Origin of the sequence: Mucilaginibacter galii (genome assembly GCF_014635825.1) — a bacterium.
Classification (GTDB): Bacteria; Bacteroidota; Bacteroidia; order Sphingobacteriales; family Sphingobacteriaceae; genus Mucilaginibacter; species Mucilaginibacter galii.
In genome coordinates this window covers 57672-115342 of sequence record NZ_BMDO01000007.1, presented here as the reverse complement: position 1 = coordinate 115342, position 57671 = coordinate 57672, and the positions used below count along the sequence as shown (strand labels likewise).

Annotated in this window: 48 protein-coding genes (2 of these 48 cut by a window edge); 25 read left to right on the top strand and 23 right to left on the bottom strand. The window is 41.5% G+C overall.

The features are described from left to right. The 5 genes from IEV61_RS13430 to IEV61_RS13410 all read left to right on the top strand — a co-directional run. A protein-coding gene (locus IEV61_RS13430) for an ABC transporter permease (protein ID WP_229747137.1) crosses the window boundary here: on the top strand, window positions 1–500 show its 3' end. It extends 2068 nt beyond the left edge of the window; 500 of the gene's 2568 nt are visible here — the last part of the coding sequence; the start codon falls outside the window, past its left edge; it ends in the stop codon at window positions 498–500. 15 nt (window positions 501–515) lie between these two features. Continuing rightward, window positions 516–1205 carry an arylesterase gene (locus tag IEV61_RS13425; protein WP_188417498.1) on the top strand — a complete coding sequence of 230 codons (690 nt, stop codon included), beginning with the start codon at window positions 516–518 and terminating at the stop codon, window positions 1203–1205. Window positions 1206–1289: 84 nt separating this feature from the next. Next, window positions 1290–2147, top strand: coding sequence for a formate dehydrogenase accessory sulfurtransferase FdhD (gene fdhD / locus IEV61_RS13420; protein WP_188417496.1), 858 nt, complete (start codon window positions 1290–1292; stop codon window positions 2145–2147). A gap of 3 nt (window positions 2148–2150) precedes the next feature. Further along, window positions 2151–2507, top strand: a complete 357-nt coding sequence (locus IEV61_RS13415) for a DUF7009 family protein (RefSeq protein WP_188417494.1) — start codon at window positions 2151–2153, stop codon at window positions 2505–2507. Beyond that, complete coding sequence (locus IEV61_RS13410; protein ID WP_188417492.1) at window positions 2504–4813, top strand: FdhF/YdeP family oxidoreductase; 2310 nt, start codon at window positions 2504–2506, stop codon at window positions 4811–4813. Before IEV61_RS13415 ends, IEV61_RS13410 begins: the two co-directional genes overlap by 4 nt. Window positions 4814–5003: 190 nt before the next feature. Here the strand turns inward: IEV61_RS13410 and IEV61_RS13405 are convergent, their stop codons facing one another. The 5 genes from IEV61_RS13405 to IEV61_RS13385 all read right to left on the bottom strand — a co-directional run bounded on the left by IEV61_RS13405 (window position 5004) and on the right by IEV61_RS13385 (window position 10931). Beyond that, complete coding sequence (locus IEV61_RS13405) at window positions 5004–5570, bottom strand: DUF4251 domain-containing protein (protein WP_188417490.1); 567 nt, start codon at window positions 5568–5570, stop codon at window positions 5004–5006. Between the two features lie 161 nt (window positions 5571–5731). Continuing rightward, window positions 5732–7621 carry a molecular chaperone HtpG gene (gene htpG / locus IEV61_RS13400; protein WP_188417488.1) on the bottom strand — a complete coding sequence of 630 codons (1890 nt, stop codon included), beginning with the start codon at window positions 7619–7621 and terminating at the stop codon, window positions 5732–5734. A gap of 90 nt (window positions 7622–7711) precedes the next feature. Beyond that, window positions 7712–8236 (bottom strand): NADPH-dependent FMN reductase, encoded by a 525-nt coding sequence (locus IEV61_RS13395; RefSeq protein ID WP_188417486.1) that lies wholly within the window; start codon window positions 8234–8236, stop codon window positions 7712–7714. Between the two features lie 6 nt (window positions 8237–8242). After that, window positions 8243–9445, bottom strand: a complete 1203-nt coding sequence (locus IEV61_RS13390) for a sensor histidine kinase (protein WP_229747136.1) — start codon at window positions 9443–9445, stop codon at window positions 8243–8245. 124 nt (window positions 9446–9569) lie between these two features. Further along, on the bottom strand, window positions 9570–10931 hold the full coding sequence (locus tag IEV61_RS13385; protein ID WP_188417482.1) for a sigma-54-dependent transcriptional regulator: 1362 nt from the start codon (window positions 10929–10931) through the stop codon (window positions 9570–9572). A gap of 277 nt (window positions 10932–11208) precedes the next feature. On the opposite strand from IEV61_RS13385, the gene IEV61_RS13380 reads away from it, so the two are divergent. The 8 genes from IEV61_RS13380 to IEV61_RS13345 all read left to right on the top strand — a co-directional run bounded on the left by IEV61_RS13380 (window position 11209) and on the right by IEV61_RS13345 (window position 21905). Further along, a complete protein-coding gene (locus tag IEV61_RS13380; RefSeq protein ID WP_188417480.1) occupies window positions 11209–12459 on the top strand; it encodes an efflux RND transporter periplasmic adaptor subunit in 1251 nt (416 codons plus the stop codon). 145 nt (window positions 12460–12604) lie between these two features. Continuing rightward, complete coding sequence (locus tag IEV61_RS13375; RefSeq protein WP_188417478.1) at window positions 12605–13282, top strand: ABC transporter ATP-binding protein; 678 nt, start codon at window positions 12605–12607, stop codon at window positions 13280–13282. Window positions 13283–13464: 182 nt separating this feature from the next. Continuing rightward, the gene (locus IEV61_RS13370; RefSeq protein WP_188417476.1) at window positions 13465–13956 is read left to right on the top strand and encodes a hypothetical protein; all 492 of its coding nucleotides are present in this window, start codon (window positions 13465–13467) and stop codon (window positions 13954–13956) included. Between the two features lie 11 nt (window positions 13957–13967). Further along, the gene (locus IEV61_RS13365) at window positions 13968–16391 is read left to right on the top strand and encodes an ABC transporter permease (RefSeq protein WP_188417474.1); all 2424 of its coding nucleotides are present in this window, start codon (window positions 13968–13970) and stop codon (window positions 16389–16391) included. A 187-nt stretch (window positions 16392–16578) separates the two neighbouring features. Further along, entirely contained in the window at window positions 16579–18933 is a 2355-nt protein-coding gene (locus tag IEV61_RS13360; RefSeq protein ID WP_188417472.1) for an ABC transporter permease, read from the top strand. Window positions 18934–19104: 171 nt separating this feature from the next. Further along, entirely contained in the window at window positions 19105–19782 is a 678-nt protein-coding gene (locus tag IEV61_RS13355) for an ABC transporter ATP-binding protein (RefSeq protein WP_188417470.1), read from the top strand. 6 nt (window positions 19783–19788) lie between these two features. Further along, window positions 19789–21216, top strand: a complete 1428-nt coding sequence (locus IEV61_RS13350) for a TolC family protein (protein WP_188417468.1) — start codon at window positions 19789–19791, stop codon at window positions 21214–21216. A gap of 80 nt (window positions 21217–21296) precedes the next feature. Continuing rightward, window positions 21297–21905: a porin family protein gene (locus IEV61_RS13345; protein ID WP_188417466.1), complete on the top strand. Its 609-nt coding sequence runs from the start codon at window positions 21297–21299 to the stop codon at window positions 21903–21905. A 63-nt stretch (window positions 21906–21968) separates the two neighbouring features. On the opposite strand, the gene IEV61_RS13340 is transcribed toward IEV61_RS13345, so the two are convergent. Together IEV61_RS13340 and IEV61_RS13335 are read right to left on the bottom strand one after the other, a co-directional pair. After that, window positions 21969–23228 carry a nucleoside permease gene (locus IEV61_RS13340; RefSeq protein ID WP_188417464.1) on the bottom strand — a complete coding sequence of 420 codons (1260 nt, stop codon included), beginning with the start codon at window positions 23226–23228 and terminating at the stop codon, window positions 21969–21971. 185 nt (window positions 23229–23413) lie between these two features. Beyond that, a complete protein-coding gene (locus tag IEV61_RS13335; protein ID WP_188417462.1) occupies window positions 23414–24013 on the bottom strand; it encodes a bifunctional nuclease domain-containing protein in 600 nt (199 codons plus the stop codon). 285 nt (window positions 24014–24298) lie between these two features. On the opposite strand from IEV61_RS13335, the gene IEV61_RS13330 reads away from it, so the two are divergent. Together IEV61_RS13330 and chrA are read left to right on the top strand one after the other, a co-directional pair. Beyond that, window positions 24299–24643, top strand: a complete 345-nt coding sequence (locus IEV61_RS13330; RefSeq protein WP_188417460.1) for a tetratricopeptide repeat protein — start codon at window positions 24299–24301, stop codon at window positions 24641–24643. Window positions 24644–24694: 51 nt separating this feature from the next. Beyond that, window positions 24695–25894, top strand: coding sequence for a chromate efflux transporter (gene chrA / locus IEV61_RS13325; RefSeq protein ID WP_229747135.1), 1200 nt, complete (start codon window positions 24695–24697; stop codon window positions 25892–25894). Window positions 25895–26028: 134 nt separating this feature from the next. Here the strand turns inward: chrA and dnaB are convergent, their stop codons facing one another. Next, complete coding sequence (dnaB, locus tag IEV61_RS13320) at window positions 26029–27582, bottom strand: replicative DNA helicase (RefSeq protein ID WP_188417458.1); 1554 nt, start codon at window positions 27580–27582, stop codon at window positions 26029–26031. Window positions 27583–27778: 196 nt separating this feature from the next. Here dnaB and rlmB point away from each other — a divergent pair, with 196 nt between their 5' ends. Continuing rightward, window positions 27779–28543 carry a 23S rRNA (guanosine(2251)-2'-O)-methyltransferase RlmB gene (gene rlmB / locus IEV61_RS13315; RefSeq protein WP_188417456.1) on the top strand — a complete coding sequence of 255 codons (765 nt, stop codon included), beginning with the start codon at window positions 27779–27781 and terminating at the stop codon, window positions 28541–28543. A gap of 82 nt (window positions 28544–28625) precedes the next feature. On the opposite strand, the gene IEV61_RS13310 is transcribed toward rlmB, so the two are convergent. Then, the gene (locus IEV61_RS13310; RefSeq protein ID WP_188417454.1) at window positions 28626–29711 is read right to left on the bottom strand and encodes a mannose-1-phosphate guanylyltransferase; all 1086 of its coding nucleotides are present in this window, start codon (window positions 29709–29711) and stop codon (window positions 28626–28628) included. Between the two features lie 225 nt (window positions 29712–29936). Between IEV61_RS13310 and recQ the strand changes: the two genes are divergently transcribed. Both recQ and IEV61_RS13300 read left to right on the top strand, forming a co-directional pair. After that, window positions 29937–32129 (top strand): DNA helicase RecQ, encoded by a 2193-nt coding sequence (gene recQ, locus IEV61_RS13305; RefSeq protein ID WP_188417679.1) that lies wholly within the window; start codon window positions 29937–29939, stop codon window positions 32127–32129. A gap of 96 nt (window positions 32130–32225) precedes the next feature. Then, window positions 32226–34673 (top strand): hypothetical protein, encoded by a 2448-nt coding sequence (locus IEV61_RS13300; protein ID WP_188417453.1) that lies wholly within the window; start codon window positions 32226–32228, stop codon window positions 34671–34673. Here IEV61_RS13300 and IEV61_RS13295 read toward each other — a convergent pair whose 3' ends face one another. Further along, entirely contained in the window at window positions 34674–36542 is a 1869-nt protein-coding gene (locus IEV61_RS13295) for an OmpA family protein (RefSeq protein WP_229747134.1), read from the bottom strand. It abuts the gene before it with no gap. 307 nt (window positions 36543–36849) lie between these two features. On the opposite strand from IEV61_RS13295, the gene IEV61_RS13290 reads away from it, so the two are divergent. Together IEV61_RS13290 and IEV61_RS13285 are read left to right on the top strand one after the other, a co-directional pair. Next, window positions 36850–37605, top strand: a complete 756-nt coding sequence (locus IEV61_RS13290) for a hypothetical protein (RefSeq protein ID WP_188417449.1) — start codon at window positions 36850–36852, stop codon at window positions 37603–37605. A 5-nt stretch (window positions 37606–37610) separates the two neighbouring features. Further along, window positions 37611–37946 carry a Rieske (2Fe-2S) protein gene (locus IEV61_RS13285; protein ID WP_188417447.1) on the top strand — a complete coding sequence of 112 codons (336 nt, stop codon included), beginning with the start codon at window positions 37611–37613 and terminating at the stop codon, window positions 37944–37946. 75 nt (window positions 37947–38021) lie between these two features. Here IEV61_RS13285 and IEV61_RS13280 read toward each other — a convergent pair whose 3' ends face one another. Both IEV61_RS13280 and lepA read right to left on the bottom strand, forming a co-directional pair. Beyond that, on the bottom strand, window positions 38022–38909 hold the full coding sequence (locus IEV61_RS13280) for a bifunctional 5,10-methylenetetrahydrofolate dehydrogenase/5,10-methenyltetrahydrofolate cyclohydrolase (protein ID WP_188417445.1): 888 nt from the start codon (window positions 38907–38909) through the stop codon (window positions 38022–38024). A 74-nt stretch (window positions 38910–38983) separates the two neighbouring features. After that, entirely contained in the window at window positions 38984–40771 is a 1788-nt protein-coding gene (lepA, locus tag IEV61_RS13275; RefSeq protein WP_188417443.1) for a translation elongation factor 4, read from the bottom strand. A 71-nt stretch (window positions 40772–40842) separates the two neighbouring features. Here lepA and IEV61_RS13270 point away from each other — a divergent pair, with 71 nt between their 5' ends. Next, the gene (locus tag IEV61_RS13270; protein ID WP_188417441.1) at window positions 40843–41727 is read left to right on the top strand and encodes a fructosamine kinase family protein; all 885 of its coding nucleotides are present in this window, start codon (window positions 40843–40845) and stop codon (window positions 41725–41727) included. Between the two features lie 77 nt (window positions 41728–41804). On the opposite strand, the gene IEV61_RS13265 is transcribed toward IEV61_RS13270, so the two are convergent. Further along, window positions 41805–42485 (bottom strand): SOS response-associated peptidase, encoded by a 681-nt coding sequence (locus IEV61_RS13265; protein WP_188417439.1) that lies wholly within the window; start codon window positions 42483–42485, stop codon window positions 41805–41807. 207 nt (window positions 42486–42692) lie between these two features. On the opposite strand from IEV61_RS13265, the gene msrA reads away from it, so the two are divergent. Then, window positions 42693–43184 carry a peptide-methionine (S)-S-oxide reductase MsrA gene (gene msrA / locus IEV61_RS13260; RefSeq protein WP_188417437.1) on the top strand — a complete coding sequence of 164 codons (492 nt, stop codon included), beginning with the start codon at window positions 42693–42695 and terminating at the stop codon, window positions 43182–43184. Between the two features lie 881 nt (window positions 43185–44065). On the opposite strand, the gene IEV61_RS13255 is transcribed toward msrA, so the two are convergent. The 9 genes from IEV61_RS13255 to IEV61_RS13215 all read right to left on the bottom strand — a co-directional run bounded on the left by IEV61_RS13255 (window position 44066) and on the right by IEV61_RS13215 (window position 52230). Beyond that, window positions 44066–45346, bottom strand: coding sequence for a DNA polymerase Y family protein (locus tag IEV61_RS13255; protein WP_188417435.1), 1281 nt, complete (start codon window positions 45344–45346; stop codon window positions 44066–44068). 216 nt (window positions 45347–45562) lie between these two features. Next, entirely contained in the window at window positions 45563–45979 is a 417-nt protein-coding gene (locus tag IEV61_RS13250; protein WP_188417434.1) for a c-type cytochrome, read from the bottom strand. Next, window positions 45976–46632 (bottom strand): SCO family protein, encoded by a 657-nt coding sequence (locus IEV61_RS13245; protein WP_188417433.1) that lies wholly within the window; start codon window positions 46630–46632, stop codon window positions 45976–45978. Before IEV61_RS13245 ends, IEV61_RS13250 begins: the two co-directional genes overlap by 4 nt. After that, window positions 46629–47045: a hypothetical protein gene (locus IEV61_RS13240; RefSeq protein WP_188417432.1), complete on the bottom strand. Its 417-nt coding sequence runs from the start codon at window positions 47043–47045 to the stop codon at window positions 46629–46631. Before IEV61_RS13240 ends, IEV61_RS13245 begins: the two co-directional genes overlap by 4 nt. 21 nt (window positions 47046–47066) lie before the next feature. Next, window positions 47067–47258, bottom strand: a complete 192-nt coding sequence (locus tag IEV61_RS13235; protein ID WP_188417431.1) for a heavy metal-binding domain-containing protein — start codon at window positions 47256–47258, stop codon at window positions 47067–47069. A gap of 1 nt (window position 47259) precedes the next feature. Beyond that, a complete protein-coding gene (locus tag IEV61_RS13230) occupies window positions 47260–48723 on the bottom strand; it encodes a PepSY domain-containing protein (protein ID WP_188417430.1) in 1464 nt (487 codons plus the stop codon). Further along, window positions 48723–51059, bottom strand: coding sequence for a TonB-dependent receptor (locus IEV61_RS13225; RefSeq protein WP_188417428.1), 2337 nt, complete (start codon window positions 51057–51059; stop codon window positions 48723–48725). Before IEV61_RS13225 ends, IEV61_RS13230 begins: the two co-directional genes overlap by 1 nt. 292 nt (window positions 51060–51351) lie before the next feature. Continuing rightward, window positions 51352–51723 (bottom strand): hypothetical protein, encoded by a 372-nt coding sequence (locus IEV61_RS13220; RefSeq protein WP_229747133.1) that lies wholly within the window; start codon window positions 51721–51723, stop codon window positions 51352–51354. A gap of 39 nt (window positions 51724–51762) precedes the next feature. Continuing rightward, the gene (locus IEV61_RS13215; RefSeq protein WP_188417424.1) at window positions 51763–52230 is read right to left on the bottom strand and encodes a DinB family protein; all 468 of its coding nucleotides are present in this window, start codon (window positions 52228–52230) and stop codon (window positions 51763–51765) included. Window positions 52231–52394: 164 nt separating this feature from the next. On the opposite strand from IEV61_RS13215, the gene lysA reads away from it, so the two are divergent. Together lysA and IEV61_RS13205 are read left to right on the top strand one after the other, a co-directional pair. After that, the gene (gene lysA / locus IEV61_RS13210; RefSeq protein ID WP_188417423.1) at window positions 52395–53582 is read left to right on the top strand and encodes a diaminopimelate decarboxylase; all 1188 of its coding nucleotides are present in this window, start codon (window positions 52395–52397) and stop codon (window positions 53580–53582) included. Between the two features lie 225 nt (window positions 53583–53807). Further along, a complete protein-coding gene (locus IEV61_RS13205; protein WP_188417422.1) occupies window positions 53808–55160 on the top strand; it encodes a GH1 family beta-glucosidase in 1353 nt (450 codons plus the stop codon). Window position 55161: 1 nt separating this feature from the next. Here the strand turns inward: IEV61_RS13205 and IEV61_RS13200 are convergent, their stop codons facing one another. Further along, complete coding sequence (locus IEV61_RS13200) at window positions 55162–57264, bottom strand: tetratricopeptide repeat-containing sensor histidine kinase (protein ID WP_188417412.1); 2103 nt, start codon at window positions 57262–57264, stop codon at window positions 55162–55164. 149 nt (window positions 57265–57413) lie between these two features. Here IEV61_RS13200 and folB point away from each other — a divergent pair, with 149 nt between their 5' ends. After that, window positions 57414–57671, top strand: partial view of a dihydroneopterin aldolase gene (gene folB, locus IEV61_RS13195; protein WP_188417410.1) — the 5' portion only. The gene runs 102 nt beyond the window's last position; only the first 258 of its 360 coding nucleotides appear in the window; the start codon lies at window positions 57414–57416; its stop codon lies off the right edge, out of view.

Here is a 57671-nt window from a genome sequence, read left to right as displayed (position 1 = left end):
CGGGCGAGGCATCCTCTAAATATCAGCAAGCCATTGTGAAGCAATATCCCAACGTTTCTATTGTTGATTTAGGATTGGTGCTTACCATATTAGATCAAATACTGGATAAGATAGGTTATGTAATTCGCTTTATGAGCGGTTTTAGCATTGCCACAGGTATTATTGTATTAATAGCATCGGTACGCATTAGTAAATATCAGCGTATTAAAGAAAGTGTTTTGCTGCGTACACTGGGAGGTAGCCGCAAACAAATTTTAGTCATTACGGCATTAGAATATCTGTTTTTGGGTTCGCTCTCCGCTTTGACCGGTATTTTAATTGCAGTAGGTGGAGCTTGGTTGCTGGCTAAATATAATTTTGAAATACCTTTCCAGGTTAATTATATACCGGCGCTGATACTGTTTGGACTAACGGCTGCGTTAACCATTATAATAGGATTGCTGAACAGCCGTGGCGTACTTAACCGTCCGCCGCTGGAAGTTTTGCGTTCGGATACGTAAATGATAAATTAAGTAATGATAAAATATAAAATAGCTGCCTTTTTACTTTTAAGCGGCTTACTAAGCTTTACCGCTTGCGAAAGTAAAGAGCAGAAAGATAAAGTTGATACTTCTGCAGATGGTGGCTCAGGCGAGACCAAGCCAAAGCCTACCAAAACGGTTTTGTTTTTTGGTGACAGCCTAACTGCCGGTTATGGTTTGGATGATCCTGCGAGCAATTCTTACCCAAGCGTAGTTCAGGAAAAGATAAAAGCCGCTAACTTACCCTACAAAGTGGTAAACGCCGGTAACAGCGGCGAAACCAGTGCCGGGGGATTAGGCCGTATTGATTGGGTGCTGAAGCAAAAAGTTGATGTATTTGTTTTGGAGCTTGGTGCTAACGATGGTCTGCGTGGCATCCCGGTAAGCGAAACGACTAAGAATCTGCAAGCCATCATCAATAAAGTAAAGGCAAAATACCCCGATGCCAAACTGGTGATAACCGGTATGCAAATACCGCCCAGTATGGGTGCCACGTACGTTAACAACTTCAAGGCTATATTTCCCAAATTGGCAGCAAAAAATAATATGACATTGGTTCCTTTTCTGTTAGACAAAGTAGGTGGTATTGCCAAACTTAACCAGGCCGATGGTATTCACCCGACAGAAGAGGGAGCGAAAATTGTGGCTAGCAACGTTTGGACAGTACTTAAAGGTGTGCTGTAAACCCACTCCATTAGGGTGTGTAATTGATTTGTAAGTAGTGTGTTGCCACAGAACAAACATGGTTGCTGATTTGTATATTTATACATGTTAATTGATGCCAGTTATACCGTTCCTATTACTAAAGTTACTCAAGGTGTAGACGATGCTTGTGCAGACGATGCAGTAGCAACAGAAGAGCCTTTGGAGATACGGTTGACCTACGGCCCGGTGCATAACCGGCAAACACAAAATGTGGCGGTAACCATGCGTACACCAGGCCACGATGCCGAATTAGCTGTTGGTTTTTTGTTTACCGAAGGCATTATCAAAAATCAGGAAGATGTTTTGACTGCTCAACACGCGTTTATTGCCTGTGCTGAAAACCGTGAGAACGTTATTAGTATTGAGCTACAACCGTACGTGGTTCCTAGTTTAGGTAAAGCCGACCGTAACTTTTACACTACCTCCAGTTGCGGCGTTTGTGGTAAATCGTCTATAAGTGCCATACGCACCGTGAGTGCTTATGCTGGCACGAGTGCTCATGAGTTCAGTATAGAAGCCGATACTTTATACCAATTGCCTTACACTCTCCGCCATCATCAGGAAGTATTTGACAGCACCGGTGGTTTGCACGCCTCTGCTTTATTTACTTCAGATGGCCAGCTGCTTGAACTACGCGAAGATGTAGGCCGCCATAATGCGCTTGATAAACTGATAGGCGCTTCACTCAATAAAAAATGGCTGCCCATTGCTGATAAGGTATTGCTGTTAAGCGGGCGTATAAGCTTTGAGTTGGTACAAAAAGCGGCTATGGCAGGTATTAGCATTATAGCTGCTATTGGCGCGCCATCAAGTTTGGCTGTGCAGTTGGCACAAGACTTTAATATAACGCTGGTTGGCTTTTTGCGCCAGCAGCGGTTTAATATATATACCGCGGCTCACCGCATTAAAACTGCATTATAGTTTATGAAATTACGTTTGAGAGAAAATTCGTTGCGTTACCGCTTAACCCGGAGTGAAGTAGAGCAATTTGCTCATGAAGGCGTTTTTAAGGAGAAGGTTACCATAGGAGAGGAGTCTTTAGTTTATCTTCTTCAATGTACCGCCGAGCCGGATTTTAGGGCTACCCTGCATACTAATCTCATTACCGTGCTGGTACCCGAGTCAATAGCCGATGAGTGGACAGGCACCGAAAAAGTAGGGATGGAAGTGCACGATGGCCCCTTGCATATACTTATAGAAAAAGATTTTACTTGTTTAGAGAACGTAGACGAGGACCAGAGCGATAATTACCCCAATCCATTAGCCGATAAAAGATCATGAGCGACCGTACCGAACTGCCCAGCGCCGAAAACCCTGAAGGACTGCTTGACCTGAAGGTTACCGAACCCAAAAAATGGGCAGCAGGTATGCCTGCCGTGGGCGCCGCCATGGCCGATATTTTTGAGGAGTCGGGTACAAGAGGCTTTAAAGCCTTGTTCCGGATGAATCAAAAGACAGGGTTCGATTGCTCCAGCTGTGCATGGCCCGATCCGGATGACGACCGTTCGCCGGTGGCAGAATATTGCGAGAACGGGGCTAAGGCTTTGGCCGAAGAGGCGACGCTGAAAAAAGTAACCTCCGAATTCTTTGCAAAAAATTCTGTGGCCGACCTTGCTAAGCAAACCGATATGGAAATTGGCAAGCATGGCCGTTTAGCTGAGCCTGTTTACTTGCCCAAAGGCGGGACACATTATCAACCTATAAGCTGGGATGGCGCATTTAAGAAGATAGCCGAGCATCTGAACGGTTTAAGCTCACCCAATGAGGCCGCTTTTTATACTTCGGGCCGCACCAGTAATGAAGCGTCGTTTCTATACCAGTTATTTGTGCGCGAGTATGGTACCAATAATATGCCCGATTGCTCTAACATGTGCCACGAATCTACGAGCGTGGCGCTGGCCGAAGCCATTGGGATAGGCAAGGGTACCGTTACCCTGAATGATTTTTATGATACGGATGTCATCATCATCATGGGGCAAAACCCAGGCACAAATCATCCGCGTATGATGACAGCACTGGAAAAAGCCAAACAAAATGGTACGCAGATCATCGCTATTAATCCGCTGAAAGAAGCTGGATTAATAGCTTTCAAGAACCCGCAGAGTGCTAAAGGTGTGATGGGCTTGAGTACTGCTTTAGCCGATCTATACCTACAGGTTAAAATCAATGGCGACATGGCGTTGCTTAAAGCCATAGAATTGCTGTTGTTAGAAGCAGAGAAAGAAACGCCGGAAAAAGTTTTCGACCATGAGTTCATCAACAACAACACTGTTTTTTATGATCAGTTTGTTGATGAACTGCAAAAACACAATGTGCAGGATTTAGCCAATGCTGCGGGTATACCGCTATCTCAAATTCAGCAGGCAGCAGAAATTTTAAAGCACAAAAACCGCATTATCATATGTTGGGCTATGGGTATTACACAACATACCAACGGTGTAGCCACCATTAAAGAAATTGTCAATTTAGTTTTGCTTAAAGGAAGCATTGGAAAACCCGGTGCCGGTTTATGCCCGATAAGAGGGCATAGTAATGTACAGGGTAACCGTACCATGTTGATTTATGACAAGCCCTATGAAAAACAACTCGATAAACTGAAGGAAGTATTTGGTTTTGAACCGCCTCGCGAACACGGCTACGATGTGGTAGACAGCATAAGGGCCATGCAAGAAGAAAAGCTAAAAGTGTTTTTTGCCATGGGCGGAAACTTTCTTTCTGCTACACCGGACACGGTTTATACAGCCGAAGCTATGCGTAAACTGAAACTTTCGGTGCATGTATCTACTAAGCTAAACCGCAGTCACTTAATACATGGTGAAGAAGCGCTAATATTGCCTACGCTTGCCCGCAGTGATAAAGACATGATCAATGGTGTACAGCAATTTGTAAGCTGCGAAAATTCTATGGGCGTGATACAGCAATCGAAAGGAATGTTGCCGCCGGTATCTGACCAGATGATGAGCGAACCTTTAATAGTTTGTAAAATGGCTAAAGCTGTTTTGGGCGACAGATCGGTTGTTGACTGGGATATGTATTCGTCAAACTATGACCATATACGAGATATTATCGAGGATGTGATACCCGGCTTTGATGATTATAATGTACGTGTGCGTAAGCCGGGCGGCTTTTATTTGCCTAACGCGCCGCGCACAGGTGTTTTTGAAACTGATGAAACACCCGGTAAAGTACAGTTTACGATAACTCAATTACCCAAACATCAACTGGCCGAAGATGAATATATGATGACCAGTATTCGTAGCCATGATCAGTTTAATACGACTATTTATGGGTTAGAAGACCGTTACCGTGGTATTCATAATGAACGGCGTGTAATTTTCATGAACCCGGTAGACGTAGAGAAAGCAGGATTTAAAGCTGGCGATAAGGTTGATTTATATTCTAATTTTGAAGGGCAGGAGCGTAAGGCGCATCTATACTTGGTGGTACCTTACAATATTCCTGAACGCTGTACCGCTACTTACTATCCCGAAACTAACGTATTGTTTCCTATTGGTAGTGTTGCAGAAAAGAGTAATACGCCTACGACAAAGCTTATAAATATTAAGATAAAGCGGCATCAAGGTTAGTAGGACATACTCATAATTGCGTTACCCTTTAATTTAAGCATGTCGAAAACTATTATGTGGCTAAGTCTTCGACGGGCTCTGACTGACAATTGATTAAATATCTTTATATAATGTCAGCCTGTCTAAGGTTTAGTTAAGCGACTAATGCTTTAAAAAAGATAAACGTACCAGCTTTAATAATAATACACAATTACTTCTCCTCAATGTATCCGTCATACGAGATCGCATTGCGGTTGGTAATTATCATTTGTAGTTGAGCTATACCACTTTCTTGTATTTCTAAGATCATCTTACGGTTGTATTTAGCGTCAGTAGGCGTTATCGTAATAACAGTGCTGCCTTTCTTACCGGCTTTAAAAGTATAACCGAATTTAGTGGAAGTGAACATTACGCCGTTGTCGGTAGTATTGCCGTAGTTAGCGTCAAAAGTTGTGCGACCGTAATAGGGTAAGTAGGCTATAACAGAGTCTGGTCGTATTTTAACGTCATAATTATAATTCAAATATATGTGGCCTGTACCATCCGGCGATATGTTGATCATTCGTCCGTTCAACGAGGTAAAGCCGCCGCCTAACGGATTTGCATACTGAGCTTTAAACACAAAGCGCTTATTATTGATCAGCTTTTTAACATCGGCTGCTTTAATTTCTCTTCGCTCTTCGCGGGTAGTTTTCCTTGTGGTGTCTTGAGCTGCTGCACTAAAAATGCTTCCAGCCAAAATAACGGTAATTAGTATAAGATTCTTGATATTTTTCATGGATACAATTTAAGAAAAACACTTAACGTGCTTAGTAATAAGCAATAGTATATAAAGTTTGTTTGGAAAAACAGTTAAACTATTAGACACAAAAAAAGCCGTTGGTTTAACAACGGCTTTCAATGCTGAGATAAAATTTATCTTAACTTTACTATGATATCTTAAATCAAATTAACGCTGCGGTTCACAAATTCAGTCAACTCAGCACCAGTCAATAAACCTTGCGAAAGCAGGGCTAAATCAAAGGCTTGCTTGGCCAATTGAGACTGCGTGGCTTCATCGCCTGTTTCTAATATACGGGTAATGAGTTTGTGGTTACCGTTAACAACTACCTTGTAGCTATCAGGGAAGTTACCATAAAAACCCATACCTCCGCCGCCGCCCATGGCTGCCATATCTTTCATGCGGCGCATAAACTCGTCCATGGTTACAGTTACCGGCAGTTCTTCCGGGTTTAAGCTTTCCAGCTCGACTTTGTAATTTGGCTTGGTAATGGCTTTCTCAAATACGGCCTTTACCTGGGTAACTTGTTCATCGGTTAAAACGGTAGCGGGAGCATCGTCTTTCTTAATGAGTTTATCCGCTACATCGGCATCTACACGCTTAAGGGAAGTTTTTTCCAACTTTTGCTCCAAGTGGCTTACAAAGTGATTGTCAATAGGAGAGTTCATCAACAACACATCGTAACCTTTTTTACCTGCAGACTGAATGAATGTATCCTGTTTGTCGGGGTCGTTGGTATATATATAAACCAACTGTCCGTCTTTATCAGTTTGTACAGGCTCTACTTTTTCCTTATACTCGTTTAGGGTAAAAGTTTCTTTAGCAGTATTAGTTAAAAGCACAAAGTCTTTAGCCTTCTCGCTAAACTTTTCGTCGCTTACGTAACCATATTTAACAAACAGACCTATGTCATTCCATTTTTCTTCGTAAGCTTTACGGTCGGCTTTAAATAGGTCGTTAAGCTTGTCGGCTACCTTACGGGTAATGTAGGTATTGATCTTTTTAACATTGCTATCGGCTTGTAAAAAGCTACGCGATACGTTCAACGGAATATCCGGCGAGTCGATCACACCGTGCAATAACATTAAAAATTCAGGAACAATGTCTTTTACTTCATCGGTAATAAATACCTGGCGAGAGAATAATTTGATCTTATTACGTTGAAAATCGAAATCGTTCTTCACCTTAGGGAAGTACAATACACCGGTAAGGTTAAACGGATAATCAACATTCAGGTGGATCCAGAATAAAGGATCTTCAGAGAATGGATATAATTCTTTATAAAAGCTCAGGTAATCTTCATCTTTTAATTCAGAGGGAGCCTTGGTCCAGATAGGGTTGGTTTCATTGATGATGTTATCGCTCTGTACGTCCATGTACTTAGGCTTGCCTTCTTCATCTTCGCCATCGGGTACGCTATCGGTACGTTCGCCAAACTTAATTGGTACCGGTAAAAACTTAGCATATTTATCCAGTATCTGCTGTAAGCGGCTCTTATCTAAAAACTCTTCCGATTCTGCATTTACATGCAGTATAATATCAGTACCACGAGTGGTGCGGCTACCTTCGCTAATTTCAAATTCGGTGCTGCCATCGCAAATCCAGCGGGCAGGCTCAGCGCCATCCTGGTAAGAAAGGGTTTGAATTTCTACCTGATCGGCTACCATAAAGGCAGAGTAGAATCCTAAACCAAAGCGACCGATGATCTCATTAGCATCATTGGCCTCCTTAAATTTTTCCATGAACTCCGTAGCACCCGAAAAGGCTATCTGGTTAATGTATTTTTTGATCTCGTCGGCGGTCATACCCAAACCGTTGTCGGATATGGTGATGGTTTTGGCAGTTTCGTCGAAAGATACTTCCACCAACGGTTCGCCAACCTCGCCGTTGTACTGGCCTAAAGATGCTAAACGTTTAATTTTCTGGGTGGCATCAACAGCGTTAGACACCAGTTCGCGCAAAAATATCTCGTTATCAGAGTATAAAAATTTCTTAATGATGGGGAAAATGTTTTCGGTATGAATCGAAATCGTTCCTTTTTCTTGCATATAATTAAATTTTTAAATGGATTAATGTTAAGTTGCTAACCGCATATAACAAGGCTTGTTCCAAACTTGTGCTACTTGTCAAATTGGCAGTTATGCAGCCATATGGTGTAATAATGATACTATTACAGCTTGCAATTTTACTATTGTTTCTTCGTCAGTAATAGTTCCGTTAGCCACCTTAGTACGAATGTAAGGGATAAGCAAAGCAGACGATGCAGGCACATGTCCAGTAATAACATTCACCACTGTAAGCAATGCTTCATGCGCTTTTTCACCGGATGATGATGCCGTGATTACCGCTACTGGTTTATCGTTAAATTCTCCTGATGATACCGTCCAGTCCAAAGCATTTTTTAACGAGCCTGGAATACCAAAGGCATACTCGGGTGAACAAATAATGATACCATCGGCATCAGCAACCAATTGGCGGAAGCGGTTAACCTCTGTGGGGGTGTCTTCATGATTTAACGTAGGATCGAAATGGGGTAACTTACCAATATGGTCGTAGATGTGATACTGAATTTTTGTGGGTAACCACTGTGGTACGGCTTTCAGTATAGTCATATTAGATGACTCGGGGCGGAGGCTGCCACATATGGCTAGAATGTTCATCATGCAAAATTAATTAACCTGCAGGATAAAAACAGTGCCTTTACCTTCGGTGCTCTGCACCTGTATGTTCCCTTTATGCATTAGCATAATTTGCTTGCATAAGCTTAAGCCAATACCGCTGCCCGTTTTACGGGTGCTAAAAAATGGGATGAAGATCTTTTCCATTAACTCGGGCGACATGCCCACACCATTATCGCTTACCTTCAATACCGTTTTTTGATTGGCTTGCACCTCGGCCGAAAGTGTGATCATGGGCTCTGGCATTTCTTTTACAGCTTCAATAGCGTTTACCAGTAGATTAATTAATACCTGCTCTAACAGGTTTACATCTACTTCGATAGTCAGGTTTATTTCCCGAAGAATAATATCGAGTTCAATATTCTTTTTCTCCAGGGTAGGCAACATCAGGGTATTCAGGTTCTCAAATAAATCATATACCGAAACCTTTTGCAGTTCTAACCGGGTAATCTTGTTCAAGCTTCGGTAGCTTTCGGTGAACTTTAATAGGCCCTCGCTACGGCGCTTAATGGTTTCCATGCCCAGTTCCAAATCTTCCAACCCGTTACCGGCAGCTATATCCAAAGTTTTAATACGGTTTTTCAATGTATCGGCCAGTGAGGAGATAGGTGCAACGGAGTTCATGATCTCATGCGTCATCACGTTCAATAACTTCGACCAGGCGTTAGATTCCGATTCGTCCATAGCATCACTTACGTTTTGCAGGGCTACCAGTTTGTAAACCTTGTCTTCGCTTCGTAGTACGCTTGCCATCAATTGAAGTTTTACTTTTTGTTGCTGCTGCACGAAGGTGACCACCTTACTATCGCCCGATTTTAGTGCGATGATTTCCCGGTAAAGCTCTTCATCACGTTTGGCCAGGGAGTGAATACTCTTTAAATAAGGAATGTTTAACAGGTTTTTGAAGGATTCGTTTACCCAACCTGTGTCGCCTGTTTCTTGGTCATATGAAAGGATGCCCGTGCCTACCAGTTCTAATATCTTTTGCAGGTAATGATATTGAGTTTCGCGTTCGCGGTTGATGGTTTTAAAGGTGGTGTTAATGTCATTAAAACCTTTACGTAAAATCTGTACATTAGCAGGTGCGCTTTGTATAGCATAATGGCGCGAAAAATCACGATACTGCACAGCCTCTGCAAATTCCTGAACCTCTTTTTGAACTTTATTGTATTGCGATATGATGCTATATATCATGTATATAACAAATGGAGCTGAAATAACGCTATAGATAATATTTCGATTGGTAAGCCCATAAGCCGCAACGCAAAGCAAACCAAACAAAATAAATACACGCAGCAAAAGCTGCCACTTGTAGGTTCTAAATATCATACTTGTTGAGTCGGCGATATAAGGCAGTACGGGTAAGACCCAGTTCTTTGGCAGCGCGGGTTATATTGCCGCCGTGCTTTTCAATAACTCTTAAAATAGCATTCTTTTCCATCATGCTTAAAGGCACATTATCTGCTGATTCCAACGTTTCGGGAATGCTGTTTTCGAGTGATGAAAAAATCAGGTCATCAGGCTGCAAAAGCGCATCATCGGCCATAATTACGGCACGTTCTATGGTGTATTGCAACTCCCGAACATTACCGGGGAAACTATATTGCTGTAGTTTTTGCAAAGCCGCATTACTAAAATCAACCGATGGTTTTAAGTACTTGGCTGCATAAATTTTGGCAAAATGACGGGCCAGCAAAGGTACATCTTGCACCCGGCGGCGCAGCGGCGGCATGGTGATCTCAACCGTGTTAATACGGTAGATTAAATCTTTCCTGAACTTATTTTCATTGGCCAGTTCTTGTAGTGGTATGTTGGTAGCGCATATCAGCCTGATGTTAATATCAACCGCCTTGTTGGTACCCAGCCGGGTAACCTGTCGGTTTTGCAATACCGTTAGCAACTTAGCTTGTTGTTGAAGGGTAATATTACCAATTTCGTCCAGGAACAGTGTACCTCCCTCGGCTTCTTCAAAACGGCCGGTGCGGTCTTCGCGCGCATCTGTGTAAGCGCCTTTTTTATGCCCAAAGAGCTCGCTTTCAAAAAGGGTATCAGTCAAGGCACCTACATCTACCTTAACAAAAGGCTTATTGGCACGTAACGACCGCTCATGAATGGCTTTGGCCATTAAATCTTTACCTGTACCGTTTTCGCCCAGCAATAAAATATTGGCATCGGTGGGGGCAATTTTGTTCACTTTATGAAAAATATCCTGCATGGCCTCTGCTTCGCCCAAAATGGCGGTACTGGTTCCTGCCGATCCTTTAACAGATATTTTTGGCTTTTTTGGGCCTTCCTGTTTATCTAAAAGATCTTTCAGCGTTTCAATCAGCCGTTCGTTGTGCCAGGGCTTTACCACAAAGTCGTTTGCACCCTCTTTGAGCGAGCGTACGGCCAAATCTATGTGGCCATAAGCGGTAATCATGATTACGCAAACATTAGGTTTCCACTCCTTTATCTTACGCAGCCAGTAAATACCTTCGTTACCGGTGTTCATGGTGCTGTTAAAGTTCATGTCGAGCAATACCAGGTCTACCTGGTTACGGGTAAGTAGCGAATTGATGTTCTCGGGGTTTTTCTCGGTAATGATTTCCTGTACTTCGGGTTTCAGCAAAAGCTTCACCGCCGTGAGTACATCTGTATCATCATCAACAACCATTACTGTTGCTTTTTTTAGTATCATGAGTATATATGCAGGTTGAATCTTTTCATATGGCCATAGTAAGCAGGCTATATGCTTCAATTATCCTGAAACAGGCAATTGATTATCCAAAAATATAACTTATTGCTAATCAACCGGCTTCTATTTATTAACATTTAGTACAGTGTATCGTTACCGTACAGTTGTTGTAACACAAGCGCACGTTGAATCTAAAAGTTGTTATTTATATTGTTGATTATCAGATAATTGCAATATGGCACAAGGTTTATATATTACCTGTAAACATATATCAATTTAAGTGGACAGAGTAATAGAAAAAAAAGCGTGGAACAGCAAACGGGTAATGACCATTGCAGGCATTGTCGTATTGGTAGCGCTCATTGCAGGCAGCATTATACTAACATCGGGCAAGAGCAAGCTTAATGTGGATGCTGAGCGCATTACGGTAAGTAACGTAACCAAAGGGTCATTCCAGGAAATTATACCCTTGAACGGTATTGTAATGCCTATTACTACTATTTACTTAGATGCTGTGGAAGGCGGGCGGGTTGAAAAGCTTTTTGTAGAAGACGGTGCCACTATGAAAGCCGGCGAGCCTATCCTAAAGCTGGCCAATACCGATCTGGAGCTTAGCTTGGCTAACGAAGAAACCGCCGTATTTAACGTGCTAACGCAAATGCAGATATCGCACGATAATGCCCGGCAAAATACCATTAGCAAACTCAACCAAATGGCCGAGGTAGAAAGCAGCCTTAAAGAAGCAGATCGCGTTTACAAACTTAACAAACGCCTTTATGAGCAAAAAGCCATTGGTTTGCAGGAATTCCAGAAATCGGAGAACGACTACCAGTATGCCATGCGACGTAAACGTTTAACTACACAAATACTGAATCAGGATTCTACCGCTATGAACCAGCAAACGCAACAGTCAAAAGAATCTTATGCACATATGAAATCTACATTAGAACTCATGCGCAAAAAAGTGGGCGATTTGATTGTAAGGGCTCCGGTAGATGGCCAATTGACTTCATTAGATGCAGAGATAGGGCAGAGCAAACAAAAAGGCGGCCGCCTGGGCCAGCTGGATGTGCTGTCGGGTTTCAAAGTAAGGGTTGATGTGGATGAGCACTACATTACGCGGGTGTTTAACGGACAAATGGGCGAATTTACCCTTGGCGATAAAACTTACAAGCTCAAAATTAAAAAGGTATTTACACAAGTAAGTAACGGCCGTTTCCAAGTAGATATGCAGTTTGCGGGCGCCGTGCCTAAAGACCTGCGCAAAGGGCAAAGCCTGCAAATACGCCTGGCCTTGAGTGATGAAACTCAGGCCGTGTTAGTACCTAAAGGCGGCTTTTACCAGCAAACCGGTGGCAACTGGATATTTAAGCTGAGCGAGGATGGTAAGACTGCTTACAAGATAGATATTCAATTAGGTAGACAAAATCCTGATTACTACGAGGTGATGCAGGGCCTAAAACCAGGCGACCGCGTGATAACTTCAAGTTACGAAAATTATAATGATATGCAGGAGTTGGTGCTGAAATAGAACAACCCTCCCGGCCTCCCCAAAGGGGAGGAGAATTAAAGATAAATTAGATAAAATATAACTAAATATTCACAAGCTTTCAGAGCCCCTCCTTTGGAGGGGTTGGGGACGTCAATAATACAAGCCCTTGCGGGTAGGAGGCCATATGATAAAAATAACTAACCTTGAAAAATTTTATCGCACCGAAGAAGTAGAAACGGTGGCGTTAAATAAGCTTAACATCGAAATAAATAGGGGCGAATTTGTAGCCATTATGGGGCCATCAGGCTGTGGTAAATCTACATTGCTGAACATTTTGGGTTTGCTTGACGATCCGGATGGTGGCAGCTACTTATTCAATGATATTGAGGTGGCGCAATTTAATGAACGTAAACGTGCCGATCTGCGTAAGCATAACATAGGTTTCGTTTTCCAAAGTTTCAACCTAATAGATGAACTTACCGTATTCGAAAATGTGGAACTTCCGCTTATTTACACCGGCGTAAGTGCAACAGAGCGCAAAGAGCGGGTAGAAGAAGTACTTTCTAAAATGCAGATCATGCATCGCCGCAACCACTACCCGCAGCAATTATCGGGTGGTCAGCAACAGCGTGTTGCCATTGCCCGCGCCGTAGTTAACAAGCCTAAGTTGATTTTGGCTGATGAGCCTACCGGTAACCTCGATAGCAGCAACGGTAACGAGGTAATGGAATTGCTTACCGACCTGAACGAGCAGGGAACTACCATCATCATGGTTACCCACTCCGAACATGATGCCCGTTATAGCCACCGAATCATCCGCCTGTTAGATGGCCATACGGTTGTCGAAAATATAATGATGTAGTTTTTAAATAAAAACTGTTTATGCAGCCGTAAAGAATTCAACCATTCTCAATACAGCCGTATATAAGCAACGTTTAATTAGAAATCTATCAATAAGTATTTATAACCTTTAACTCTTATCACAATTCTTAAGCAACAATACCTGCGCTTTGATTAGTGTAGGTATTCTTAAAACAAAACCACATGAAATTTATAGCAACCTTATTATTGTCATCCTGCAGCTTAGTAGCAATGGCGCAGCATAAAACCAAACAATCGCTTCATCAGGATATAGATGATGATGGCAAAACACTAACCGTTAACATTAGCGGCACATCTGGTGGTAAAAACATTCAGTATCACAGGCAATTTAATGTTGCCGGTATGAATAAGCAGAAAAAAGACGCTATGTTGAACCGAAACACCGATTCGTTAGGCATGAACAGGCACAACAATCCCTCAGTTCCACCTGCACCCGCGGCAAACTCAAGTTCAAGATCAGTTACCAGCTCGGTACATTCAAGTGTGAAGGAACATAATGACACTTTGGCCATCACCATTACCGGAACAATAAATAACGAGCCTATAAATTATAACCGGAATTTTAAAGTAAAAGGCTTGTCAAAGCCGCAAAAAGGTGCAATTGTTCGTCGCGTAACCGATTCGTTAGGTATAGGCCCGGTACCATCTAAATAAAACACAGCGCTATGTTAAAAAACTACATTAAAACAGCTTGGCGCAACCTTTGGAAAGGCCGGGTATTTAACCTCTTGAACCTTGTGGGTTTGGCCGTTGCCATTGCCTGCTGTACGCTCATTTTTCTCACCGTTTTTTATGAATTTACCTACGATAGATTTCATACTAAGCTTGATAATATCTATCAAATATACACCGTATCTAACCGAGCCGAAGGCGCAGAAGTAACGTCGTCGGTACCCGAACCGTTAACCCCGGCATTGAAGGCAGAGTATCCGGCGGTAAAGTATATGACGCGTAGTGCTGATGCAGGTGCACTCATTAAGTATGGTAATAAAGAACTGGATGAAAACCTTCACTTTGTGGATGAAGACTTCTTGAAGATGTTCACATTTCCACTTATTGAGGGAAACAAAAATAACGTTCTTTCTGGATTAAATAATGTAGTGATAACACAGGCCACGGCAAAAGCTTTATTTGGTGAAGAGCCTGCGCTCAACAAAACCGTTTTGTTGAACATCAATAATGTACAGCAGCCATTCATCGTCTCCGGAATTTTAGAAGATATTTCGCGCCACTCGAGTATTGAATTCGATTTGTTGGTACGCTTTGAGCATTACCCAAATTATGCAGCTAATATAAATGCCTGGGAAAACCGTACCCATATTGCCATGATTGAGTTCAACAACGGTTATGACCCCGCATCCTTTACCAGCCAGCTTACTCCGTTTGTAAAGAAGCACTTTGCACCATCTATAGAAATATTAAAAAAAGACGGTGCCAAACCCAACGAAAAGGGCGATATATTTTGGTTAGACATTGCTCCGTTTTCAAACAACCACTTTGCTACGAACCTGGGCGGCGTAGAAGGTAACCCGGTAAACAAAACCTACCCTGTAAGCCTTATAGTTATAGGTTGCTTCATTCTCATTATAGCCTGTATAAACTTTATCAACCTTTCGGTGGCCCGTGGCTTTACCCGATCGCGTGAGGTTGGCGTGCGTAAAACATTGGGTGCAAGTAAAGGGCAGTTGCTGATTCAATTTTGGATTGAGACCATTATGGTTTGCCTGGCTTCGATGGTAGTAGGCTTGTTGCTCTGTATGGCATTAATTAACCAATTCAAAGCCATTTTTAAAAGCCGCATCAGCCTTTCAATGCTATTAGACCCGGTTACGCTTTTCGGTATAATTATACTTTTCTTGCTGGTTACTGCCATAGCGGGCTTTTATCCGGCTTTAATGATGGTGCGCTACAAAACCGTAGCGGTACTCAAAGGTAATACGGCTAGTACTAAACCCGGAAAGCTACGCAATACCTTACTGGTTGTTCAGTTTTCACTCTCAACCTTATTGATCATCTGCACCATAATTACTTGGCAGCAGATTAACTATTTGCAAAATAAGCCGCTGGGGTACAACAAAACTGAGGTACTCAGTATACCGGTAAGTGGTGGCCTGATTGGAGAAAAAGCTTTAAAGTTGATGCGCAACGAACTGAAAAACCATGCGGAAGTAGCGTCGGTCACCGGTGCTTACATGAATATGGGCCGGGGTAACGATGGCTCATCACGTTCGTCTATACTGGGCTTCAATTTTGGTGATAAGGAAATTCGTACGCATATACAGCGGGTAGACTATGACTACCTGAAGACGCTTGACATTAAATTACTTGAAGGCAGGGAGTTTAACCCCGACTTTGCGGGCGATAGTACGGCAGTAATTATTAACGAAACCATGGCCAGGCAATTGGGTACTAAAAATGTATTAGGTTCCTTCGTGCCAATGTACGATTCAGTGGCCAAAGTACAGGTGGTAGGCATCGTTAAGGATTACAACTTCCGTTCGTTGCATGAAGATATTGCACCCTTAACGCTTACGATGGATAAGCACTACGAGATCAACTATATTTTTGTGAAAGTAAAGCCGGGTAACCTGGTTGCTTCTTACGATGCCATCAAAAAGAGCTGGAATCGCCAATACCCAAACACCGAATTTGAAGGCTCCTGGATTAACGAAAATACCGAGCGTCAGTATTTAAATGAGCGTCGCCTGTCTGGAATATTTGTGAGCGGGGCTGTAATTGCTATCGTTATTTCTTGTATCGGCCTGCTTGCTATATCTATCATGATCGTGCTTCAACGCACTAAAGAAATTGGCATCCGTAAAGTATTAGGTTCGAGCGTGGGTGGTATTGTGTTGCTGCTATCTATGGATTTTGTCAAGCTGGTTTTGCTGGCTTCTGTAATAGCTTTCCCAATAGCGTGGTGGTTAATGAACAACTGGCTGCAGAGCTTTGCTTACCGTATTACTATACAATGGTGGGTATTTGCATTGGCCACATTGCTGGCTATTCTGTTAGCCTTTATTACCATCAGCTTTCAATCGGTTAAAGCAGCATTGGCCAACCCGGTGAAAAGTTTGCGGAGCGAGTAGGCAGTTCACATAATTGAATATAAAGCCAGAAAATAGTAAACATTACCTTAAGGAATAATTCAACCCAATAACCCAATAACCCAATAACCCAATAACCCAATAACCCAATAACCATATCATGTTTAAAAATCATTTAAAAATTGCGTTTAGGAGCTTGTGGAGAAACAGGGCTTTCTCGGCAATAAATATGTTTGGGTTAATTTTAGGGTTTACTGTTTTTATATTTATTGCCGAGTATGTGGCCTATGAGTGGAATGCTAACCGCTTTCATCAAAATTTTAACCAGCTGAGCCGCTTGTCGTTTTTGTACAAAACAGGAGAGAGCAATTATTACTTACCACCGGGTTTGGGTCCAACGCTTAAGAGCAATGTGCCGGGTATAAAGCAGGTTGTTCGCATTGGCGAGAATGTAGGTAGCGGAGTTTTGAGTATCAATACAGGCGCGAGCAAAAATGTTTTTCGGGAAGAAAGGGTTTCCTTCGTTGATGGGCAGTTTTTAAAAGTGTTCACCTTCCCGGTACTCCAAGGCAATGGTTTGCTGAATGAGCCTCAAACTATGGCGCTTTCTAAAACAACAGCAATTAAATATTTCGGTAACGTAAATGCCGTAGGCAAGGTAATTCAGGTTAACAACCAGTTTGGCAATACCGACTATACGGTAACGAGTGTTTACCAGGACATGCCTCAAAATTCTGATATACAAGCGGATGTATTACTTTCCTACAAAACCCTTGAAAGTGCTGCCCTTAGAAATGGTAACGACTGGGCCGACCCTACAGGCTTAGGTTCGGAGTATAGTTACTTATACATACTTACCAACGAAAATGCAAATTTAAGCCAGATTTCGGCACAGGCTACTAACTTATGGCATAAATTAAAACCAGATAGTAAGAATGATCATGTGGGTTTACAGCCCTTTCAAAACCTGCATATTGCACCGGGCTTTAGTTACCAGTTTCAAACTTATGGTAGTTTATTACTGCTTATTGCCTTCTTAAGCGTAGCTATGCTGATCATTGTTATTGCCTGGGTTAACTACATAAACCTAAGTACTGCGCAAGCGCTTAACCGCGCCAGAGAAGTTGGCGTGCGTAAAGTATTAGGCGCCAGCAGGGGGCAGCTCACCTTGCAATACTTAACCGAAACTTTTGTGCTTACTACTATAAGTTTGGGTGTGGCTATGTTAATGGTTCTTATGCTGCAGGCTGCCTATAATAGCTTTTTAGAGAAACAATTATCGTTAGCTGTATTGAATGCCGGTTGGTTTTGGCTGGGTGGAGCGACACTTATTATCAGCGGCACTTTGCTGGCTGGTGGCTACGTTTCCTGGGTATTAAGTTCATTTAATCCGTTAAAAACCATCAGGAGCAAAGCGTTTCTTAAGGTTGGCGGTTTATCACTTAGGCGAGGTTTGGTGGTATTTCAATTTGTTACTTCCATCATATTTATCATAGCTACTATTGTGCTATACGAGCAACTTCAATACATGCAGAACCAAGATTTAGGTATGAAGGTAGAACAACGGCTGGCTGTTACAGGGCCATCAATCATAAATAGTTCGCAACGAGATAATTCTATTGCTTTTGAAAATGAGGTGAGGCAATTGCCCTTTGTAAAGCAACTTTCGGCTTCAAATAATATACCGGGGCAAGGGTATAATTTTTCGACTGCTGGTATCACTAAATCTAACGCCAACCCCGGCGATGATAAGAAATCTTATGCCATGCTCATTGTGGATGATCAGTTTTTCAAGACCTACGACATCAACATTAAATATGGTACCGGCTTTACGCTGCCCATGTTAGCGCATGGTTGGACCAAAACTAAAAAAGTGGTACTCAACGAAGCTGCTGTACGACAATTGGGATATAATGATAATAACGCCATTATAGGGCAGAAAATTAAATGGAATAACGATTTCGAGATAGTAGGTGTAGTTAAAGACTACCACCATTTGGGTTTACATGAACAAATTAAACCTATGATTTTTTTACCTGCGGTAGCTGATGGCTTTTTTACCCTGAAAATGGAGACTGCCAACATGAGCACTAAAATGGAACAAATAAGGTCCTTGTATCAGAAAAACTTTCCCGGCGAACCATTTTCTTATTCGTTTTTAGATGAAGTTTATGACAAGCAATATAAAACAGAGTACCAGTTAGGAAAGATTTTTATTGCGGCCGCCTTCACTGCTGTATTAATTGCTTGCATGGGTTTGTTGGGGCTGGCAATGTTTGCCGCCCGGCGGCGTATTAAAGAAATTGGTATTCGCAAAATTTTGGGCGCCAATGTATTCAGCCTGGTTAATCTCATCTCAGCCGATTTCCTGAAGCTGGTGGTGGTGGCATTAGTGGTAGCATCTCCCATTGCCTGGTATATTATGCACCGCTGGCTTGAAGGTTTTGCTTACCGTATTACCATGCAATGGTGGATGTTTGCCTCGGCCGGATTAATGGCTTTGTTCATTGCTTTTGCCACGGTAAGTATTCAGGCTATTAAAGCGGCGGTTAGCAACCCGGTTAAAAGTCTACGAAGCGAATAAGCACAATTACATTGTATCACAACCGCACAGTGTTTGTTGCAGAAGCGTACGGAAGACTTTAGTGTAATTCACCCAAGCGCTTTATTATCAATTGTTTATAGTATTGGTATAGAATTGATATTATAAAGTGTATATCAATTAAAAAATTTAATCAATAATCTTTGAACGTAGATGTTATCACTCAAGCAAATATCAAAATATTATTCATCAGGCGGAGCCAAAACTTATGTGCTTAACCGCGTAGACCTCGATGTAGACCAAGGCGAATTTGTTTCTATCATGGGACCATCCGGGTCGGGTAAATCTACTTTGTTAAATATCATTGGCATGTTAGATCAGCCGTCGGAAGGTTATCAGTATTTCCTCAACGAGCCGGTACATCAGCTTAAAGATAAGCAACGCTCGGCTTTATATAAACAAAATATAGGTTTCGTATTCCAAGCTTATCATTTGATTGATGAGCTTACGGTTTACGAAAACATAGAAACTCCATTACTTTATCAGGATGTGAAAAGTGCCGAACGCAAAGCCTTGGTGGCCGATATTTTAGACCGCTTTAACATTGTGGGCAAAAAAGATTTGTTTCCGGAACAACTTTCCGGCGGACAACAGCAGTTGGTAGGCATTGCACGCGCATTGATCAGTAAACCCAAACTCATTTTAGCCGATGAGCCTACCGGCAATCTCAACTCCAAACAAGGTGAAGAAATTATGGAACTGTTTAAAAAGCTAAATAAAGAAGACGGCGTAACCGTAATACAGGTTACACATTCTGAAAAAAACGCGCAATATGGTTCGCGTATTATTAATCTTTTGGATGGTAAAATTGACTCATCCATCATTCTGTAATTTACAATGCGTTACATAATCATATTTTTAACGGTTTGTTTGTTTTGCCAGAAAGGTAAATGTCAAAGTACCGATTCGGTTTATAACCTGCAGCAATGTATCGAAATTGCTATTAACAACAATTTAACCGTTAAACGCAGCGAGTTAGATATGGAACGCAGCCGCGTTTACTGGCAACAGCAGCGCGCTAATTTGCTGCCTACTTTCAACGGTGGTATAAATCATGGTATAAGTACCGGTCGTAGTTTGGATCCTTTCACCAACACCTACCTTAACCAGCAAATAACTTCGGCCGATTACAGTGCCGATGCCAACTTGGTTTTGTTCAACGGTATGGCCATACAAAATAGTATAAAACGTACGGCACTGGCCTACCAGGCCGGCAAGATGGATTTTGAACAAGCTAAAAATGATATTACGCTTAACGTAATTACCACATATTTGCAGGTAATCAATAACACCGACCTGCTTACTCAGGCTAATAATCAATTAGAGGTTTCGAAGCAGCAATTGCAGCGTTTACAGGTAATGAACGTTAACGGTGCTGTAAAACCGTCGGACTACTATGATGTAAAAGGGCAGCAGTCTACCGATCAACTTACGGTAATTAATGCTAAAAATACACTCGAAGCGGCGAAGCTTAATTTGCTTCTGTTAATGAACGTACCCTATACTCGCAGTATTACCGTACAGCGCTTAAGTGCTGCCGAATTGCCGGCCAGTAAGTTTGCTGAGAACGCCGAGCAGGTATACAGCTCGGCGATACAAAACTTACCATTGGTCAAGGCCGCCACGTTAAGGCGTCAAAGTGCTGAAAAGCAAGTTAAGGTGACCAAGGGTGTTTTGTTTCCCACCTTGTCTTTATATAGTGGTTTGGCTACACGCTATTCAAGCGCGGCAAGGAGATCATTTTTAATAGATTCGGCAGAAGTTAATACCGGGTCATATATCAAAACCCCAACCGGTAATCAGGCTGTGTATGCCTATAATCAAAACTTTGGCAGTGTAAGGGTCGGCTATTATGACCAATTTAAAAATAATTACAATACGCAGGCCGGTATAAGTTTGCAGATCCCTATTTTAAATGCTTTTCAGAAGAGAAACAATGTAGCACTCGCTAAAATTGATCTTTCCGAAGCAAGATATGTAGAAGAGAGTACCCGCGTACAGTTAAGGCAAAGTATAGAGCAAGCGTACATTAATATGATCTCGGCAAACGACCGCTACCAGATACTCACCGAACAGGTTGATGCATTTAAAGAATCATTTCGTACTGCCGAGATACGTTTCAATGCCGGTGTGCTCAATTCGGTTGATTTTATTGTTGCCAAAAACAACCTCGACCGGGCAAATAATAACCTGATCAATGCACGCTACGACTACTACATCCGCACCAAAATTTTGGAGTATTACAAAGGAAGTTTAATTTTTTAAGCGTACTTTCATGATGAATTTTGTAGCTGTTTAGCACAAAAGCATTGTTTTCTTGTTAAGCTTTCATAAACTCTAACGTTATGAAACAATTTTTCTATCTATTAGCTATCAGTTTGTGTACGGCTGTATCGGCACGTGCACAGTTATTGCCCAGTGTAAGTTTTGGTGTTAAGGCGGGGGCCAACCTTTCTTCATTCTCTACCAGTAATACCTTGAGCAGCGACAACCGCGCCGGTTTCTTGGGCGGTTTTTGGGCACGCATTGGTGCGGGTGGCATTCATTTACAACCAGAGATATATTATACCAGTAAAAATGTAAAATTTCAAGGTGAAAGCGGCGGTGTTCCAGCTACCAACACTGCAAATTTTAAAAGTATTGATGTGCCTATATTAGTAGGTACCAAGATTGGCCTTTTAGGAGTAGGCGCACGCCTGAATACAGGTCCGCTTTTTTCATTTGTTACAAGTCAGGATCAAAGCATAGGAGACGCGTTTAACAACGCCACCCGTTTAAGATATCAGGATCAAAATTATGCCTGGCAGTTTGGTGTTGGCTTGGATGTACAGCGAGTATCGCTTGATCTGCGTTATGAATTAGGTTTAAATAAAATAGATAACGGCGTTGAAAAATCTAACGTGAGAGCGAATTTGTTTAATTTAACCCTGGCATATCGTTTATTCTCTTTCTAAATAATTTACCCATAAACTAAAAAAGCATCAGGTTTTCCTGATGCTTTTTTAGTTTATAAAAACTTAGGCATGTTGTATAGCATGTTCTAAAGCCTTATTATGTTTGTACCTGAATACGAAGGGGAATATAATAGCTATTACCAGTGCATAACCGGCAAAGAACAACCAGATGCCATGCCAATCCTTGGCTTGATTGGGCAGAGTGTAAAACTTGTCTATAATAATACCACTGGCAAAACTGCCGAATAAAGCACCGAAACCATTCACCATCATCATAAACAATCCTTGTGCGCTTCCACGTATTTCGGGGGTGGTTTGCGTTTCTACGAACAACGAGCCCGAGATATTAAAGAAATCAAAGGCCATACCGTAAACAATGCACGATAATACGATCATCCATAAACCATTAGCCGGATCGCCGAAGGCAAATAAGCCGAACCTAAGTACCCATGCAAGCATACTAAAAAGCATAACGTATTTGATACCAAACTTGCGTAAAAAGAAAGGGATGGCCAAGATGAATAACGTTTCTGAGATCTGCGATATAGACATAATGATAGCCGGATACTTAACCGCTATCGTACCTTTATAGGCTTCTATTTTTGCAAAGTCGTGCAGGTAAGTATCGCCATATGCGTTCGTCAATTGTAAAGCTGCACCTAATAGCATAGAGAAGGTGAAAAATATGGCGAATTTGGGCGTCTTAAAAAGTGCGAATGCATTTAAACCTAAGGTGCTAACAAAATCTTTGTTGCTGGTTTTATTAAGTAACGGCGGACATTTAGGTAAGCTAAACGAGTAGATACCCAATGCTAATGCCACTGCCGATGCAATGTAAAACTGGTTGGCAGAGGTTTCATTATGCGTTAAGCTTACCGTCCACAAAGCAGCAATAAAGCCTATGGTGCCCCATATTCTGATAGGAGGATAATCTTTTACCACATCCAGGTTGCTGTTTTTCAATGCAGAATAAGCGACGGTGATAGATAAAGAAAGTGTTGGCATATAAAACACCATGTTAAGCAATATTACCCAAAAGAATGTAGTAGGGTTGGTAACCAAGGGCAAGCAAAACAGCACCACCGCACCTAAAATGTGCATAATGCCGTAAAGCTTTTCGGCATTGATAAACCTGTCGGAAATAATACCGGTGAGGGCAGGCATAAATATCGCCGATATGCCCATGGTAGAAAATATGGCACCAAACTGCGCACCAGACCACTGTTTATTTTGAAACCAATATGCACCAATAGTAAGCAACCAAGCTCCCCATATAAAAAATTGCATAATGTTCATTAGTATTAAGCGAAACTTAATATTCATACAGTAACCGGTTTAAACTAAAATTATTAAATTAAATAAAAACGGAAAGTAGTGAAATAATGCGAAATGAGGAACTATAAAATGGTTTTATGGCCCCGCAGAGATAATCTCCGCAAAGTTGCTGTAAATCATTGATTTGATAAACAAATAGTTGGAATAGCAGGGTATGGTGAAGAATGCTGACTTTACGAAGCTTTACGTTTGTTTAGTTCATCGCGTATTTTAGCCGCTTTTTCGTAAGCTTCTTCGGTAAGTGCTTCCTGCAATTTGGTTTTCAATTCATCGATACTTAGCGAGTTATAACTTGCCGTACCAGTATTGCTTGGCTTTTCTTCTGTTGCTTCAGTCAAGTTTTCAAGGTAAACAAAATCATTGCCTTCAATAACAATACCTGCGGTAGAAAGGATAAATTCATGGGTATAAATAGGACAATCAAAACGCACGGCCATGGCTATGGCATCAGAGGTACGGGCATCGATTTCTGCTGATTTTTTACCATCGGAACAGATAAGTTTGGCATAAAAAATGCCATCAACCAGGTTATAAATAATAATTTCTTGTACAGTTATATGGTAAGCCTGGGCAAAACTCTTAAAAAGATCGTGTGTGAGGGGGCGGCTGGGTGTCATTTTTTCGATCTCGATGGCAATAGCCTGTGCCTCAAAACTTCCAATAATAATGGGCAGTCGCCTGCGACCGTTAACTTCACCTAATACCAAAGCATAAGCGCCCGATTGTGTTTGACTGTAAGAAAGTCCAACAATGTCGAGCTTTATTTTTTTCATGTTATTACCCATCACACCAAAAACCTTATTTAAGCAGATTTACAGCATTATTTATGCCGCAAATCAATAGTATCTAAAAATTGTGTTACATCATTAACTCCACAATAGCAGGTTTGTTGAGAGATACATGATAAATTTAAAAATCATGCTTAAACAACGTAACAGACTAATATAAGGTTGATGCAATAGCTGCCAAACACTACATTTGTAACAGCCGTCCGGCTTATTCAGTTATTAATTTACCGGGGCTTGGCACAAAAATAATTAAAAAATACATAGTTTAAAATGCAGACAGACCGCTTACATAAACTGCTCGAATTCTTAGAGAGCGAACCTAATGATGAGTTTCTGCAATATGCCCTTGCAACCGAGTACCTGCGCTTGAACGAGGTAGATAAAGCCTTGCAATATTTTGAAAACCTGGTTGCAAACCACCCTAATTACACGGGCACATATTACCATTTAGGAAAATTATACGAAACCTTACAACGTAAGGACGAGGCCTTAAAGATATATCAGCAAGGGATGACCATCACCCGGCAAAAGCGTGATAATCATGCCTTATCTGAACTGCAATCGGCTTATAACCAAGCTGCAGGCTTATACGATGATGATGACGAAGACTATTAATTTGTAAATATGAAGGCTCTGCAAATTTGAAATTGCACATAAGACTAAGAATTGACTAAGCTACAATTACTCTTCTTGCGCGATGCCCTGGTGTACACTTTCACAACATTTGGAGGTCCGCAGGCGCACGTGGCAATTTTACTGCGCGAATTTGTGGAGAAGCGCGGCTATATTACCGAGTCGGAATTGATGGAGTTGAATGCGTTGTCGCAGGTACTACCCGGCCCTTCATCCACCCAAACGCTCATTGGTATAGCCTGGAAGGTAGGAGGTTTAAGGCTGGCTATTATCACCTTTTTCATTTGGGTTATACCATCGGCAGCTATTATGTGTGTAGCGGCCATTAGTTACAAAACGTTTGCTTCCAGCGGTAAAACCGAAGCAGTTTTGCGGTTTATTCGCCCGGCGGCAGTAGGAATAGTAGCTTATGCAGCGGTTACTTTTGCGCAAAAGTTCATCAAAACCAAGGTAAGTGCTTATCTTTCCATAGGCTCATTAGTGGCGACACTCATTTTGCAAAATCCTTATGCATTCCCGATACTTATTTTGCTGGGTGGCATAATTTCTTCGGCGCTGGAAACACAGCCCACCGAAGACGCTTTAAGAACCAGGCTGTATGCTAATGTAAACCCCAAAAAAGTAGGTTATTTTATTGGTATTTTATTATTTTTTGCAGCTTTAGGCGCTTTGATCAACCGTACATCTCCTTTTAGTTTACCGGTGCGTTTATTTGAGAATTTTTACCGCAACGGCATCCTTATTTTTGGGGGAGGGCAGGTGCTGGTACCACTCATGTACACCGAATTTGTTGAGTTAAAGCACTACCTTACCAATGCCGAGTTTTTATCAGGTTATGCATTACAACAGGCGCTGCCGGGGCCTACCTTTTCATTTACTTCATTTGTTGGTGCCATAACATTGGGCAATAGGGGATATGGTGTAGCCGGACAAATCATAGGTAGCTTAGTAGCTGTAATTGGCATTAATTTACCGGGCTTAATTTTGATCCTTTTCATTGTTCCATTTTGGGAAGATTTGAAAAAGATAACCCGCATTCGTAACTCATTAAGCGGTATTAATGCGGTGGCTGTAGGTTTTATGGCTACGGCGTTTATTTTGCTGGTAGCACCATTTGGCACCAATTGGATGGCTTACCTTATTATGGCCGGTGCGTTCTGCCTTTTATACTTCACTAAAATAAAAACGCCCATCGTGATTTTGATAGGCGTAGTGTTAGGACTAATATTTTAAGTTTATCAATGTAATTTCGAGTGATGATGAGAAATCTTGTTCAAAACGGCTCGGTAGTCAACCCGTCTTGCTAAACAAGATCTCTCACTGTCGTTCGAGATGACAAATGACGAAAAATTTTATACATTACTTCATTAAAAAGGCGGCTCATCTTCCATATCATCCATACGCGACGGGCGGATGATGATATTGCCTGGATTGCTGTCGAAGCCTTGGGATGGGCCTAAGCCCGCAAAAGCGCCTCCACCACCAGATGGGGGCATGTAGCTGTCCATGCTGGTTTCCAAATCTGTAAACTTCACATATTTACCCACAAATTTCAGGCGTACGGTTCCGGTTTCGCCGTTACGGTGCTTGGCTATAATAACCTCGCCTACACCTTTGGTTGGGTTGTTATCCTCGTCAAATTCTAAGCCGTAATATTCAGGCCGGTATAAGAAAAGCACCATATCCGCATCCTGCTCAATAGAACCCGATTCACGTAAATCTGAAAGCATTGGTCTTTTAGAACCACCCGGTCGGCTCTCCACAGCTCGACTTAATTGCGATAGCGCAATAACCGGCACTTGTAATTCTTTAGCTACCATTTTTAAGGCACGCGATATACTACCAATTTCCTGCTCACGGTTACCGCCTTTGCCATCCGCTTTACCTGTCATCAGCTGTAAGTAGTCAATAATGATCAACTGAATATCGTGCTGCGATTTTAAACGGCGGCACTTGGCCCTGAACTCGAAAATATTTAAGCCGGGAGTATCATCAATAATTAAAGGCGCGGCCTCCAGGCGACCAATTTTAGAGTGGATCTGCTGCCATTCCCATTCCTCCATTTTACCTTTACGAATCTTTTCCTGCTCAATTTCGGCTTCACCGGAAATCAAACGATTAACCAACTGTACCGACGACATCTCTAACGAGAAAACCACCACAGGTTTATTAAAATCTACCGCGGCATTACGGGCGCAGGTTAGTACGAAAGCCGTTTTACCCATAGCCGGACGAGCCGCAATAATGACCAAGTCAGATTTTTGCCAGCCCGAGGTCATGCGGTCCAGATCAGTAAAGCCCGTACCAATACCCGTTAAGCCGTCGGTTTTATCTTTCAGCGCTTCAATTTCTTTCAGCGTTTCCTGCATCAGGTCGTCCATCTTGCGCGAATCGCGACGTAGGTTATTCTGAGCAATATCAAAAAGGTTCTTTTCGGCCTTGTCCAATAATTCCAAAATATCGGTCGTGTCCTCATAAGCTATATTAATAACCTCGGTAGAAATACGGATCAGTTCGCGCTGAATAAATTTCTGAATGATGATACGCGCGTGATATTCAATGTTAGCTGCCGAAGCTACACGATTGGTAAGTTCGGTTATATAAAATGCGCCGCCTACCATTTCCAGTTCACCCTGCATACGCAGTTGGGCGGTCACAGTAAGGATATCAACCGGCGATGTTTTTTCGAACAATACCCGTATGGCGTTAAATATTTTCTGGTGGCTTTCTACATAGAAAACCTCTGGTTTAAGTACGTCAATTACAGATGATAATGCATCTTTTTCGAGCATTAAAGCCCCTAAAACGGCCTCTTCAAGGTCGCGGGCCTGTGGGGGGAGTTTGCCTGCGGTAATTGCAGGACTGGTATAGCTTTTAGTACGTCGTTCGTTATTGGTTCGGTTATTATTCTCAAAAATCATCGTCAACAAAAATATACAAATTACCACTTCATCTCACCAACACATTACCAGGAATTACCAACGCTGCATGTTTAAAAGTATTTAACAGCATAGTGTTTAATAATCCCGATTCTTATTTGTATAAGCCGAATTGCAGATATAAAGATAAGCCTAATCAAGCTAATTATGCGTACTTTTGCTGCCTTATTTTAAATGAATGAACGGCAGTTACCCACCCAGGCGCAATAATAATAACAACCAATTTGTATTTGGAATTCGCGCTATTATTGAAGCCATTACATCGGGCAAAGAAGTTGAAACTTTATATATACAACGTGGGTTAACCGGCGATCTATATCAGGAACTGAAAAAAGTGGTGGCTGAGTATGAGATTTCGGCACAATACGTACCTGTTGAAAAACTGGATCGCATGACTCCAAAAAATCATCAGGGTGCGGTAGCTGTTATTTCACCAATCACTTATCATAAAATCGAAAATATTATTCCCGAGATATATGAAAAGGGAGAGGTGCCGTTAATTTTGGTGCTTGATAGTGTTACCGACGTAAGAAATATGGGTGCAATTGCCCGTACGGCAGAGTGCGCCGGTGTACATGCCATTGTTGTACCGGGTAAGGGTTCGGCTCAAATTAATGCCGATGCGGTGAAAACTTCGGCTGGGGCCTTATACAAGATACCCGTTTGCCGTCATGATAATTTTGTGCAAACCGTTAAATTCTTACAGGAATCGGGTTTGCAAATTGTGTGCTGTACCGAGAAAACGAATGATTATATTTATAAACCCGATTATACCGCACCCACCGCTATTGTAATGGGTTCTGAAGATGAGGGAATTCGTAATGAATTAATTCGTACTGCCGATTACCTGGCTAAAATACCCATGTTCGGTGAAATTGAGTCGTTAAACGTTTCGGTTTCGGCAGGGGTTATTTTGTATGAGGCAATAAGGCAGCGACAATAATTAGTTATTAAGTTGATTAAGTTATTAGGTTGATTGCGCTTAACCTCAAACCAATAACTTAATCTAATTTAATAACTAAACACTAAATATACTTCGTTCCAAACTTTTGCTTCACATCAGCTACTACTTGCTTCACATTTTGCTCGTCTTCTTTAGGGCAAATAAGCAATGTGTTGTTTGATTCAACTACAATGTAGTCGTGCAAGCCTTTAATGATCACCAGTTTTTCACCCGGTACGTTTACCATACAATTAGATGAATCGTACATGATCACCTTTTCGGCAGGGATAACAGCATTACCTACATAGTCCTTATCGGCCAGTTGATATACCGAAGCCCAGGTGCCTAAATCGCTCCATCCAAATTCTGACGGAAGTACGTAAACGTTGTCGGCTTTTTCCATAATACCATAATCTATAGAGATGTTGGTACAGCGCTGGTAAGCATTGTGTACGTGTGGTTTTTCATCGGCACTATTGTAAACACTGCGTGCTTCGGCAAATATCTCATGCATATCGGGCAGGTATTTGTCAAATGCGCTTACTATAGCCTTAACCGACCATACAAAAATACCGGCGTTCCACAAGAAATCGCCGCTTTGAATAAAGGTTTTGGCAATATCAAGCGTTGGTTTCTCGGTAAACGTTTTCACCTTATGAAACTTTTCATCAATTACGTTATCGTTATATTGGATGTATCCGTAACCGGTATCGGGGCGCGAAGGCATAATACCCAGGGTAACCAGGCAAGAATGATCTGCTGCTGTTTTTAACGATGCTTCTATGGAGTTCACAAAACCGGCTTCGTCCATAATCAGGTGATCTGATGGTGCCACTACGATAACTGCATCGGGGTTAAGGCTTTCTATTTTGTAGCAACCGTATGCCACACAAGGAGCAGTATTACGCATAACCGGCTCAGTAAGTATCTGTGCATCGGTCATGTCTGGTATTTGTGTTTTAACTAAATCGGTATAGATCTCGTTGGTAACAACGAAAATATTTTCTTTAGGACAAATCTTTAAAAAGCGATCATAAGTATGTTGGATCAACGTTTTTCCGGTACCAAGAATATCTATGAATTGTTTGGGGTGAGCGGTGCGGCTAATAGGCCAAAAGCGGCTTCCGATACCACCAGCCATGATGATGGCATAATAGTTTTTATTCATATAAAGTATAGTATGTGATGAAGTTACGACACACGGCCAAAATTGTAAAAAATTATTGGCTTTTATAATAAATTTTAGGTATATTTAGTTATTAAACAACAAAGTTAATAAATGCCTAACATCATCTGAGTTCAATATTTTGATCTCAAACGGGCTGATGTTTGTAATTTTTTGTTATTTTGAATATAAAAGCAAATACTTCATATTTTTCTAACATAAATAATGATTGAAACAAAAAAGTCGCTTTTTGATAACCTGCAGAATTTTTTCGGTTTTGATAATTTTAAAGGGGAACAGGAAGCGATCATAACCAACATAATGGCCGGTAACGATACGTTTGTGATCATGCCCACCGGCGGCGGTAAATCCATGTGTTACCAGCTTCCGGCCTTAATGACTGAAGGTACAGCCATCGTAATTTCACCTCTTATTGCCCTGATGAAAAATCAGGTAGATCAGCTCAGAGCCTTTTGTAATTCAGACAGCGTAGCCCATTTCTTAAATTCTTCATTAACCAAGGCAGAAACTGCCAAGGTAAAAGAGGACGTGCTGGCTGGTAAAACCAAGCTATTATACGTAGCCCCCGAATCGTTAACCAAACAGGATAATATTGATTTTTTGCGATTGAATAAACTGTCGTTCGTGGCGGTAGATGAAGCGCATTGTATTTCAGAATGGGGTCATGATTTTCGTCCTGAATACCGCAAGATACGCCAGGTGATAACTAACCTGGGCGAAAACATTCCCATTATCGCGTTAACGGCTACGGCCACGCCTAAAGTGCAGCACGATATACAGAAGAACCTGCAAATGAACAATGCAACGATTTACAAATCATCGTTCAACCGTTCAAACCTTTTTTACGAAGTACGTGCCAAGCGTAACGTGCTTAAAGAGATCGTCAGGTTTATTAAGCAACATCAGGGAAAATCGGGTATTGTATATTGCCTTAGCCGTAAAAAGGTAGAGGAAGTTGCGGAGGCGCTAAAATTGAATGGTGTTAAGGCATTGCCTTATCATGCAGGCTTAGATGCTAAGGTACGGGCCGATACGCAGGATAAATTCCTGATGGAAGATGCCGATGTAATTGTAGCAACTATTGCTTTTGGTATGGGGATAGACAAACCCGATGTACGTTATGTGATACACCACGACGTACCCAAAAGTATGGAAGGTTACTACCAGGAAACAGGCCGTGCCGGTCGTGATGGTGGCGAAGGTATCTGTGTGGCTTTCTACTCTGAAAAAGATGTAGATAAACTGCAGAAGTTCATGAAAGACAAGCCGGTGTCGGAACGGGAAATTGGTACCCAGATATTAAAAGAAGTAATTGATTATGCCGAATCGGCCGTGTGTCGCCGTAAGCAGATCTTGCATTATTTTGGTGAAGACTATGATGCATCAAACTGTAACTGCATGTGCGATAACTGCGCAGGCGACCGTACATTTTTCGATGCCGAAGCACAGTTACACCGTGCATTAAGTTTAATAAAGAAGTTAGGCGATAAGTTTGATGACCATCATATTGTAAGCGTATTGATGGGACAGCACAACCCTAATGTGCATCATTACGAGCACCATTTGCTGGATGTGTTTGGTTCGGGTAGCGAAGAAACAGGTAACTTGTGGAATTCCTTGTTACGCCAGGCTTTGTTAGACAACTTCCTTTCAAAAGATATTGACAACTACGGCTTGTTAAAGCTGACCGAAAAAGGGCATGATTTTTTAGATAATCCGTACAGCATTAAGTTTGTATTGAACAAGCCGATGGAATCTGCCGATGATGACGATTCGGAAGACGGACCTAAGCAGGGTGGAAGCGCTTTAGATACGCAGCTATTGCAAATGCTGAAAGACTTGCGCAAAAAAGTTGCCAAGCAAAAGAATTTGCCGCCGTTTGTGGTGTTCCAGGATCCATCACTCGAAGAAATGTGTACGCACTACCCGGTAAACACCGAAGAGCTAAAGCAAATTTCGGGTGTGGGCGCCGGTAAGGCTACTAAGTTTGGTGCTCCCTTCATCGAACTGATTAAGAAGTATGTAGAGGATAACGATATTGACCGTCCGGTTGATATGGTGATCAAAAGCGCGGCTAATAAGTCGGCCCTTAAAGTTTACATCATTCAAAATATCGATCGCCATTTAAATTTAGAAGATATTGCTGCTTCTAAAGGACTTACCTATGAGGAAATTTTGCACGAAATTGAGATCATTGTAAATTCAGGTACTAAACTCAATCTTAACTACTACATTGATGAGGTAATTGATGAGGATAAGCAGGACGAAGTTTACGATTATTTCCGTACCGCCGAGGTTGATTCTATAGATGATGCACTGATGGACTTAGGTGTGAATGATTACACCCGCGAGGAAGTACAGTTGATGCGCATTAAGTTTTTCTCTGAATTAGGAAATTAATTTCAACATCGATATTTGTAAAAGGAATCCAAAATTGGGTTCCTTTTTTTGTATAATTTGCAGTTACAAACCAATGTAACCTAGTACAATATACAAATGCTGCAAAGTTATATACAAAAGAAGTTACTGCTACACCTTGCAATACTTGTTTGTTTAATTATCGGCAAACCCGGCGTTACGATTGCTCAATCAGCAAACGTATTATCAAATACCATACAGCGTAAGCTATCTTTATACCAGCAAAAGCATCCGGCATCACTGTTATTTGTGCATTTTGATAAAACGCTTTACAGTGGTAACGAAAATGTTTGGTTTACAGCCTACCTGCTTAATTGCAATACGCCGCAATTGCATCATACGTTGTCTATAAGTCTGATCAATGATACTGATCACGCCGTGGTGATGGAAGAAAGGTTTTTAATGCGCGAAGGTATTGGCTTCGGTAATCTTTTCTTGCCCGACTCTGTACCACAGGGTAATTACACTTTCATGGTATACACAAACCGTATGGTTAACCAAAAGCCTGAAGTGTTTTTTACCCAGCCAGTTACTATAAAAACAACCGCCCAGCCAGACTTTAAAGCCATACTATCGTTAAAAGACACCTCTTCGATCATAACGGGTATAAGCAGGGATGTACTGGTGAACGTAAACGGAACCGATTATTTACCAATTGCTAACGCTACGATTAACTATTCCCTCATAGGAAATGACACGTTAATCACCCGAGGCAAGGCAAAGACCGACAAGGCCGGGCAATACACGATTAAGGTGCCGGTGGACAAACGTGCTGTAAAGGTTCAGATTAAGAATAAGCTGTCGAGCCAATATCTGCATATAATTATTCCACAAGTTAACAAGCATTTAAAAGTAAGATTTTACCCAGAGGGAGGCAGCTTGGTTAATAATTTATTATCGCAGGTGGGTTGGGAAATCAAAAATAGTGAAGGTCAACCTATACGTGCAACCGGCGTAATTTATTGCAACAATAAACCCGGCGATACCATAGAAACGGATAGCTACGGCATGGGCAGGTTTTTGCTAAGGCCTGTAGCCAACGCTATTTATAAGATTAAACTTCTTAACTACCCTGCACTTAGTGACACCGCTTACCAATTACCTAAGTCGTTGCCGCAGGGTTTGGTTATGAATATGTTTAAAGCTGTAGTTAACGACACCCTGAATTTACAGCTAAGTAGTAGCTATAATGGCATAGTCTACTTACATATACATGATTACCAGCAACACTTCTCTACTGTACCCGTACAGGTGAATGTTGCGTATCCCCGGAAAGTTAAGGTGGCATTGGGTCAAATTCCAAAAGGGTTAGCAGAGGTAACTCTTACCGATAGCTTCGGCCGGCCCTATGCGGAGCGCATCTTTTTCGCACATCATGATCTTAGGGAGTTGTTTTCGGTAAAAAGCAACAAAGAAACTTACAATACACGTGAAAAAGTAAGGCTGAACTTACGATTGTTTACCCAAAACGGCTTATCTAAAGTTGGTTATGTGTCTGTAGCCTGCGTGCAAGATAATCGCTTAGAACTTAAGAAAAGTAACAACATTGAGAGTTATTTGTATTTAAAAAGTGCCTTGGGTAGTTTACCCTTAAAAGAAAATTACCTTGGTTTAAATACAGATGACAAAGAATACCTTGAATGCGTGATGTTGGTTAAGGGATGGCGCAAATACTCCTGGACCGATCTACTAAAGACTAAACTGACAGATACTGCTACAAACCAAACTTCATTAACGTTTACAGGAAGGGTGAGTAAACTGGGGAAAGCACTTAAAAAGCCCATGAACTTTATGCTTCTGCGCGATTCTTCGAGTATGATCTTAACCACAAATACGGAAGGTGACCTTTCGTTTAGAAACGAAGACTTGATTAATTCGCAAGACAAGCCTCTACGGTTCATGATTAATGCCAATGACGGTTACCGCCTTAGGATCAATAACCCCTACAGCAAGCTTAATCAACAACTTGGCTATGCGTTAAAGTCTCAAAATTTTGAGCTACAGCCTACCTCTCAAAGCTCAGAAAACGTAGTGATCAAAGGGTTGGAAAAAGCAATACAGTTGAAGGCGGTAAAAGTTACATCAACTAAAGACAACTCATTATATGGTGGTCGGTTATATTTTAATAGCTGTAATGATTATGTATGCCGCTATAATGTATTTAACTGTCCTAATCATCGTTTTGAATTCGACAACAGGCCACCTACTATAGGGGCATCTTATAATGGTAGAGTATATTTAGGATGCGGAGGTAAACCAGAGGATGACTCGAATGTAAAAACATTTGCAGGAATTTATGAGTCCAAGCAATTTTACGGTTCTGATTATGCGGTGGTAAACCCGTCACAGCCCGAGTATATTTCTACTATATTCTGGCAACATTTGGTTGCTATAACGTCAGTTAAGGATAGTGAACTGTCTTTTTACACCAGTGATATTACAGGTAAGTTTCGCATTGTTGTGCAGGGCATAACCCCCAATGGTGTGGTTTATAATGAGAGTTTCATTAATGTGAAGAAACCCTGACTACTTTGCCGTTATTTTAAATTCGGTTCTCCTGTTTTTAGCACGTCCGTCTTCGGTCGCGTTAGGCGCTACGGGTAACTGCTTACCGTAGCCCTTATATTGCAATTTAATCGCTTTAGCGCCATGATTAATTAAATACTGGTAAACAGACTTAGCCCTATTCTCCGACAGTTTCTGGTTCATGACATCGTTACCTAAATTATCTGTATAGCCAGAAATTTCTATGCTTACCGTTGGATTTATAACCATAAAGTTGAGCAAATATTGCAACGCCGATTGTGATTCGGGCTTGAGGTCGAAGCGATTACTATCAAAGAAGATATTTTTCAGGATAGCTGTTTTGCCTATTTCTATAGCGTTTAATGGCACTTCAATTTTAAAGGGTGTATTGGATTTTTGGCCGGCTAATGAGAAATTTTCGGATGAAAAAAGGTAGCCATTTTTGAATATTGTTAAGCCATAATTGCGGCCTGTAACGAGTGTCACTAAAAAGTCGCCCTTTGTGGTAGAGGTCATACTTTGATAAACCGGTTGGTTGGTGGCCAGGTCGACGATTTCTACTGATGCTTCCATGGGCTTTCGGGTAGTAGCATCAATAACTGAACCGGTTACATAGGTTACCGCATGCGGACGGGCTTTTACTGGCAATTCGAACATATAAATATCGAAACCTCCGTAGCCACTCAATGTATTGGATGCAAAGTAAGCATAACCACCACTGGTGGTGATACTCATGCCATTTTCATCACCACTTGAATTGATGGGGTAGCCCATGTTCTCGGGCTTTTGCCATTTTCCGGCTTTATCTAACCGGCTTACAAACAAGTCTTTATTTCCCAAGCCGGGCCAGCCGTTTGAGCAAAAGTAAAGTGTACTATCATCAGGGTGTATAAATGGTGATTGTTCGTCGTAAGCGGTGTTTACCTTGGGTCCTAAATTCTCGGGTTCCGACCATCCTTTTTCGGTCACCCGGCATTTCCAGATATCATAACCACCGTAGCCACCCTTACGGTTGCTTACAAAATATAATGTACGCCCATCGGCACTAATAGATGGCTGCGATTCCCAGCCCGAACTGTTGATGGGTGCACTCAGGTTAAAAGGCTTGCTCCAGTCGTCTCCCTTTTTCTGTGTTATATAAATATCGCATCTACCCATACCGTCGGGGCGGTTACAGCCGGTAAAGAACAGATATTTACCGTCTTGAGATATTGATTGTGCACCTTCATTAAATTCGGCAGTGTTAATCTGCTTACTTAAATATGCGGCCTTGGTCCATTGGCCGTTAATTTTTGCACTTTTGTAAAAATCTTCGTTGTTTAAAATTTTACGGGTAAATATCAGCATGCCCTCGTCGGCAGTTGAAACCGGCAGATACTCATCATTTGCGGAATTAATTTCGGGACCCAAATTTATAGGTTTAAAAGGTACCGGTTTACTAATAGCATCCATACTAAAATCGCAGTCGGCAATTAGCTTACGGGCATAAAATCGGTTTTCGGTAGTAAGCGAAGGGTAAGTGATATATTTTTCCAGATGAATTTTTGCCTGTGTATAATCGGCAAGCGTAATTTCAAGATCTCCAAGTTTAAGGTATATACCCCGGCTAAAATCGGGACTAAGTGCAATAACCTGGCGGTAATGCTCTGCCGCTTCTTTGTACTGCGCTAATGTTTTTAACAGGTCGGCAAGTTGGGCATGGGCTTCCATGAAATTTTTATCAGCATCGAGTGCTTTTTGCAATTGCGCAACAGCGTTGGCTTTATCTTGCCGGTCTAAAAAGGCACTGGCTTTTTGATAGTAGGTTACGGCAGCGGCATTGGTGGTACTATATTGTTTAGTTTGACCACTTACTTTAAGGGTAAGCAAAAGTAAAATCCATAAACTCAAAAGTTTCATAAAAGGTGCTCGTGTCTCTAAAATAAGGTATTTACATAATCATGCAAGAAATGCTGGTATATTAAAAAGCTTAATTATTATATTTTGCAACTACTGTTAGCTATTGATTCTTTTTCGTTTGTGTAATCTAAACAATATAAGTTGAGTTATAGTTAACATACACTGCTTTTACGCAAGTAAACACTAAAAGTTTGGCAACAGTTAAGTGTTTATTACTATTAAATTAAAACTTTATCTTGCAAATATTAATTAGTATAATTACTTGCAAATCAGCCATATGAAAAAAATCAGCATTTGTGTTATTCTTATGGTAGCTTGCACACTTTCTTCATGTGTAGATATTGTAGAGCGCTATAATTTTAAGGCCAATGGTACTTGCGATGTTATCTACGACTTCGACATGAGCAAAGCTGTTGCCGTTTTACATAATTTGCTTTCTGATTCGGTGGCGGCCACTCCGCAATTTGCCATGGCTAAAGACACGGTAATGAACCTATACAGTGCCTTGCCCGATAGCACCCAAAATAAAATGAGCGAAGAGGAAGTGAAGCTTGCGCAGGGAAGCAATCTGGCCATTAATATGAACCTCAAACGTAATTTGATGAATGTGAGTATACGCCATGAAGCCAACAGCCCTTCAGAGTTGGAATACTATTTACAGCGGATGTCTAAATTAGCGAATTACGAACAGGAGGGAAGCAAGCGCGGTACGCTAAATATGTTTAATGCTCAGCAATTGATTGCCGGACAAGATTGTTATGCTTACCAGGTAACCAATACAAAATTTATACGGTTAATAGATAAGGCAAAATTTAACAAGTTTTTGAAGAAAACGCAATCTACCTTTGCCATGGCTAAAGCCATGTTGATTGAAACACCCTATAAAGTAGTGCTTAATTTTGCCCGTCCTGTAAAAAAGATAGATAATAAGAAAGCAGTTCTATCGGCCGACCGTAAGCAGGTGACTTTGAAAACCAATATGGACGAGCTCATCAAAAACCCTAATTTGATGAACATAGAAATAGATTTTTAGTAAGAATGGCATGGTATAAGGTTGCAGACGCAGCAAACCTTTCGACTTCTTTTTTAATGAAAGTAACTGCGGGTGGCAAGCAGCTTTGTTTGGTTAAAGCCGATGAAAAGCTTTATGCAGTTTCCGCAACCTGTCCGCATGCCGGAGCCGATCTAAGTAAAGGCCGGTGTGAAGAAGGAAAGTTGGTGTGCCCCTTTCACCGTTACAAATACAATTTAAGCACAGGGAGGGGCGACCTTGGTCAAAATGATTTTATACGTACTTATGCTGTGGAGCAAAGGGATGATGGTATCTATGTTGAGATAAAATCTTTTTTTGAAAATTTCAGGAATAGGTTTTAGCACATTCAAGTTGAAGAAGCTATCATTTTAAATGTTAAAAAGAATGATAGCTTCTTCAAAAATTAAACTCAACGTCTAAATTTCAGGATACACCTCACGATTAGCCGAAGCCAATGTGTTTTTAAGCAAACCAATAATGGTCATTAAACCCACACCGCCCGGAACCGGGGTAATATAGGAAGCTTTTGGAGCAACATTTTCAAAGTCAACGTCGCCATATAGCTTGTAACCTGATTTAGTTACCGTGGACGTTTCACGGTTCATGCCCACATCTACAATTACGGCACCTTCTTTTACCATATCGGCGGTGATGAAGTTTTTCTTACCAATGGCAACGATCAGGATATCGGCATCCAGTGTAAACTTCTTAATATCGGGTGTGCGGCTATGGCAAATGGTTACGGTACAGTTACCGGGCTGAGCGTTGCGAGCCATCAATATGCTCATAGGCGAGCCCACTATATTGCTGCGGCCAACTACCACGCAATGTTTTCCGGCTGTTTCAATTCCGTATTCCTTCAGCATCAACGTAATGCCGTAAGGTGTAGCAGGGATAAAGGAAGGCAAATTGCGCTGCATACGGCCTAAGTTTACCGGGTGAAAGCCGTCCACATCTTTACGGTGATCTATCTTCTCGGTTACTTTCTCAGGGTCGATGTGCTTGGGTAGCGGGAGTTGTACAATAATGCCATCAATATCGGCATCGGCGTTAAGCTCGGCTACTTTAGTAAGCAACTCAGCTTCGGTAATGGTATCTTCATAACGTACCAGACTTGATTTGAAGCCAACTTTTTCGCAGTTGCGCATTTTGCTGGCTACGTAAGTTTCGCTGCCGCCATCATGGCCTACCAACACTGCCACTAAGTGTGGCTTGCGGCCGGTTTTGGTCAGGTATTCTGCTGCTTGTTCAGCTATTTCAACTTTCAGTTTTTCAGATACGTATTTTCCGTCGAGTAGTTGCATAGGGAGAGGAAGGATTAAAAGACAAAGGACAAAAGACTTGTTTCTGCCCTTCGTCCTTCATCTATAAAAGTCAATTAATCTAATTTTAATACCGCCATAAATGCCGATTGCGGTATTTCTACGTTACCAACCTGGCGCATGCGTTTTTTACCTTTTTTCTGTTTTTCTAACAGTTTACGCTTACGGGAGATATCACCACCGTAACACTTGGCAGTTACGTCTTTACGTAAAGCCTTTACCGTTTCGCGGGCAATAATTTTAGCACCGATAGAAGCCTGTATTATAATTTCGAATTGCTGGCGGGGAATTAATTCTTTCAGCTTTTCACAGATCTTTTTACCAAAATCGTAAGAGTTACTACGGTGAATCAATGAGGATAATGCATCAACGGGTTCGCCGTTCAAACGGATATCCAAACGCACCAGATCACTTTGGCGGTAGCCTATCTGCGTATAATCGAAAGAAGCATAACCTTTAGAAATGGTCTTTAACTTATCATAAAAGTCGAACACGATCTCGCCCATAGGCATCTCGAAGATCAACTCCACCCGGTCAGATGTTAGGTATGATTGGTTTACGATAGTGCCACGCTTTTGAATACATAACGACATTACCGGGCCTACAAACTCGGCCTTGGTAATAATGTTGGCTTTAATATAAGGCTCCTCTACGTAATCAAGTTTACTTGGATCGGGCAGGTCAGAAGGGTTGTTTACCGGAAAAGGCTCCCCTTTAGTAGTATGCGCAATGTAAGATACGTTGGGAACGGTAGTAATTACCGTCATATCAAACTCGCGTTCCAAACGCTCCTGGATAATTTCCATGTGCAGCATTCCCAGGAAACCGCAACGGAAACCAAAGCCTAACGCAGCTGAAGATTCAGGTTCAAATACCAGCGAAGCATCGTTCAACTGCAATTTACCCATCGAATCGCGAAGCTCTTCGTAGTCTTCAGTATCAACCGGGTATATACCGGCAAATACCATAGGTTTCACTTCTTCAAATCCTTGTATGCCTTCTGCAGCAGGGCGTTCAATCAAAGTAATGGTATCGCCAACCTTTACTTCTTTAGCTTCTTTTATACCCGAGATAATGTAACCTACATCACCGGTTTTTATGACGTCTTTTGGTAATTGGGTAAGCTTTAAAGTACCTACCTCATCGGCAATATACTCTTTGCCGGTAGCCATAAATTTTACCTTAGTGTTCTTACGGATTTCGCCGTTCACTACTTTATAATAAGCAATAATACCGCGGAAAGAATTGAACACCGAATCGAAGATCAAGGCCTGAAGCGGCGCATCAGGGTCACCCACCGGTGCCGGAACACGTTCTATAATGGCACGTAAAATTTCTTCAATACCCATACCGGTTTTACCCGACGCGGCTAAGATCTCTTCGCGTTTACAGCCTATCAGGTCAACAATCTGGTCTTTTACTTCCTCTGGCATAGCGCCCGGAAGATCCATTTTGTTTAACACCGGAATTATCTCCAGGTCATTCTCTAAGGCCAGATAAAGGTTGGATATGGTTTGCGCCTGTATGCCTTGCGATGCATCTACGATTAACAAGGCGCCTTCGCAGGCTGCAATCGAGCGCGATACTTCATAAGAAAAATCGACGTGGCCGGGTGTATCAATTAGGTTTAAAACGTAAGGCTGACCATCCATCACGTAATCCATTTGAATGGCGTGGCTTTTAATGGTGATGCCGCGTTCACGTTCCAGGTCCATATCGTCGAGCAACTGGGCCTGCGCTTCGCGAGCGGTTATAGTTTTGGTGTATTCGAGTAAACGGTCGGCCAGGGTACTTTTACCGTGGTCAATGTGCGCTATAATACAAAAGTTACGTATGTGCTTCATTTGAAGCTGCAAAAATAGCTTTTTAAGCGGATAAATTGTAATGCTGACTATGAAATACCTAAATTCGGATAATGGCAATTTCTAAGGAGTTTACTTTGTATTTAGAGCAGCGTTTAAACGGTGTTTTAAATGTCGATTTGAAACTGAAGCACGTATCCTCGGTAAGTGGCGGCAGTATAAACGCTGCTTATTGCCTGCATACCACGGCAGGCGATTTTATGATGAAGCGTAATAACAAAGATGCCTACCCAAATATGTTTGCCTGTGAAAGCGCCGGATTAGCTACCATAAGTAAAACGCAAACTATCGCAGTACCCAAGACTATTTTGCTGGATGAATTTGAAGAAGACGATTTTTTAATTTTAGAATGGATAGAAGCAGGCAGGGCTAAGCCCGTTGCTTCAAAATTGCTGGGTCAGCAATTAGCCGCAATGCACAGGCACACAGCAAATCAGTTTGGTCTTGATACCGATAATTACATGGGCTCGTTGCCTCAAAGCAATCGTAAGCATGATGCCTGGGCAAGCTTTTTTAATGAGGAGCGACTAGAACCTATGGTTAAATTAGCCCTGAGTAAAGAACTGCTAAACTTGAAAGATGAGCAAGCATTTGAAAGATTGTATAAAGTGGTGCCGGAACTTTTTGAAGAAGAAGCTCCGGCATTATTACATGGCGATTTATGGAGCGGCAACTACTTAATTAGTGTTAATCAGAAACCTTACCTTATTGACCCAGCGGTAAGTTACGGGCACCGGGAGTTTGATATAGCCATGACCACACTGTTTGGCGGTTTCGGCCGAGAGTTTTACGAGGCCTATCAGGAAAGCTTTCCCATGGCGAACGGTTGGCAACAGCGGCTCGACTTGTGGAACTTATACCCAATATTACTACACCTGAATTTGTTTGGCGGCAGTTATTTAGCCCAAGTAAGGCAATGCTTGCAAAGGTACCTGTAAAAAGTATTAAAAAAAGATTTGGATGTTTATACTTCCGGCCGATCAAACGGTAAGCAAAGTCAACTCAACATAAAGCCTTAAAACAGTAAGCATGATTTGCTATCGCCCAGGTCTTCAAACCAATCAGCCGATTTGTTGCCAGCTTTGTTTACACTTTTACCAATCTCTAATTTAAGTAATGCGCTGTTCTCTATGGGTTGTAAAACTTCGGCTCGTTGAGCGTAGGGGAGTTCTGTGTTTAACCATATTTCCACTTGCTCGGTTGTTAGTATTACAGGCATGCGGTTATGCACTTCACCAATGATCAGGTTTGGTTCGCGTGTAATTACTGTGCAGCTCAATACGGGTTCGTCAAGGTGGGTATTGTAATCCCACAAACCAGCAAGTAGCATGAGGTTACCGTTGGCCATGCTGAAATAAAACGGTCTTTTTTCGCCGGTGCGCTCCCACTCATAAAAACCTTCAATAGCAATAATGCAATGTCTTTTGCCTAAAAGGTGCTTGTAAGCAGGCTTTATATCCATGTCTTCACTCCGGGCATTAATGGTAGTAAATTCAGGATACTCTTTACACCACGATGGAACCAGCGGCCAGTGAAAGTGGCGCAGCGTGTCGGGAGCTTTATCGGCCAGGCCAAAAATATAAGTCCCTTTAAAGGCAAATGCGTTTACATCACCATCACGAGGGGTATCACTATCTTTAACGCCAAGGCGTCGTGCCGTTTCGGTGCTGTTACTGAATTTTACCCTGCCACACATCTTAATTAACGCTAATCATACTTCTTAAATAGAACGCTTTAATTTATACATTTCTTACAACTTACGAACCTAATGTGAATTAACATTCGACATCACATCAATCTAATTTTATTTATTCAAATTTTGACTAACGGTTTACATACGCAATAATATAAAAAAACTGTTTTAACCGTTGAATGTTAAGTTTGCACTATTAAAACTATCATAATGAATACCGAAAAAGCAATTTTAGCTGGTGGATGTTTCTGGGGCGTTGAAGAATTATTCAGGCATCAGCCAGGCGTTACATCTACCGTAGTGGGCTACACCGGCGGCGATGTACCTAACGCTACGTACCGCAATCATGGTACCCATGCAGAGGGTATCGAAATCGAATTTGATCCTACTATTCTTTCTTACCGTAAACTGCTCGAGTATTTTTTCCAGATACACGACCCTACAACCCGCAACCGGCAAGGTAATGACATAGGCGCATCCTACCGTTCGGCTATTTTTTATCTAAATGAGGACCAGCAAAACATTGCCAAAGCTTTGATTGCTGAAATGGATGCTTCGGGCAAATGGCCGGGTAAAATAGTGACGGAAGTACTTCCGGCCGGCGACTTTTGGAACGCAGAAGAAGAACACCAAGATTATTTACAAAAATATCCTTATGGTTATACCTGCCACTTCGAAAGGCCCGATTGGACATTGGCGTAGGCCTTGTTTAGAACAACTTTGATTAGCTGATGGGGAAACAATCCGCTAATCTTATTTAATAACCTATCAAGTGTTAAGAAGACCTTTAGGCCTTATGTATTTTATTTGATACCCATCTTATTATATTTACAGCAAACAGTTATTACAATAAACAGTGCCCGATTAAATTTAAGTCGACCTTGGGTTGGGGAAATCGTACATGTAAATTTGAGTAAGCTTAGTGGTACTACTCACAACAATCCGCTGTGTTTGATGAAACGGTTGATACAGTAAGTAAATTTCAATTTAATCGTAAGTTTTCTTACTTAGTATTGCCATGTGTTATACCACCATAAACTCGGAAATCGGGCATATTCATAAATTTTTGTAATTAGCTTTGAATTTGTATTGATCAATTATTCCAACTACCTGCGTGTCATAAGGTTTAACTGGTTTCATTTAGCCGGTTTTTATGTGGTGATTGAGTTGTTCATGATTGCCATTGCTGTATTAGATGTATTGCAAACGAATCAATGGCAACCATTTATAACGAAAATCCTTTTAAATGCACCTTTCCTGATGTTGACTTACGGACTTATACCGATTGTTGTATTTTATGTCGTAATATTATTGTTAGATGCTATTTTTTTCGCCACCATGAACCGGAGCGCTTTATACATTGTGCTGGTTGAGTGGTGCATTATTGCACCGATCTTTATTTATTGGTCATTTGAATACAAGTACTGGTTGTGGATAGGGCTCACAGCTTCGTTTTTGGTAACACAAGTTTGGAGAAGCCGAAAGTTGGCGTTGGATTAACGACGGTTTATCGCAAGCAAGTATTTAAGCAATTATCGAATTACCAATGAAGACAAAATGTTATTATTAAGAGAAAAGAAACCCTACATATAATCCAGTTCGCTCAAATCTTTCACCGAACCAAAGCCTATAACGTCTTTTACTACCTGGCTTTCGGTAAGTTCCATGGCGCGAACGAGTTTTGTGGGGCCAAATTTGTCTTTGATTTCGTGCATGGTCTTTAAGGCAGTATGCTTTTGATCCATGTCTTCAAACAGACTATAGAGCATGTCGCCGTTATCTACAAAATCGGTTACGCCTACGCGCATGCTGGTTATGCGGGTGTTCATGATAGGTCCGGTGTTATTTAACCGTTCAAATTTTTCTATACGGATGCGTATCATTTGCATGAGGCTAACCGCATCTTGTATGGGTGTGCTAATGGTGAAGGCATCGTCCCAACGGCTATCGTCTTCGTAGCGGGCAGTAAAGCCAATGTTTTTGCAATAAAATTTGTGACGCACCATCCGTTTTTCCAGCGTGAGGCACAAGGTCATGAACAGTTGGTCTATGTAAGCGATGTTTTGCCGCTTATCGCCCGAAATTTGGCGTTGCGCCTGCATGCCACGGTAATCATGAGCCACAATATTAGTTTCAATAAAGTTAAGACGGTAGTGCCAATATATGCCTTCAATACTTTTAAACAGCGCCTTTAGCCGTTCGGGCGGGGCGTATCGCATTTGGAGCGGGTTCATAATGCCACCTCGCTCTAAACGATAAGCCATGTTGGTGCCAATGCCGGGGAGGTCTTTAAGTTTAAGCGGCTCCAGTATCTGGTCAATATTTTCAGGCGTGATCAGGAGTAATCCGCCGGTTTTCTTACCAAGATCTGAGGCCAGCTTTGCTAAAAAAGCGTTAGGAGCAATACCGATGGAGCAGCTCAGCCAGTCGCCAACTTTGTTAAAAATATCCCGGCGTATTTTTTCGGCCAATACGGTGGGATCAGGGTAAAGGTGCTCGTAGTTATTGAGGTTGATAATAGCCTCATCAATACTCTTAGGAACCACATCCTGACAGTATTCCTTAAGCACATGGATGATTTTTTTATGAAACTCGCGGTAGCGGGCCGGGTTACTTTCAATAGGGATAAGTTCGGGACAAACCTTGATGGCTTCATTTAAACGCATACCAGCTTTAAGCCCCATGGCCTTCGCTTCTTTGGAAAGAGAAATTACGCAACCAAACTGACCGGTATAAACACATACGCCAACCGGGCGGCCACGCAGCCAGTAGTTAACCTGCTGCTCACACCGTGCAAAATAGCTATCCATATCCACAAAAAGCACGCGTGCCGCTGTCCGGGCTTGAAGGGAGTTCTGATTCATGACTCAAAAATTGCTAATATAATTAGCAATTGCAACAACTTTCAGGAATTGTTGATAAGTTTTGAGGCTGAGCGGAGTAAGGAGGTAAGGAGGAGTGGGGTATTAGAGGTTTCGTAGATAACGTTACATGAGGAATTATTGTAGTACAAATGTTGATTGATTAACATTAAAAGCCAACGTTACTCCTAATAAAGAATAACGTTGACCTCAATTATGCTAATTGCAATTAATTAAATCCTGATTAGCCTTCTCTACGTTGTATAACCCCATATTGTTACCAAACGAGTTTTTGACATAAGTAAGTACCTGGGCAATTTCAATAGGGCTAAGGCCGGCCGGCGGCATTTGTCCATTAAAGGCTTTGCCCTTTACCAGTATAGGCAACTGCAATCCGTTTTGTACATAGCAGGCTAACTTGTTGCTATTGGCTTTTAAGTAAATACTATCGGTAAGCGGCGGTATCAGTGCCGCCAAGCCCTCGCCCTGGGCACCATGACAGTTTTGGCACTTGGTTTTATAGAGGTCCTGACCTGCTGTATAATAACGCATGTATTCAATCTGGTCTTCACTTTGGCACGAATACACCATGCAAATGATTGCTGTAAGCAGCATTGTTATGATGGTTGCTTTCATTGGGCTATCATGCTTTGCGGCTCATTTTGCAGTGTTTTAATATCAGCGATCAGCTTATCCGCATCTTCGGGCTTGGTGCCATCGTAAGTGCCGCGGATACGTTTCTGCTTATCTATAAGGATAAAGTAACCCGAATGTACAAACCCGCCTGCAGCTTTGCTGTCTTCCTGAACGGCCACGAGGTAGCTTTCGGCCAGTTTATAAGTCGATTCCTTTTTGCCTTGTAAAAACCACCAGGTATCACCGGTTACTCCTAATTTATCAGCATAATTCTTTAAAACCGGAACACTATCATGATTAGGATCTATGCTATGCGATAGAATTTTCACGTTTGCCGCATTCTTGAAAGTTTCGTAAACCTTAAGCATGTTACGGTGCATAATAGGGCAAATGGATGGGCAACTCGTAAAAAAGAAATCGGCTACGTAGATGCTGCCATCAAGCGATTTACGATTGATGGTTTTGCCATACTGGTTTACAAATTCAAAATCGGGAATGGTTTGGTATACCGTATCAGTTACCTGCTTGCCGTTCACCGTTTTGGTGACCGGCTCGCGGCTGCCATAAATGGGTAATACGGCATTGATTTTATCATTGAATGAGCATGAACTCCATAATAATAGAGCGCAGGCACTTAAAAGTGTAAACTTCATTTTTGATGTATCGCTATAAATTGATTGGATTGATTAACAGCAGCGGCTAATTGGTTGTTTACCTGGCGTACTTTCTTTTTCTGATCGGCAAGGTATTGCATAACTTCTTCATGGGTCTTACCTGTATAATCAGCATTGAATTGGTGCATCCAATCCTCCATAGCCTTATCAGTAGTTGTCAAATTGCTTATAATCGTATTAATATCAGTTTTTTGCAGAGGGGTGTTTGCTTTACCCATACTATCCAGTAACATCTTGTTTTTTATAGCCTGCTCACTTTTCGCCATGGCTTCGTCGTGAACTTTAATCACTTCGTTTAAAGCGTCTTTTTCCTGCTTTTTTGTGTCTGTACAGGCGCTCAGTAAAAAGGCCGATGCCATAAGAGCTATAGATAAATTTTTAAATATCTTCATTTCATTAAATGCTTAAAGAAATTAACGTTCTACTTCAACTAAGTCCATTCCGCATTTTGGACATACACCCGGTTTTTCTGATTTTACTTCCGGGTGCATTGTGCATGTATAGGTGGTTTTGCCGGTAGGTTTACTTGCCGGGTTTTGCTTGGTAGATGATTGTCCGCATGAGGCAAACACAGCCATTGAACAGATAATTATAAGTTTTTTCATGTTATTTATTTTTTAAGAAGGCGGCAAAACCAAACAAAGATACAACTAAAACACCTGCTGCTGCCAGCATGCTCACTATATCGCGTATGTTTTTACCGGCGCAGGTCATGCCAAAATATTTATGTAAAAAGATAAAAGAAAAGCCTTCGGTACGGTCTAAGCCCGCCACTTTGGTGGCTAACTTAGCCGATGAGGTTTCAACGTACCAATCTTCCTGGTTAGCGTAGCTCACCTTAACAACTGGTAGGCGTTTATTAATAAAGCCATATTCATTGGTAAATTGTTTAATGAGCTCTGTTTTAATTTGTTGATTATTATTTCCGTTATTGTTGCCGCCTCGGTAGTAGTTGCTCAAGTAAACGGCAAAATCTTGATCGCCATTGATTAACTCTTTGCCGTTCGCTGCATCGTAGTACACTATCTCTTTATTCTTCTTTTGAACCTGATAATATACTTTATTATTGAAACTGATTAGGCTTACATGCTTAATTAAACTATCAGGTAATGTAAGGCGAAGATTACTTTGTTGTAACTGATCGCGTTTTATAAGCTGCTTAAATGGTTTACTGTCAGTATGCATATTCTGTAGTTTAACCCATAAATGAAAGCCACCACTTACTATAAAGGTGAGCATTACAAACGAAACAATAAGCCCTAACTGCCTGTGGAAACGATGTATAAAACGTTTGTCTTCGCTGCCGTTGGCATTTCGTTTTTGTTGAATTTGCTTGAAGCGGTTCCAGAATAAACCGTAGACGGTGATTCCTGAAAGCAGCGAGGCCAACATCAACGTAACAACTACTAACAATACGCAAATGCGAAATTTCTCTCCTCCGGCATTTGCCAAAAATTCCCAGTTATGAAACTGCCTGAATATCCACAAAAAAGCTTTTCGGGTATTGTTATTAAATGTACCGAGCCGGCTTTGACTGGTTTCCACATAAATGTCCATACCATCGGGCCTATCAAAGCTAACTTTCCATACGGGTAGCAAGCGGTTTATGGGCTGGTAGGTGCCATCAAACGTTTTTTGTATGGTTATGCTTTTAACGGCTGATGTGGAATCTTGTGTAAAATAGCGCGCCAGGTAAGTGGCGTATTTTTGGTCACCATTGATAAGCACATTGCCGTTATTGGCGGAATAATAGGTGTAGCTGCTGTCGGCATCTAAGACCTGGTAAAAGGTCCCCTTGTCAAAATTAATTAAACCAAAATTGCGTAATCGGCTGATCTGATTTTTATCGAGCACCTCTTGTAAGGTAAGCTTGGGCGCCATTTGTTGCTGGTTAAGCGGCTTAAAAACTTCCTGCGGAATAAAAGGCCTGAACCAATTAGACATGAAAGGGTGCGATAACCCGCTGATGGTCCAAAAGATGACTGGCACCAGGCTTATTAATCCCAATATGCGATGCCATTTGTAAAAGCTACGCTTTCTTGTTTTTTCCTGTGTTTTGATCTCCATCATTAGTTTTTTGAGAATGAATAACTGATGCCGAGCGTGTAAGTACGTGGAGGTGCAGCGTTATAGGTATCTCCATACTGGTTACTTATAACCGTAGTGGCATACAGCTTATCCGTAAAGTTTAAAACGTTAAACCATATACCGGCACCTTTAAGTATATTGGATTTAAAATTGTATCCCAGGCGCAGGTTATAAATATCGTAACCACTATACGTCTTGGTATTAGCCGGATCGGTGTAGTATGAACCGATGTGTTGCCATTCGGGCGCAATTCTGAAACCAGGTAAAAAAGCAGGTTTGTAAGTGATTTCGCTGTTGGCTATCCAGGTAGGTGCATTACTCATGCGGTTGCCGTTGTAAACCATTGTAGATGTTTGTCCGTTACTGAAATTTGTGCGTAGCTCGCTATATTCTTTGTAGGTATGCAGAGCGTTTGTACCACTAAACCTTAACGTGAGTTGTTGCACAGGTAAATAGGCTACCGTATACTCAACACCTCTATGGCGGGTAGCGCCTGCATTTTGGTTCTGCGTTGTATTATCGGGCAATAGTTGACTGATAATTTCATTCCGCCCTTCTAAATCATACAAGCTAATTTCGGTATAAAGCTTGTTATTTAAAGCGCTAAACCAGCCGCCAACTTCGTAATTATTGAAGGTAGCCTGCTTAAGTGGTGTTTGCTGGCGCGAACTAAACAAGTCGCCTGTTTCGGGTGGCTGGAAACCTACGCTGTAGTTGGCGTACAAACCTTTGTGGTTACCCAAATTGTAAGTTAAGCCCAGCTTTGGCGCCACAATATTGAAATTGTTGGTTTGCTGCTGCTTGTATTTGGTATTGCTTGCAGGCAAACCGTTCGTAAAATTGTAGTGTACCCTGTCATACCTTAAACCCATCACTATGCGCAGAGGTTCAAGCGGTTTTATTTCATATTGCGCATAGGCTGCAGTATTGAACAACTTTATGCGATAGTCGTCTATATAGGTACCTATGTTGGTAAAGCTGGTATAGTAATTTTTGGTTAGATCCTTTTGTATATTTAACGATTGGGCATAAAAAGAGCTCGGACTATTATCCATGTAAACACCTGCAATAAGGCGCGAATGCAGGAAATCAAAATCAACCCGGTGCTGCGCCAATAAACCATAGCTTTGAAAGCGCTGGTCATTCACCTGTCCGTTCGAACTCATGTACTTCCCTGTATTGTCGCGCACGTCTGAAATAAAGTAACTGGGCAGTTGCGCTGTTGAATTTGCCCTGAAGAACAGCGTTACAAACGTGTTGCTCTTTTCACTCCAGTTATGTTCTAAACGCGTACTGGCCCTAAAGGCTTTTACATTGCGGTAAGTGAAGCGTTGGTTGCTGCCATAGCTGCGGCTGTAAAAACGAATACTATCTAAGCTGCCGGGTGTTTGGGTGTTTAAATAGTTATACGCAGCCGATGTAATGACCCGTGTAGAGGGACTAAAATCGTAAGTGGATTTTAGGTTAGCCGAATACTTATCAAAGTCTGAGTAATCTTGCCAGCTATCTTCTTGATGAGCAACGTAACCACCGGCGTACAAACCAAATTTACCCGATGTAAAACCAGCGTCAGCATCTACGCGCCGGTATTTGTAATTATCACCTTGCAACTGCACATTGCCGGCAAAGCCCACCGGTGGATTTTGAGTGATGAAGTTAACCGCACCTCCAATGGAATTACTGCCATATAATGATGAAGCCGGACCTTTGATCACTTCAATATCTTTTACACTATTCATATTGATCTCATATAACGAGTTGTGGTTGAAGATGCCGGTAGGCCTAATAGGTAAGCCATCTTCCATGTATAAATACAAAGCATTGTAAGTAATAGGCTGGCGTATAGCCATGGTATGTTGTTCGTTCCCCAGGTTTACCATATACACGCCGGCAACTTTATTGAGCAGTTGGTACAAAGCCGTAGCCTTGGTGTCTTGAATTTGAACTGAATTGATTTTACTGATGGCTATGGGTGCGCTGGCGCGCGATTGTCCTTCGCGACTGGCCGAAATGACAACGGGCTGCAAATCTACTGATGAAGGGGAAAGACTGATATTGATTGGACCCGTTGCGCTGCTTGCATCATAAATTAAGGCATTGTAGCCCATCATAAAAATTCGAAGTTTGCCGGTATTTTGCAGGTTAAAACGGCCTTTGCGGTCGGTGGTGGTAACGGCTTTAAATGTACTGTCGGCACTGCTAACAGTAACACCCGGTAGCGGTTCGTGGGTTATGGCATCGGTAACGGTGCCTTGTATCATATTTTGCCCGTAAATAGTGAACGGGAATAGTAGAAGGAGCAATAAAATTTTTTGCATATAAAAATGAAGGCATAGTGCCTGCTTTTACGGTGAGGTAATTAAACTTTGAATTTGATTTATTGAGGAAATATTGATGCCCGAATTATTCCGGCCAAATACTTTAGAAGTTACAGATATGCATTGCTATTGTGATAATTTGCAATCACGAATTTTTGCAGCACTGAAAAGCAACTTAGTCAGACGTTCGAAGCAAGCGCATTCATCAATAATCAGCTAACGAATTCAGCTAAATTTTATGAAAACGAATAACCGCGTCAGAACACCTCAATAAAAAAGTAAGAATAGAAAGTTAGGCAAGCCGGGGAGGGCGTAGTAAAGATTTACCTACTTGCTGAGGTTGCATAAGGAGGTAATTTTCGGAGAAAAGCTGCAATAGTTGCGCGTGAAACTTAAAAGCGAAAGCTGTGGGAAAACAGGCATCCTGGAAAAGATTTTTTTGAACCTGGCGCTCGGCACTCCGTTCCTTTTCTTCGGCCTGCTTAATTTTTTTCATTAAGTAGCAGCGGCCATTACAGTTAAGCCATGGTTTATCACGGTTTTCGCAAAGTTTTTCGGCAATGTACTTTTGATTCACCTCAAAGCCCGCATAGATAAACAGCCGCGTGAAATTAGCGATTATCATAAAGCAAATGAGCAGTAAGGCTACAGAGCGTTTAAACATTGGCGCAAAACTAATACTTAGTATTCAAATGCCCATATTTTATTGTTGTGTTTGTTGGCGTACGTAAAAAATATAGTCGGTAACAAGCAATTGTTCTACACCGGCTAACTTAAGGTACTGGCCAATTTGCGCCCGGTGATGGGTGCCATGATTAATAAGGTGGGCTAAAATATCAGATAGTGTATCGTTCATGGTTTCGCCTTTCATGTTTTGATAATTTATGATTCGCTTAAAGTCATCATCAGTTAAGCTACTTACATATGCAACCCATGCCTGGTGTCCTTCTTCAATAAGGTATTTAAATTGTGCAGCTTGCCAATCTGGCCACAAGGCATCGGAGGGAGGCGGCAGTTCTTTGCAGCGCAATAACCACCTTTGCTTAGCTGATATGATATGCGCCATCAGTCCAACAGCATTTTGCGGTTCATTCGCAGAAAACAATAGGTCTGTAAGCTGTAGATTTGAGTATTTGTCGTAATTAAGCAGTTTAAGAAAATAATCTTTCATGGTAAGGGATTGTAAAACAAATATAGTCAGCAAAATCAGAATGCAATTGATCAGCAATTTATTTCATACACCATTAGCTATACTAATATGTAAAGCTTAATTTTAAGCCCTTAATTTAATTGATTTTAGGCGTGCTTAAAGCATGTCGCTTTATATATTACGCCATGTTCTCAAAAGCCAGCATAGACCGGTTTAATCAACTGGAAACTCCTTTCTACTATTACGATCTCAACCTTTTACAGCAAACTGTAACAGAGTGCCAAAATGCGGCATCGGCCTATGGCTACCATGTCCATTATGCTTTGAAAGCTAACTTTAATACCCGTGTGTTGCAAACCGTACAGGCTGCCGGTATGGGGGCCGACTGCGTTAGCGGTAATGAAGTGAAGGCTGCTATTGCCCATGGTTTTGATAAAGGTAAGGTGGTATTTGCTGGTGTAGGTAAATCGGACCGTGAAATTAATGCTGCCTTGGATGCCGATATTTTTTGCTTTAATGTAGAATCGGTGCAGGAACTGCTGGTAATCAACGACCTGGCGGGTGCTAAAGGTAAAACTGCAAGAGTGGCCATTCGTATTAATCCAAACGTTGATGCGCATACCCACCACTATATTACCACTGGGCTTGAGGAAAACAAATTTGGTATTAATACCTGGCAATTAGAAGATGTAGTATTTACCCTCCGTAATTGTGCTAATTTGGAGTTTACAGGCATCCACTTTCATGTGGGTTCGCAAATAACCAACCTCGATGTTTTTAAAAAGTTATGCGAAAAGGTGAATGAACTGCACAATTGGTTCGAACATCAAAATATGCCCATCAAAGTTTTAAACGTAGGCGGGGGGTTAGGCGTAGATTACTATAACCCGGATGAAAACCCGGTTTGCGACTTTGAAAGCTACTTCAAAATATTTGCCGACAACCTGACCGTTAAAGAAGGGCAGGAGGTTCATTTTGAATTGGGCCGGGCGTTAGTGGCGCAAAGTGCCTCTCTTATTTCGCGAGTACTGTATGTTAAGAATGGGCAGAAAAAGAACTTCTTAGTACTTGATGCCGGGATGACAGAATTAATCAGGCCTATGTTGTATCAGGCTTATCATCATATTGAAAACCTTACAAAACAAGAATTGGTATCTAATGCCACCATCAACTATGATGTTGTTGGTCCTATTTGCGAAAGTACCGATTGTTTCCGCACCGATCTGGCACTGCCCGAGTCGCACCGGGGCGATTTAATTGCCATCAGAACAGCTGGTGCTTATGGTGAGGTGATGGCATCGGGTTATAATCTGCGCGACAGGGTGCAAAGTGTATACCTTGAGCAGGAGCAGTTGCAGGTTTCTGAAATATAATACTAAGTTAATTATAACTTCATATACTAACCGTAGCTTGGTTTAAACAAGTTACGGTTATGAAAGTATTACATGTTATTGAAACGCTGCTGGTGAACATGAAAGACTGGTTAATGCTGCGCAGCTTCAGATCGTCTTTTATCCATTGATGGATAATTGCAAATATTATTGCTCGAATCCATTTAATTTGAACAATTTGTCCCCGGCTTAGTTGGGCATATATAAATGGATATTCATCACGATACGGCTTTTAAGAAGCAAGATTTTGGCAACGATTTTTATTGGGGCGTTTCTACCGCTGCGTTTCAAACCGAAGGTGCCTGGAATGCCGACGGCAAAGGTTTATCCATTTGGGATACCTTCACCCAGAGAAAAGGTAAAGTACACGAAAATCAAAATGCTTTTACCGCCTGCGATTTTTATAATCGCTATGAGCAGGACATTGATTTAATTAAGCAACTTAATATCTTCAACTTTCGCTTCTCTATTTCCTGGTCGCGCATACTGCCCGATGGTACCGGCACTGTTAACCAGGCAGGCATAGATTATTATAACCGCGTTATTAACTACTGTTTAAAGCAGGGAATAGAACCCTGGTTAACAGTTTATCATTGGGACTTGCCCCAGGCTTTAGAAAATAAAGGCGGATGGGCAAATCGCGATTCTATAGAATGGTTCACTAACTTCACCGGCATTTGCGCTAAGAGCTTTGGCGACCGTGTTAAACACTGGATGGTTATGAACGAGCCGGCTGTGTTTACCGGTGCAGGTTACTTTTTAGGCATACATGCGCCTGGCCGTACGGGCTTAAAAAGCTTTTTGCCAACTGTTCACCATGTTACGCTCAGTATAGCTGAGGGTGCACGCACCTTGCGAAACTTATTGCCTCAAGCACATATAGGCACCACTTTCTCCTGTTCTTACATTGAACCTTACAGCACGAAACTTAACGATATAGCAGCGGCCAAACGAGCCGACGTACTCATTAACCGTTTATTTGTGGAGCCTCTTTTAGGTTTAGGCTATCCGACGGCAGATTTACCTGTACTGCAAAAGCTTAACAAATACATACAGGAGGGCGACGAACAGAAACTGGCTTTTGATTTTGACTTTATAGGCATTCAAAATTATACCCGCGAAATTGTACAATCGTCCTTTTTTACACCTTATATCGGAGCTAAACTTGTTGAAGCTAAAACCCGTAATGTTCCTTTGACAGAGATGGGATGGGAAGTATACCCGCAAGCCATGTATGAAGTGATCAAAAAATTCAGTGCTTACACTAATGTGAAAAATATCTATATCACTGAAAATGGCTCTGCTTTTAAAGATACGATAGATAATGGTGTTATAAATGATGCATTGAGAATTCAATACATGCAGGATAATTTGGAACAAATGTTAAAGGCAAAGCAGGAGGGATGCCCCGTAAATGGTTACTTTGTGTGGACGCTTACTGATAATTTTGAATGGGCCGAGGGTTACCGTCCACGGTTTGGCTTAGTGCATATTAACTTTGATACGCAGCAGCGTCTTATCAAAAATTCAGGTCATTGGTATAAAGAGTTTTTAAGGTAAGCTATGCAGTTTTGGTTACCTTATAGAGCTTTACGTGAAAGGTAGTTCCTTTTTGCTGCTCGCTTTCAAACCAAATGTTTCCGCCGTGTAACTCTATAATGTGGCGGCAGATAGACAGGCCCAAGCCAAAAGATTTTTCGCCTAAGGTACCCGGACGTTTGGCTTCGGTAAACATGTTAAATACCGTTGCCTTCACCTCCTCGGGTATACCAATACCATGATCTTTTACAGTAATTTCTATGTCTTCCCCCATTTTGATTAAGCTAACCTGTATTTCGGCACCTACGGGGCTAAATTTGATGGCGTTACTGATAAGGTTGCTTACCACCCTCCAAATCTTTTCGCGACTAAGCAGCGTCTCTTCCGGTTTATCCAACACGTTAAGCTTTATTTCCTGGTTTTTTTCGGCAGCCTTAAAACGCAGTAGCTCTACGCTATTGGTTATAACAGCGTTTATTTCAACCCAATCTTTCTGTATAACATCTTGATTGGTATTGGTAGCCTCCAATATCTCGTTAATAAGCTCCAAAGAGTTATAGGCGGTATCTTTAATTAAACTCAAATAGGTTTGTTGATCTGGCGTACAACTTTCTTCTTCAATCACCGTGCTCGAAAGCGCCGCAATACCGCCGATCGGATTTCTCAGGTCATGCGCAACAGTGCGCAGAATACGGTCTTTTTCCTGGCTGCTCATCTCCAGTTTTTGCATGGTCTTCTCGAGGTCAATATTTTTAAAATGGATCTCCCGGTTCAACTCGCTCATGGTATTCAATATCTTTTTACTTTTTAATCCGTTGGAGTAAATAAGCAGCAAAATAATGACAGCCATGATGAAAAAAACCACTGCAACAATCAGGTATAAGTTTTTCAACTCGTTGGTTTTCTTTAACTGGTTAAATTCATAATCGCGTTCAAAACGTTTTAGCTGGCCGGTAATATCGGTGGTTTTAAGTGCCAGCATTTTTTTATTAATAGTGTCTTTTAGCGTATTGTATCTTCTTAAATAAGTTATAGCCTCGGGCAACTGGTTCTTTCGCTGATGGTAGCTGGCCATCAACCGGCTCCATTCAGCAGCGGCATCGTCGTTCTTAATGGTTTTTAACTGCAGTTCTATGTTATTAAGTACCAATAACATAGAATCAACTTGCAATTGCTTTTCATATAATTGCACCAGTTTGAGTTCAGACAGCACTGCATCGTTGTTATCAAATCCCTTTTGCGAATTAATGGCAATGCTTTGTTTAAGAAGCACTTTTGCCTGGTTCAGCTGTTTTCTTTTAATAAATACCGAGGCTTTATTGCCATATACTACACCTCTGGCAGCGCTTAGTAAACTATCTGCAACTATAAATTTTTTAGGTGGGTTATTAATATAGTCGAGCGCTTTGTCAAAATAAAGCTGAGCACTATCTAATTCGTTTATATTATTGTAACTAATCCCCACATTATTTAACACCTCTTGTCCGCGATAAAAAACGCGGAAATTTATTTCGCAGGTTCCAAGTTCGTCGAAGCTTGTTCTGAAATAGCCGGCAGCCATACGGTAATGCTCTTGCTTATACAAAATCATTCCCATGTGGTAGCTATAGTCGCTCAAAAGGCAATTTTGTAATTTTTTGCTTTGGCTACTGGCTATTTTACCCTGGTAATAATTTAAGTAAGCTTCGTTATACTTATTTTCCCTAAATAACGCATCTCCCTTGTAAAACTTAGCCAACCCGTAGGTAGATGCATGATCTTCCTGATTGCTAGCTTTTTTGGCAAGCTCAAGTAACTGATCGGCATAGTATATAGCTTTTCGGTTGTCTTGCTTAATGTGGAAATAATAATTGTAATGAATAGTAAGGTTAGTGGCTCTTTGATTATAAGTTAGGTTTTCGAACCTGGAACTAACTGAGTTTAAATACTGAACAGCTTTACTTTGGCGGCCACTATCAAAAAGGTGGTTTGCCGAATCTAAAACGGTGTTGTAAGCTGCTTCTGCGGCGGGGGATTTACTGATGTTTTGGCGGCACGAACTTGCAACGCTAATTAACAGAATTATTAAAGTAGCCCGTAAACACTGCGCCGTAGAAGGTAATATACGATAGTAATGAAATCGCATTTAGATTAATTAGTTCCACAATATTAAACTTATTCATGAAAAAAAATCTCTAGTTTAAGATAAATTATCAAAAATACTTTTACAAGTATTCACCGCTTGCGTTTTTCGCCTTAACTTTGGCATCCTGTAAATCATGCTCAACACGTTTTATGATTAAAGTTAGCTTATACGGTGCCGAGTTTTTTGCACGTCACGGATTTTATAAAGAAGAACAAATACTTGGCAACTACTTTGTGGTAAATGTAGAAGCTTGCTTTGAACCGAAGTCAGTGAATATCAATGATGATTTGAACAATACGCTGAACTACGAGCGTTTGTACGAGATAGCCCAATCGGCAATGAAGATTCCGAAACAGTTGCTCGAAACTGTTGCACAGGGCATTGCCGATGACATTATTTTACAGTTT

Coding starts and splice junctions, on each gene's coding strand:
- lepA (WP_188417443.1), bottom strand. CDS start 40,771: ATGAAGCACATACGTAACTTTTGTATTATAGCGCACATTGACCACGGT.
- IEV61_RS13230 (WP_188417430.1), bottom strand. CDS start 48,723: ATGATGGAGATCAAAACACAGGAAAAAACAAGAAAGCGTAGCTTTTAC.
- IEV61_RS13270 (WP_188417441.1), top strand. CDS start 40,843: ATGGCAATTTCTAAGGAGTTTACTTTGTATTTAGAGCAGCGTTTAAAC.
- lysA (WP_188417423.1), top strand. CDS start 52,395: ATGTTCTCAAAAGCCAGCATAGACCGGTTTAATCAACTGGAAACTCCT.
- htpG (WP_188417488.1), bottom strand. CDS start 7,621: ATGCAAGAAAAAGGAACGATTTCGATTCATACCGAAAACATTTTCCCC.
- dnaB (WP_188417458.1), bottom strand. CDS start 27,582: ATGATTTTTGAGAATAATAACCGAACCAATAACGAACGACGTACTAAA.
- IEV61_RS13345 (WP_188417466.1), top strand. CDS start 21,297: ATGAAACAATTTTTCTATCTATTAGCTATCAGTTTGTGTACGGCTGTA.
- IEV61_RS13390 (WP_229747136.1), bottom strand. CDS start 9,445: ATGATATATAGCATCATATCGCAATACAATAAAGTTCAAAAAGAGGTT.
- IEV61_RS13340 (WP_188417464.1), bottom strand. CDS start 23,228: ATGAATATTAAGTTTCGCTTAATACTAATGAACATTATGCAATTTTTT.
- IEV61_RS13415 (WP_188417494.1), top strand. CDS start 2,151: ATGAAATTACGTTTGAGAGAAAATTCGTTGCGTTACCGCTTAACCCGG.
- IEV61_RS13265 (WP_188417439.1), bottom strand. CDS start 42,485: ATGTGTGGCAGGGTAAAATTCAGTAACAGCACCGAAACGGCACGACGC.
- IEV61_RS13300 (WP_188417453.1), top strand. CDS start 32,226: ATGCTGCAAAGTTATATACAAAAGAAGTTACTGCTACACCTTGCAATA.
- IEV61_RS13365 (WP_188417474.1), top strand. CDS start 13,968: ATGTTAAAAAACTACATTAAAACAGCTTGGCGCAACCTTTGGAAAGGC.
- IEV61_RS13360 (WP_188417472.1), top strand. CDS start 16,579: ATGTTTGGGTTAATTTTAGGGTTTACTGTTTTTATATTTATTGCCGAG.
- msrA (WP_188417437.1), top strand. CDS start 42,693: ATGAATACCGAAAAAGCAATTTTAGCTGGTGGATGTTTCTGGGGCGTT.
- IEV61_RS13425 (WP_188417498.1), top strand. CDS start 516: ATGATAAAATATAAAATAGCTGCCTTTTTACTTTTAAGCGGCTTACTA.
- IEV61_RS13310 (WP_188417454.1), bottom strand. CDS start 29,711: ATGAATAAAAACTATTATGCCATCATCATGGCTGGTGGTATCGGAAGC.
- IEV61_RS13350 (WP_188417468.1), top strand. CDS start 19,789: ATGCGTTACATAATCATATTTTTAACGGTTTGTTTGTTTTGCCAGAAA.
- rlmB (WP_188417456.1), top strand. CDS start 27,779: ATGAACGGCAGTTACCCACCCAGGCGCAATAATAATAACAACCAATTT.
- IEV61_RS13250 (WP_188417434.1), bottom strand. CDS start 45,979: ATGAAAGCAACCATCATAACAATGCTGCTTACAGCAATCATTTGCATG.
- IEV61_RS13215 (WP_188417424.1), bottom strand. CDS start 52,230: ATGAAAGATTATTTTCTTAAACTGCTTAATTACGACAAATACTCAAAT.
- IEV61_RS13235 (WP_188417431.1), bottom strand. CDS start 47,258: ATGAAAAAACTTATAATTATCTGTTCAATGGCTGTGTTTGCCTCATGC.
- IEV61_RS13355 (WP_188417470.1), top strand. CDS start 19,105: ATGTTATCACTCAAGCAAATATCAAAATATTATTCATCAGGCGGAGCC.
- IEV61_RS13405 (WP_188417490.1), bottom strand. CDS start 5,570: ATGAAAAATATCAAGAATCTTATACTAATTACCGTTATTTTGGCTGGA.
- IEV61_RS13335 (WP_188417462.1), bottom strand. CDS start 24,013: ATGAAAAAAATAAAGCTCGACATTGTTGGACTTTCTTACAGTCAAACA.
- IEV61_RS13200 (WP_188417412.1), bottom strand. CDS start 57,264: ATGCGATTTCATTACTATCGTATATTACCTTCTACGGCGCAGTGTTTA.
- IEV61_RS13280 (WP_188417445.1), bottom strand. CDS start 38,909: ATGCAACTACTCGACGGAAAATACGTATCTGAAAAACTGAAAGTTGAA.
- IEV61_RS13370 (WP_188417476.1), top strand. CDS start 13,465: ATGAAATTTATAGCAACCTTATTATTGTCATCCTGCAGCTTAGTAGCA.
- IEV61_RS13240 (WP_188417432.1), bottom strand. CDS start 47,045: ATGAAGATATTTAAAAATTTATCTATAGCTCTTATGGCATCGGCCTTT.
- IEV61_RS13395 (WP_188417486.1), bottom strand. CDS start 8,236: ATGATGAACATTCTAGCCATATGTGGCAGCCTCCGCCCCGAGTCATCT.
- IEV61_RS13375 (WP_188417478.1), top strand. CDS start 12,605: ATGATAAAAATAACTAACCTTGAAAAATTTTATCGCACCGAAGAAGTA.
- IEV61_RS13220 (WP_229747133.1), bottom strand. CDS start 51,723: ATGTTTAAACGCTCTGTAGCCTTACTGCTCATTTGCTTTATGATAATC.
- IEV61_RS13290 (WP_188417449.1), top strand. CDS start 36,850: ATGAAAAAAATCAGCATTTGTGTTATTCTTATGGTAGCTTGCACACTT.
- fdhD (WP_188417496.1), top strand. CDS start 1,290: ATGTTAATTGATGCCAGTTATACCGTTCCTATTACTAAAGTTACTCAA.
- IEV61_RS13285 (WP_188417447.1), top strand. CDS start 37,611: ATGGCATGGTATAAGGTTGCAGACGCAGCAAACCTTTCGACTTCTTTT.
- IEV61_RS13225 (WP_188417428.1), bottom strand. CDS start 51,059: ATGCAAAAAATTTTATTGCTCCTTCTACTATTCCCGTTCACTATTTAC.
- IEV61_RS13255 (WP_188417435.1), bottom strand. CDS start 45,346: ATGAATCAGAACTCCCTTCAAGCCCGGACAGCGGCACGCGTGCTTTTT.
- IEV61_RS13385 (WP_188417482.1), bottom strand. CDS start 10,931: ATGATACTAAAAAAAGCAACAGTAATGGTTGTTGATGATGATACAGAT.
- IEV61_RS13330 (WP_188417460.1), top strand. CDS start 24,299: ATGCAGACAGACCGCTTACATAAACTGCTCGAATTCTTAGAGAGCGAA.
- IEV61_RS13245 (WP_188417433.1), bottom strand. CDS start 46,632: ATGAAGTTTACACTTTTAAGTGCCTGCGCTCTATTATTATGGAGTTCA.
- IEV61_RS13410 (WP_188417492.1), top strand. CDS start 2,504: ATGAGCGACCGTACCGAACTGCCCAGCGCCGAAAACCCTGAAGGACTG.
- IEV61_RS13205 (WP_188417422.1), top strand. CDS start 53,808: ATGGATATTCATCACGATACGGCTTTTAAGAAGCAAGATTTTGGCAAC.